The 48966-nt window shown below is 71.1% G+C and carries 42 protein-coding genes and 2 pseudogenes; 19 read left to right on the top strand and 25 right to left on the bottom strand.

Features of this window, described 5'->3' with window-relative positions; all coding sequences use genetic code 11:
- Positions 1-64: 64 nt before the first annotated feature.
- Complete coding sequence (gene lon, locus ACRX5W_RS21580) at positions 65-2467, bottom strand: endopeptidase La (protein ID WP_436789878.1); 2403 nt, start codon at positions 2465-2467, stop codon at positions 65-67.
- A gap of 336 nt (positions 2468-2803) precedes the next feature.
- On the opposite strand from lon, the gene ACRX5W_RS21575 reads away from it, so the two are divergent.
- The gene (locus tag ACRX5W_RS21575; protein ID WP_436789877.1) at positions 2804-3814 is read left to right on the top strand and encodes a hypothetical protein; all 1011 of its coding nucleotides are present in this window, start codon (positions 2804-2806) and stop codon (positions 3812-3814) included.
- A 54-nt stretch (positions 3815-3868) separates the two neighbouring features.
- Here ACRX5W_RS21575 and ACRX5W_RS21570 read toward each other — a convergent pair whose 3' ends face one another.
- Both ACRX5W_RS21570 and ACRX5W_RS21565 read right to left on the bottom strand, forming a co-directional pair.
- A complete protein-coding gene (locus tag ACRX5W_RS21570) occupies positions 3869-4693 on the bottom strand; it encodes an HdeD family acid-resistance protein (RefSeq protein WP_436789876.1) in 825 nt (274 codons plus the stop codon).
- Positions 4694-4918: 225 nt separating this feature from the next.
- On the bottom strand, positions 4919-6766 hold the full coding sequence (locus ACRX5W_RS21565; RefSeq protein ID WP_436789875.1) for an AMP-binding protein: 1848 nt from the start codon (positions 6764-6766) through the stop codon (positions 4919-4921).
- 471 nt (positions 6767-7237) lie between these two features.
- Between ACRX5W_RS21565 and ACRX5W_RS21560 the strand changes: the two genes are divergently transcribed.
- The 3 genes from ACRX5W_RS21560 (at position 7238) to ACRX5W_RS21550 (ending at position 10101) form a co-directional block, all read left to right on the top strand.
- A complete protein-coding gene (locus ACRX5W_RS21560; RefSeq protein ID WP_436789874.1) occupies positions 7238-8446 on the top strand; it encodes an acyl-CoA dehydrogenase family protein in 1209 nt (402 codons plus the stop codon).
- Positions 8443-9588 carry an acyl-CoA dehydrogenase family protein gene (locus ACRX5W_RS21555; protein ID WP_436789873.1) on the top strand — a complete coding sequence of 382 codons (1146 nt, stop codon included), beginning with the start codon at positions 8443-8445 and terminating at the stop codon, positions 9586-9588. The genes ACRX5W_RS21560 and ACRX5W_RS21555 overlap by 4 nt, the downstream gene beginning before the upstream one ends.
- Positions 9589-9810: 222 nt before the next feature.
- The gene (locus ACRX5W_RS21550) at positions 9811-10101 is read left to right on the top strand and encodes a DUF6343 family protein (RefSeq protein ID WP_436789872.1); all 291 of its coding nucleotides are present in this window, start codon (positions 9811-9813) and stop codon (positions 10099-10101) included.
- Positions 10102-10107: 6 nt separating this feature from the next.
- On the opposite strand, the gene ACRX5W_RS21545 is transcribed toward ACRX5W_RS21550, so the two are convergent.
- The 5 genes from ACRX5W_RS21545 to ACRX5W_RS21525 all read right to left on the bottom strand — a co-directional run bounded on the left by ACRX5W_RS21545 (position 10108) and on the right by ACRX5W_RS21525 (position 16430).
- Positions 10108-10281, bottom strand: a complete 174-nt coding sequence (locus ACRX5W_RS21545; protein ID WP_436789871.1) for a hypothetical protein — start codon at positions 10279-10281, stop codon at positions 10108-10110.
- Positions 10282-10580: 299 nt separating this feature from the next.
- The gene (locus ACRX5W_RS21540; protein WP_436790010.1) at positions 10581-11975 is read right to left on the bottom strand and encodes an ABC transporter ATP-binding protein; all 1395 of its coding nucleotides are present in this window, start codon (positions 11973-11975) and stop codon (positions 10581-10583) included.
- 8 nt (positions 11976-11983) lie between these two features.
- On the bottom strand, positions 11984-12736 hold the full coding sequence (locus ACRX5W_RS21535) for an ABC transporter ATP-binding protein (RefSeq protein ID WP_436789870.1): 753 nt from the start codon (positions 12734-12736) through the stop codon (positions 11984-11986).
- A complete protein-coding gene (locus tag ACRX5W_RS21530) occupies positions 12726-14966 on the bottom strand; it encodes a branched-chain amino acid ABC transporter permease (RefSeq protein ID WP_436789869.1) in 2241 nt (746 codons plus the stop codon). The genes ACRX5W_RS21535 and ACRX5W_RS21530 overlap by 11 nt, the downstream gene beginning before the upstream one ends.
- A 45-nt stretch (positions 14967-15011) precedes the next feature.
- Positions 15012-16430, bottom strand: coding sequence for an ABC transporter substrate-binding protein (locus ACRX5W_RS21525; RefSeq protein ID WP_436789868.1), 1419 nt, complete (start codon positions 16428-16430; stop codon positions 15012-15014).
- A 316-nt stretch (positions 16431-16746) separates the two neighbouring features.
- On the opposite strand from ACRX5W_RS21525, the gene ACRX5W_RS21520 reads away from it, so the two are divergent.
- On the top strand, positions 16747-17484 hold the full coding sequence (locus ACRX5W_RS21520; RefSeq protein ID WP_436789867.1) for a spermidine synthase: 738 nt from the start codon (positions 16747-16749) through the stop codon (positions 17482-17484).
- 81 nt (positions 17485-17565) lie between these two features.
- Here ACRX5W_RS21520 and ACRX5W_RS21515 read toward each other — a convergent pair whose 3' ends face one another.
- From ACRX5W_RS21515 to ACRX5W_RS21500, 4 genes are all read right to left on the bottom strand, one after another.
- On the bottom strand, positions 17566-18312 hold the full coding sequence (locus tag ACRX5W_RS21515) for a Mut7-C RNAse domain-containing protein (RefSeq protein WP_436789866.1): 747 nt from the start codon (positions 18310-18312) through the stop codon (positions 17566-17568).
- Positions 18313-18430: 118 nt separating this feature from the next.
- Positions 18431-18955: a hypothetical protein gene (locus ACRX5W_RS21510; RefSeq protein ID WP_436789865.1), complete on the bottom strand. Its 525-nt coding sequence runs from the start codon at positions 18953-18955 to the stop codon at positions 18431-18433.
- 143 nt (positions 18956-19098) lie between these two features.
- Complete coding sequence (locus tag ACRX5W_RS21505; protein ID WP_436789864.1) at positions 19099-19752, bottom strand: response regulator; 654 nt, start codon at positions 19750-19752, stop codon at positions 19099-19101.
- Positions 19749-20714, bottom strand: coding sequence for a HAMP domain-containing sensor histidine kinase (locus ACRX5W_RS21500; protein WP_436789863.1), 966 nt, complete (start codon positions 20712-20714; stop codon positions 19749-19751). The genes ACRX5W_RS21505 and ACRX5W_RS21500 overlap by 4 nt, the downstream gene beginning before the upstream one ends.
- A 255-nt stretch (positions 20715-20969) precedes the next feature.
- Here ACRX5W_RS21500 and ACRX5W_RS21495 point away from each other — a divergent pair, with 255 nt between their 5' ends.
- The 6 genes from ACRX5W_RS21495 (at position 20970) to ACRX5W_RS21470 (ending at position 28196) form a co-directional block, all read left to right on the top strand.
- The gene (locus ACRX5W_RS21495) at positions 20970-21455 is read left to right on the top strand and encodes a cation:proton antiporter regulatory subunit (protein ID WP_436789862.1); all 486 of its coding nucleotides are present in this window, start codon (positions 20970-20972) and stop codon (positions 21453-21455) included.
- Positions 21456-21459: 4 nt separating this feature from the next.
- The gene (locus ACRX5W_RS21490; RefSeq protein ID WP_436789861.1) at positions 21460-22782 is read left to right on the top strand and encodes a cation:proton antiporter domain-containing protein; all 1323 of its coding nucleotides are present in this window, start codon (positions 21460-21462) and stop codon (positions 22780-22782) included.
- Between the two features lie 204 nt (positions 22783-22986).
- Positions 22987-24231, top strand: a complete 1245-nt coding sequence (locus ACRX5W_RS21485) for an acyltransferase family protein (RefSeq protein WP_436789860.1) — start codon at positions 22987-22989, stop codon at positions 24229-24231.
- A 222-nt stretch (positions 24232-24453) separates the two neighbouring features.
- Positions 24454-26577: a SpoIIE family protein phosphatase gene (locus ACRX5W_RS21480; RefSeq protein ID WP_436789859.1), complete on the top strand. Its 2124-nt coding sequence runs from the start codon at positions 24454-24456 to the stop codon at positions 26575-26577.
- Positions 26578-26802: 225 nt separating this feature from the next.
- On the top strand, positions 26803-27930 hold the full coding sequence (locus ACRX5W_RS21475; RefSeq protein ID WP_436789858.1) for an NUDIX hydrolase: 1128 nt from the start codon (positions 26803-26805) through the stop codon (positions 27928-27930).
- A gap of 47 nt (positions 27931-27977) precedes the next feature.
- Positions 27978-28196, top strand: a complete 219-nt coding sequence (locus ACRX5W_RS21470) for a DUF5302 domain-containing protein (RefSeq protein WP_436789857.1) — start codon at positions 27978-27980, stop codon at positions 28194-28196.
- Positions 28197-28248: 52 nt separating this feature from the next.
- Here the strand turns inward: ACRX5W_RS21470 and ACRX5W_RS21465 are convergent, their stop codons facing one another.
- Entirely contained in the window at positions 28249-28563 is a 315-nt protein-coding gene (locus ACRX5W_RS21465; protein ID WP_436789856.1) for an MTH1187 family thiamine-binding protein, read from the bottom strand.
- Positions 28564-28840: 277 nt separating this feature from the next.
- On the opposite strand from ACRX5W_RS21465, the gene ACRX5W_RS21460 reads away from it, so the two are divergent.
- Positions 28841-29890 (top strand): porin PorA family protein, encoded by a 1050-nt coding sequence (locus tag ACRX5W_RS21460; protein WP_436789855.1) that lies wholly within the window; start codon positions 28841-28843, stop codon positions 29888-29890.
- A 420-nt stretch (positions 29891-30310) separates the two neighbouring features.
- On the opposite strand, the gene ACRX5W_RS21455 is transcribed toward ACRX5W_RS21460, so the two are convergent.
- Together ACRX5W_RS21455 and ACRX5W_RS21450 are read right to left on the bottom strand one after the other, a co-directional pair.
- Entirely contained in the window at positions 30311-31087 is a 777-nt protein-coding gene (locus ACRX5W_RS21455; RefSeq protein ID WP_436789854.1) for a helix-turn-helix domain-containing protein, read from the bottom strand.
- Positions 31088-31291: 204 nt separating this feature from the next.
- Complete coding sequence (locus tag ACRX5W_RS21450; protein WP_436789853.1) at positions 31292-32458, bottom strand: acyl-CoA dehydrogenase family protein; 1167 nt, start codon at positions 32456-32458, stop codon at positions 31292-31294.
- Positions 32459-32751: 293 nt separating this feature from the next.
- On the opposite strand from ACRX5W_RS21450, the gene ACRX5W_RS21445 reads away from it, so the two are divergent.
- A complete protein-coding gene (locus tag ACRX5W_RS21445; protein WP_436789852.1) occupies positions 32752-33411 on the top strand; it encodes a TetR/AcrR family transcriptional regulator in 660 nt (219 codons plus the stop codon).
- A gap of 31 nt (positions 33412-33442) precedes the next feature.
- Here the strand turns inward: ACRX5W_RS21445 and ACRX5W_RS21440 are convergent.
- Both ACRX5W_RS21440 and ACRX5W_RS21435 read right to left on the bottom strand, forming a co-directional pair.
- A pseudogene (locus ACRX5W_RS21440) lies at positions 33443-33802 on the bottom strand (RNA-binding S4 domain-containing protein); the annotation flags it as partial.
- A gap of 105 nt (positions 33803-33907) precedes the next feature.
- The gene (locus ACRX5W_RS21435; RefSeq protein ID WP_436790009.1) at positions 33908-35704 is read right to left on the bottom strand and encodes an NAD-binding protein; all 1797 of its coding nucleotides are present in this window, start codon (positions 35702-35704) and stop codon (positions 33908-33910) included.
- 301 nt (positions 35705-36005) lie between these two features.
- On the opposite strand from ACRX5W_RS21435, the pseudogene ACRX5W_RS21430 reads away from it, so the two are divergent.
- Positions 36006-36164, top strand: a pseudogene (locus ACRX5W_RS21430) (PIN domain-containing protein); the annotation flags it as partial.
- 21 nt (positions 36165-36185) lie between these two features.
- On the opposite strand, the gene ACRX5W_RS21425 reads toward ACRX5W_RS21430, so the two are convergent.
- Entirely contained in the window at positions 36186-36680 is a 495-nt protein-coding gene (locus tag ACRX5W_RS21425; protein WP_436789851.1) for a DUF5997 family protein, read from the bottom strand.
- Between the two features lie 259 nt (positions 36681-36939).
- On the opposite strand from ACRX5W_RS21425, the gene ACRX5W_RS21420 reads away from it, so the two are divergent.
- A complete protein-coding gene (locus ACRX5W_RS21420) occupies positions 36940-37656 on the top strand; it encodes a LysR family substrate-binding domain-containing protein (protein ID WP_436789850.1) in 717 nt (238 codons plus the stop codon).
- A gap of 32 nt (positions 37657-37688) precedes the next feature.
- Positions 37689-38849, top strand: a complete 1161-nt coding sequence (locus tag ACRX5W_RS21415) for an ROK family protein (protein ID WP_436789849.1) — start codon at positions 37689-37691, stop codon at positions 38847-38849.
- A 450-nt stretch (positions 38850-39299) separates the two neighbouring features.
- Here ACRX5W_RS21415 and ACRX5W_RS21410 read toward each other — a convergent pair whose 3' ends face one another.
- From ACRX5W_RS21410 to ACRX5W_RS21390, 5 genes are all read right to left on the bottom strand, one after another.
- Positions 39300-40169: a PaaI family thioesterase gene (locus ACRX5W_RS21410; protein WP_436789848.1), complete on the bottom strand. Its 870-nt coding sequence runs from the start codon at positions 40167-40169 to the stop codon at positions 39300-39302.
- Positions 40170-40236: 67 nt separating this feature from the next.
- Positions 40237-40500 carry a hypothetical protein gene (locus tag ACRX5W_RS21405; RefSeq protein ID WP_436789847.1) on the bottom strand — a complete coding sequence of 88 codons (264 nt, stop codon included), beginning with the start codon at positions 40498-40500 and terminating at the stop codon, positions 40237-40239.
- A gap of 189 nt (positions 40501-40689) precedes the next feature.
- Entirely contained in the window at positions 40690-41571 is an 882-nt protein-coding gene (locus ACRX5W_RS21400) for an LLM class flavin-dependent oxidoreductase (RefSeq protein ID WP_436789846.1), read from the bottom strand.
- Between the two features lie 155 nt (positions 41572-41726).
- The gene (locus ACRX5W_RS21395) at positions 41727-42704 is read right to left on the bottom strand and encodes an alpha/beta fold hydrolase (protein ID WP_436789845.1); all 978 of its coding nucleotides are present in this window, start codon (positions 42702-42704) and stop codon (positions 41727-41729) included.
- 195 nt (positions 42705-42899) lie between these two features.
- Positions 42900-44345: an MFS transporter gene (locus ACRX5W_RS21390; protein ID WP_436789844.1), complete on the bottom strand. Its 1446-nt coding sequence runs from the start codon at positions 44343-44345 to the stop codon at positions 42900-42902.
- A 135-nt stretch (positions 44346-44480) separates the two neighbouring features.
- On the opposite strand from ACRX5W_RS21390, the gene ACRX5W_RS21385 reads away from it, so the two are divergent.
- Both ACRX5W_RS21385 and ACRX5W_RS21380 read left to right on the top strand, forming a co-directional pair.
- Positions 44481-44738 carry a type II toxin-antitoxin system VapB family antitoxin gene (locus ACRX5W_RS21385; protein ID WP_436789843.1) on the top strand — a complete coding sequence of 86 codons (258 nt, stop codon included), beginning with the start codon at positions 44481-44483 and terminating at the stop codon, positions 44736-44738.
- On the top strand, positions 44735-45145 hold the full coding sequence (locus tag ACRX5W_RS21380) for a PIN domain-containing protein (RefSeq protein ID WP_436789842.1): 411 nt from the start codon (positions 44735-44737) through the stop codon (positions 45143-45145). Before ACRX5W_RS21385 ends, ACRX5W_RS21380 begins: the two co-directional genes overlap by 4 nt.
- Positions 45146-45254: 109 nt before the next feature.
- On the opposite strand, the gene ACRX5W_RS21375 is transcribed toward ACRX5W_RS21380, so the two are convergent.
- Positions 45255-45887 (bottom strand): hypothetical protein, encoded by a 633-nt coding sequence (locus tag ACRX5W_RS21375; protein WP_436789841.1) that lies wholly within the window; start codon positions 45885-45887, stop codon positions 45255-45257.
- A 241-nt stretch (positions 45888-46128) separates the two neighbouring features.
- Here ACRX5W_RS21375 and ACRX5W_RS21370 point away from each other — a divergent pair, with 241 nt between their 5' ends.
- Positions 46129-47127 carry an anion permease gene (locus ACRX5W_RS21370; protein ID WP_436789840.1) on the top strand — a complete coding sequence of 333 codons (999 nt, stop codon included), beginning with the start codon at positions 46129-46131 and terminating at the stop codon, positions 47125-47127.
- Between the two features lie 67 nt (positions 47128-47194).
- Here ACRX5W_RS21370 and ACRX5W_RS21365 read toward each other — a convergent pair whose 3' ends face one another.
- Complete coding sequence (locus ACRX5W_RS21365; RefSeq protein ID WP_436789839.1) at positions 47195-48493, bottom strand: aromatic ring-hydroxylating oxygenase subunit alpha; 1299 nt, start codon at positions 48491-48493, stop codon at positions 47195-47197.
- Positions 48494-48966 lie beyond the last annotated feature (473 nt).

Raw genomic sequence — 48966 nt, 5'->3', positions numbered from 1 at the left:
CCCCCCCCCCCCCCCCCCCCCCCGGGGCTGTGTTGCTCGACCCGAGCCGGAACCTGACGGGAGGTCAGGCCGCGGCGACGTGCTCGCGGGTCTCGGCCGGCTCCAACGCCAGTGCCAGCACCTCCCGCACGTCCGACACCGCGTGGATGGTCAGTTGCTCGCGGACCGCCTCCGGGATGTCGTCCAGGTCGGGCTCGTTGCGCTTCGGCACCAGGATCGTGGTGATCCCGGCCCGGTGCGCCGCGAGCGCCTTCTGCTTGACCCCGCCGATGGGCAGCACCCGTCCGGTCAGCGACACTTCACCGGTCATCGCGACATCCGACCGCACCGGCCGCCCGGTCAGCAGCGACACCAGGGCCGTCGTCATCGTGACGCCCGCGCTCGGCCCGTCCTTCGGCACCGCGCCCGCCGGGACGTGGATGTGCACGCCGCGGTCCTTCAGGTCGCCGACCGGCAGTTCGAGCTCGGCACCGCGCGCCCGCAGATACGACAGCGCGATCTGCGCGGACTCCTTCATCACGTCGCCCAGTTGCCCGGTCAGCGTGACCCCGGACGCACCCGTCTCCGGGTCCGCGAGCGACGCCTCGATGTAGAGCACGTCACCGCCCGCACCGGTGACCGCGAGCCCCGTGGCGACGCCCGGAACCGCCGTACGCTGCTCCTCCTTCGCCAACGACGCCTCCGGCGTGTGCCGGGGCCGCCCGAGGTAGTCGACCAGGTCGGCCGCGCGCACCTCGATCGGGAACGCGATGTCCTCCAGCGCCTGCTTGGCCGCGATCTTGCGCAACACGCGCGCGATGGACCGTTCCAGCGTCCGGACGCCCGCCTCGCGCGTGTACTCGCCGGCCAGCAGCCGCAGCGCGTCTTCGGTGAACGACACCTCGCTGCCGTCCAACCCTGCCTTGTCGAGCTGACGCGGCAGCAGGTGGTCGCGCGCGATCGTGACCTTCTCGTCCTCGGTGTAGCCGTCGAGGCGGACCAGCTCCATCCGGTCGAGCAGCGGCTCGGGGATGGCCTCCAGGACGTTGGCCGTCGCGAGGAACACCACGTCCGACAGGTCGAGTTCGACTTCCAGGTAGTGGTCGCGGAACGTGTGGTTCTGCGCCGGGTCCAGCACCTCCAGCAGCGCCGCCGTCGGGTCGCCGCGGTAGTCGGAGCCCACCTTGTCGATCTCGTCGAGCAGGACCACGGGGTTCATGGTCCCCGCCTCCTTGATCGCCCGCACGACCCGGCCCGGCAGCGCGCCGACGTACGTCCGCCGGTGCCCTCGGATCTCCGCCTCGTCGCGCACACCACCGAGGGCGACACGCACGAAGCTGCGGCCCATGGCCCGCGCGACGGACTCGCCCAGCGACGTCTTGCCGACGCCGGGCGGACCGACGAGGGCCAGCACCGCGCCGCTGCGACGACCGCCGACGACCCCGAGGCCGCGCTCCTCGCGGCGCTTGCGGACCGCGAGGTATTCGACGATGCGCTCCTTGACGTCGTCGAGACCCGCGTGGTCCGCGTCGAGGACCGCCCGCGCACCGGCGATGTCGTACGCGTCCTCGGTGCGCTCGTTCCACGGCATTTCCAGGACCGTGTCGAGCCAGGTGCGGATCCAGCCGCTCTCCGGGGACGCCTCCGAGGCATGCTCCAGCTTGTCGACCTCCTTCAAGGCCGCCTGGAGCACCTTCTCCGGCAGGTCCGCCGCCTCGACGCGCGCCCGGTAGTCTTCCTCCTCGCTTCCGGGCGTGCCGTTGAGCTCGCCCAGCTCCTTGCGGATCGCGGCGAGCTGCTGCTTGAGCAGGAACTCGCGCTGCGTCTTCTCCATGCCTTCCTGGACGTCCTTGCGGATCGTCTCCGCGACGTCCAGCTCGGCGAGGTGGTCGCGCGTCCAGCCGACGACCTTCTCCAGACGCTCGGTCAGGTCGGTCGTCTGCAACAGCTCGATCTTCTGGGACTGCGACAGGTACGGCGCGTACCCTGCGTTGTCCGACAGCTCGGACGGGTCCTCGATCTGCTGGACGAAGTCGACCACCTGCCACGCGCCGCGCTTGCCCAGGATCGTCGTCACCAGGGCGCGGTACTCGCGTGCCAGTTCCTCGGCCCGCTCGTCCGGCTTGCCCTCCTCGACCAGTGTCGCCTCGACCCACAGGGCCGCGCCGGGGCCGGTCGTCCCGGTGCCGATCCGCACACGGGCGGTGCCGCGCACGACAACCGCGGACTCACCGCTCGGCAACCGCCCGATCTGCTCGACGACGCCGAGCGTGCCGATCGCCGGATAGTGCCCTTCGTCCCGCGGCACCAACAGCACGCGGGCCTTGCCCTTCCCCGCCCGGATCCCCGGCAGCGCCCGCGCGGCATCCACCGCGGCGCGCGTCTCCGCGTCATCCAGCTCCAGCGGCACCGCCATCCCCGGCAGCACCACGATGTCGTCGAGGGGCAGGACCGGAAGAGTCAGGATGCCGGAGGTCGTGTCGCTCATGGTGGCTCCCTCGGAGTCGGTTCTGTTCCGTACGTTGCGCTGACCACACTCAAGAAAGGAGAGCCCCGGAACATTCCCAGGGCAAGTTGTGATCGCTCAGAGCGAACAAAGGCCTCGCAACGAGTCACCGGTGCAGCCACCGACACCCGGTCACGTCAGGCCATGAGCACTCCCGCCCCCACACCCGACCCGAGATCCATCGAACCGCCGCGGACGGGTTCCTCTACCGTCCGCCACCCGGACGACGGGGAACCCCCGAGAACGCACCCGCCGGGGTCCCGGATGCCGGTTAACGTGTGGACCGCGCACACCCTTGTCGGTATAACGTCAGAACTCATGACGAGCCATCAGCATCCGGACCCCGTCAGCCCGACCCTGCACGAATTACTCCAACGCGGCCACGGTCGCGGGGCGTTGCGTGCCACGGCCGAGGATGCCGGCCTGGTCTTCGACTGCGTGGCACACGACCGGCGCGTCGACTGGCAGGTCGAGCAACGGGCCGTCTACTTCGCCCGGTTGATCCGCGATCTCGGCCTTCCCGTACGGCCGCTGGCGGACATCCTGCACGCCCACGACGCCGCCGACGTACCGGACGACGGCACCAGGGCCGCGGGGGACCCTTACGAGAACGACGACTTCGCGGTCTTCTGCCTGGCCCTGGACATCCTGAGCGCACTCGGGTCCAGCGGATCGGCGGAAGCCGTGAGGGTGTTGCGCGATTTCGTGCACAGCGGCGAGCGCTGGATCGAGGCGCTTGAGGACATCGCCGCCGACTGGCCGCGCGACCTGTGGGACGACCTCGCCGACGTCGCCCGCGCCCGCGCCGGCGAGATCGCCCCCGGGGCCGTCTTCGCGACCATGTCGCCGTGGCGTGAATGGCGTTCGGAACACCCGTGGGTGGCCGAACTGCTGGAAAAACTGGATCCGCACGACGACGAGGAATTCGCCGCCGGCCCCGCGGACGGCACACTCGAAGGCCCTTCCGGCTCACCTGTCACGCCGGTTTCTCCCCGCACTCCGCTGTCCTCGGTGGCCCGCGAGGCCGAGGAGCCGGAATCCGCGTACACCGCCCGGCTGCGCGACCTGTGGCTCACCCTCCCCCACTCCCCCGCCCGCGCCGGGGTGCTCCGCGCGCTGCTGGCCCGGCACGCGGCGGAACAACCCGGCTGGCTGGCCGAGTTCGTACACGAGGCGCTGTGGGACAGCGAAGACGAGGTACGCCTTCTCGGCGTCCGCCACGCCGACTTCCACGCCCCGGACACCCGGGAACGCCTGGCGGTGCTCGCCGACGACCCGATCGAGGACGAAGCCGTACGCGCCGCCGCCCGGCGCCGGCTCGCCCCCTGACCGCCTCCGGCACCGCCACGGGGCGGGCCGGTGCGCACGGGCGAACGTACGCGATCAGCCCCTGTCGCCCCTCTTCCCGCCGCCGCGCCCGAACAACTTGCGCGGCGCCGTCGCGTTCTTGTCCGCGATCCACTCGGCCGTCGACGGGTCGCGGCGCTGGTCGGCTTCGCCTGGGCCGTTGCGCCAGGCCGCGCCGCCGGCGAGCTCTTCGGATTCTGCCTCCACGTCGCGGTCGGTCCGCACGGGTGCGGCGGCCGGGTCGGCGGTTGCGGCGTCGGCGGAGCGGACCATGCCGACGATCCGGCGGCCGGTGATTCCGAGGCTCAGCATGCTGAGGCCGTCGAACAGCAGGGCCAGCGAGATGAAGGTGCCGATGACGTAGCGGCTGCTGCTGGGCCATTCCGCGAGAACCAGGCAGCCCAGGCCGATGTCGACCACGCCGACGACGATCGTCCACGTCATGCGCGCGGACATGCTCGCGATGCCGCCCACGACACGGAACAGGCCGGCGGTCAGCAGCAGGAGCGCGACGAAGAGGGTCAGTGCGGCGGCGGCCACCTCGGGGCGGCGCAGCAGCACGACACCGGCGGCGATGTTCAGCGCGGCGACGGCGACGGTCAGCCAGAAGGCACCCGCCTCCTTGCGTGACTGGATCGCCTGGAAGAGGCCGACGATTCCGCCGACGAGGAGCAGCCAGGCGAACAACACCATCGTGGTGATCGTCGCGAGGCCGACGTACACGAGCCCGACGATTCCGCCGATGATCAGGATGATCCCGAGGAAGACGAGGAACCCGAAACCGAAGCCGCCTTTGCCCTGGGTCGCCTCGGGCCCCGCCGCTCCGGCGTGCCGTGGTCCGGCGCCGCTTTTCCTGCCCATGGCCGTCGCTCCTTGAGGTCGGTTCGCGGCCCGGTACGCGCGTGGGCGGCCAAGGTGGGACGGCAGGGCCGCCGAGCCGCCGGTTGCCGGGTCCGTGCGGTCTGCGCTTACCCGGTCAGACGCATGGATACCGCTGCTTTGCCCCTCAAGGAGTCTCGGTATTCCGGGCTTCCGGCCTCATGTGCGCTCCCCGGCTTCGGCGATGTCTCGGGACGGCGTGTGCCGTCAGCGTGCGGGTCCCGGCGGGAGTGCCGCGGGGCCGGGGCCCGGGCGGGCCGAGGACGCGGACGGGAGCGCGGCGCGCGGGATGGGCGTGGGGATGCGGTGCTGCTCGATGATGGGGCCTGCCGGATCCGGCAGGCCGAGGAAGTGGCGGCGCAGCCGGTGCTTTTCGACACGCTGGTTGGGCGTGCGGGGCATGTGGACGACGACCCGTATGTGGGCGGGGCGCATGTAGGGCGGCAGGGATTGCGCGCACCACCCGTGCAGGGCGGCGGGGTCGAGCAGGCGGCCGTGGTCCGATTCGACGTAAAGGACCACCTCGTCGTCCGGGCGGCCGGGGGCGGGGACGCCGAAGACCGCGCAGACGGCGATGTCCGGGTGCTGGTTGACGAGGTCTTCGATGTGGTACGCGGAGATGTTCTCGCCCCGCATGCGGATGCGGTCCTGGACGCGGTCGACGAAGCGGAGCAGGCCGTCCTCGGCGTCGCGTACGACCGCGTCGCCGGTGTGCAGCCACAGATTGCGCGTCGACTCGGCCGTGCTGATCGGGTCGCCCAGGTACTCCTGGACGACAAGTCCCGGAAGGTGCGGGCGGACCGCGAGTTGGCCGACGGTGCCGTCGGGGACGCGGCGGTCGTGTTCGTCGAGGACCGCGACGTCGAGGAAGGGCAGGGGCGCGCCGAGGATGCCTTTGCGCGGGACCGCGTCACCTCGCACGACGGGGACGCGGTAGTGCGAGCAGACGCGGGTGACCTGCTCCCGGTTCAGCCCGCGCCGGAGGGCGGGCGGTGTGCCGGTGCCGTCGGGGAGTTCGTCGACGACTGCGGCGACGGGCACGCCCGATTCGATCTGGGCGTACGCGGCGACCACGAAGTCGATGCCGAACCGCCGCGCGAAGTCGGCGTGGATGGGCGGCAGCGGGTGAAGCCACACCTTCGCGAGCGGGTTGTCGGCGTCCTCGGGCCGCTCGGGGGTGCTCATCAGCCACGGCACCGCCACGTCGGTCAGGACCGCGGTGCTCGCGCCGGTCGCCGTGACGCGGCGCCAGAACTCGCCGGGGTGGAAGCGGTCCCACAAGGTGACGGTCGAGCCCGTCCATGCCGCGCGCGCGACGCCTGCGAAGGCGCCCATGGGGGTGTGCAGGGGCAGGTCGTTGTAGACCACGTCGTCGGGCGTGGTCAGGCGGCGCAGCAGGAAGCTGTACTGCGCGACCCAGCGGTGGCAGAGCACGGCGGCCTTGGGGCGCCCGGTGTTGCCGGGGGTGTGCAGGATCGCGGCGACGTCGTCGGGGCCGGCGCCCGACTGGGGCGGCAGGGCGCGGGCGAGGAAGCGGGCGTACGGGATTTCCGGGAAGCCGTGCGGCGGCGGTACGCCCACCGAGTCGTGGACGGTGATGCGCGGCGCGTAGGGGAGGTGGGGGCGGACGAGTTCGAGGGCGCCCAGCCCCATGCGCTCGGTGACGACGAGCGAGGGGTTGGCGGTGACGAGTTGGTCGTAGAGGGCTTCGCCGGCGAGGTCGGGGTCGATCGGGCAGAAGACCGCGCCGGCCTTCCAGATGCCGAACATCCACAGGGCCGCGGCGTAGGGGCTGCGGCAGTGCACGGCCACGCGGTCGCCGTGCCGGACGCCGATCGCGTCGAGGTTGCCGGCGATGGTGTCCGTGGCGCGCCGGGCTTCGGCGTAGCTGAGGTCGAGACCGTGCTCGCCGTAGTGGATGAAAACCCGCAAAGGGGTGCGTACCGACCACGCATCGAGCGCTTGGGTCACCGGCTCACCGTCGGCGGCGAGCTCTGCGGCCAGCGTCTCAAGGTGGGCGGCTCCACCGTTGGCGCCCGTGCTGGGAGTCGTCACTTTTGTCCTCACGGCGCGCGGCCCGGTTGAGGGGCGGAGCCGCGCGGTTCGATGTGCATCGATGGATCGACGTGCCGCTGCCATGCGCAGTGGTCAGGGAGCGTAGCGCGTCATGCGCGCGTGCGGGGGCACGACGGGTGGGGAGCTGCCGGTTCCGGACATGCGGGGGACGGAGCGTGACGGCGGGCCGGGCGGTGCCGACGATGGGCCGTGGTTTCGCGGTGGCGCTCCACAACATCTTCGGGCGATCGCTCTTCGGCCTTCCGCTTGCGGGTGCGTGTACCTAGCATCGGCGCTGCGTGCCGCTGTTGACGCGGGGTCAGTAGGCCGGCGGTCGCCGGGCGTGCCGGGGCGTACGGCATCGGCGACTCGGCCCGCAGCACCGGGCAGCCGCACGGGGCACCGGCACTCGGCACTCGGCACTTCCGCAACTGGAGCACCGCGTAATTCGGACGAAGGAGGCGCGACACCTTGCCCGACACCTCTGGGGCCACCGGCGTCACCGCGGAGGCGATCCGCACCCGCGTCGGCGACCTGGTGGCCGCACATGATCCGGCCACGACCGATCCGGTCGAGTTCCTCGGCCACCGCTTCGACGCCGGGCTCGCGTGGGTGCACTTCCCGGTCGGCTGCGGCGGCCTCGACGCGCCGCGGGCGCTCCAGCACGTCGTGGAGCAGGAGTTGGCCGCCGCGGGGGCCCGGCCGGCGCACAGTTACCGCAACCCGCTCGGCCTGGGCATGGCCGCGCCGACGATCGCCGTGCACGGGACGGACGAGCAGCGCTCGCGGCTGCTGCGCCCGCTGTGGACCGGCGAGGAGATCTGGTGCCAGCTCTTCAGCGAGCCGGGGGCCGGGTCGGACCTCGCCGGGCTGGCCACGCGCGCGGTGCGGGACGGCGACTCCTGGATCGTCAACGGGCAGAAGGTGTGGACGTCGTTCGCGCACAAGGCCCGCTGGGCGATGCTCATCGCCCGGACCGACCCGGATCTGCCCAAGCACCAGGGCCTGACGTACTTCTTCCTCGACATGACGCTGCCGGGCGTCGAGGTGCGTCCGCTGCGGCAGGCCACCGGGCAGGCCGAGTTCAACGAGGTGTTCCTGACCGACGTGCGGGTGCCCGACACGATGCGCGTCGACGCGGTCGGCAAGGGCTGGGCGGTCTCGAACACGACGCTGATGAACGAACGCGTCGCGATCGGCGGCGGACCGGCCCCGCGCGAGGGCGGCGCGATCGGGGCGGTCGCGGCGCTGTGGCGCGAGCGGCCGGAGCTGCGCACATCCGGGCTGCACGACCGGGTGCTGCGCGCGTGGGTCGAGGCGGAGGTCGCGCGCCTGGCCAACGAGCGCATCCGGCAGCAGCTCGCGGCCGGGAAGCCGGGGCCGGAGGGGTCGGCCGCGAAGATGGCGTACGCCCGGATCAACCAGGACACCACGCGGTTGTGGCTGGAACTGTCCGGTGAGGAGGGCCTGGCGTACGACGACTGGACGATGCGGCGCGTCGAGCTGAGCGGCGTGGACGAGGAGCGCGCGGCGGGCTACTACTACCTGCGTGCCAAGGGCAACTCGATCGAGGGCGGTACGACCGAGATCCTGCGCGGCGTGATCGCCGACCGCGTGCTCGAACTCCCCCGGGAACCGCGCAACGACACCAAGCTCCCGTGGAAGGAGATCCCCCGGTGACCGAGATCCCGTCCCTGCTGTACTCGGACATCGAGGAAGACCTGCGCGCCACCCTGCGGGGCCTGCTCGCGGACCGGTGCGCGTGGCCCGACGTGCTGGCGCGGATCGACACAGACGAGCCGTACGACGACGCGCTGTGGAAGGCCGTCGCGGGCGAACTCGGCCTTGCGGGGCTGCTGGTGCCCGACGAACTCGGCGGCGCGGGCGCGACCGCACGGGAGATGGGTGTCGCGGTCGAGGAACTCGGCCGTGCGGTCGCGCCGTTGCCGTTTTTGGCCAGCGCGGTGCTGGCAACTGCCGCGCTGCTCGCGGCCCCTGCCGGTGCGGTACGCGACGACGCGCTCCGCTCGCTCGCGCCCGGCGCCCGGGCGGCGACACTCGCGGTGTCGGCAACCTCCTGGCCGGGCAAGGAATTTCCGGGTGCGCTGACGGGAACCCCCGACGGAGATGGGCGTGTTCGGGTCACCGGAACGGTGACCAGTGTCCTGGCGGTCGACCGGGCCGAACTGCTCGTGCTCCCCGTCGTGGTCGACGGCGCGCCGCACCTCGCGGTGGCCGACGCCGCGGTGCCGGGCGTCTCCCGGTCGCGCACGACCACGCTGGACGCGACGCGTCCGGTCGGGACGCTCGTACTCGACGGCGTGCCCGCGTCACCCGCCGCCGCTCCGGGCGCGGCCGAGACGGCGCTGCAACACGCGCTCACCGTCGGCGCCGCGCTGCTCGCGTCCGAGCAACTTGCGGTCGCGGAAAGGGCGTTGGAGGAGACGGTCGGCTACCTGAAGGTGCGTCACCAGTTCGGCCGCCCGATCGGGTCGTACCAGGCGCTGCGGCACCGCGCGGCGGACCTGTGGGCCGACATCGCCGCCGCACGCGCCGCGGCCCGCTACGCGGCCTCGGCCGTGGCGGAGGGCTCCCCGGACGCGGCGGTCGCCGCGTCGCTGGCCCAGGCCTTCTGCGGGGACGTCGCGGTACGCGCGGCCGAGGACTGCGTACAGATGCACGGCGGTATCGGCTTCACCTGGGAACACCCCGCGCACCTGTACCTCAAGCGCGCGATGAGCGCGAACCTCCTGCTCGGCACCCCCGACCGTCATCGCACACATTTGGCCACCCTGGTGGGGCTCCCCCCGGCAGCCCTCTGACCGACAGCCCCCGCGCGCCCGCGACGCGAGAAGGAGCAGGGCGGGCGCGCGGCGGATCGGGAGTCGCGGGCGGAGGCGCTTCATTCGCCCGCCGGCGCGGCGGCGCCGGCGCGGCTGTGCGTGGGCAACCGCTGTCGGTGCATGCGCTCGATCCACCGCTGAGGCCTTGAATCCACCCCAGGTCCCGCGGGTCACCGGCATGCGATCGGGTAGCCCCGACATATGCCGAGGATTCCGCGGTCCCAGCGCCACGGGACCGAACCGGACGATGCCGTGACGGACCTGCCGCTGCGCCGGGCCCTCTCGCGTTGGGCCCTCGTCGCGGGGGTCATCGCCGCCGCCGCGTGCGGGTGGGCGGCGGCGGTCGCCGAAGCGCATCAGGGGGTGTGGATCTTCGCCGCGGCGGTGTCGGCGGCGACGGCCCTGGTCGCGGCCGTGGACCTCGGGGTGATCCGCAAGCGCATGCGGCAGGGCACCGCCGGTCGCCGCGTGCGCCTGCCGCGTCCCCGGTGATCCGGCTCAGCTCAGCATGCGGACGACCATCACCACCGCGTACACCAGCACCGCGGCCAGCACCGCCAGCACGGTCACCAGAAGCCACGCCTTCGGGTCGCGGCGCGGTCCGGCCGACGGGTCGCCGGCATCCGCCCCGGACGCGTCCGCCGGGCCGCCGGCCACGGGGTTCTCACTCACGGTCCGCCCCTCCCACGTACGGATGCACCGGTCGGTGCGCCGCCCAGCCTTGCACCGGGCGGCCGTCCGTGCATCGGTCCTGCGGAGGAATCCGCGCCGGAGCGTGTCCGAGCCCCCCGTCGGAACAGGCCGCGTCGTTCCGGGCCTTGGCCGGTCGCCTTCCCGCCGTACCGGCGGCGGTCGGGCGGCGCGGCCCCGGCGGAGAGCTCGCACACGCTCCGGCGTCCCGGAGCGTTCCCTCCCTCGGGAGGAAGGGCGCCTCCCGAGGGCGCACTTCCTCCCGTGGTCCCCGTCCGCCGTCAGCGCATCGGCGGCTGTTGCTGCCCCGCCTGCTGCTGCGTCGCGATCAGACGGGCGATCCAGAAGCGGAGGAACCCGGCGAGCGAGTAGCGCAGGTACACCGCCATGCCCGCGATCGAGATCGGGATACCGCACAGGGCGACGACGATGGCGTCCCGCTGGGTCAGGGGCAGGCGTGTGGTGTGGGCCATGATGTACGCGCCGATCCCGGTGCCGATTCCGGCGACCATGAGGGCCACGCCGAGCCACATCAACTGCTTGTCGAGCGTGGTCGAAGGCGCCTTGATGCGCAGGCCGGCGACCTCGTGGGCCAGTGACTCCGTACGCTCCGCCGCGGTGCCCGGGGGATCCTGGGGCACCACCGGGATGCCCTCCGGGACGGTGGGCGGAACACCGGCGGTGTTCGTGCTCATCGGTTCACCTCGTGTCTCGCCTCGTGTCTCGCGTGATCCCCCGTCGTCGTCGCGCGGCGGCGGGGGCGGTGCGGGGGGCACCGCGCTTGCGGTGAGCAGCCCGGTGCTCGGCTTCGCGGGCCCTGGACCGGGGGCAGGTTCAGGGGCCGGTTCGGTGGCAGGGTCGGGCGCCGGACCGGAGTCCACCGCGAAGCCCGGCCCGGGGCCTGCCCCGGGCGCCCTCGGCCCCGGGAAGGTGTCCGCCACAGCTTCGGCTCCGCCCAGGTACGCGCTGTGCAGTCCCGAGGCGACGGCGGCAGGCGTGCCGGTCTCCGTGATGCGTCCGCCGGTCATGACGGCGGCGAGGTCGGCGACGCCCAGTGCGGTCTGGGCGAACTGCTCGACGAGGAGCACCGTCACGCCGCTGCGGGCGATGTCGGCGACCGTCTCGAAGAGCCGTTCGACAACCAACGGCGCGAGCCCCATGGAGAGTTCGTCGATGAGCAGCACCGCGGGATCGGTCGCGATCGCCCGTGCCATGGCGAGCATCTGTTGTTCGCCGCCCGACATCGTCCCGGCCGCCTGGCGGCGCCGTTCCTTCAGCCGGGGGAAGACCGGGAAGACGCGCTCCTCGATCGCCGCGCGGGACACACCGCGATGGCTGGCCATCCACAAATTCTCGGCGACGGTCAGGTTCGGGAACACCCCGCGGCCCTCGGGGATGCTGCACAGTCCGAGCCGGGCCAGGTCGACCGGGGACGCGCCGGTGACGCACCGGCCCGCGAGCCACACGTCGCCGGACGTCGGCCGCAGCATGCCGGACGCGACCTTGAGCATCGTGGTCTTGCCGGCACCGTTCGGCCCGAGCACCGCGACGACCGCGCCGGCCGGGACCGCGAGGTCGACGCCGTGGAGCACTTCGACCTGCTCGTAGGCGGCCTTCACGCCCCGCAGTTCGAGCACCGGAGGCCCCGATTGCGCGACAAGAGCGGGGAGTTGCATGGTCACGGTCACAACGTCGCCCCCAAAGCCTTGTCGGACGCTTCCGGTTCGCCCAGGTACGCGGCTCGCACGCGGGCGTCGGCCTGGATCTCCGCGCAGGTGCCCTGGGCGAGTTTGCGCCCGAAGTCGAGCACGTGGAGTTCGTCGCACACCGCCATGACCAGGTCCATGTCGTGTTCGACCAGCAGCACCGCGACGTTGTCGTCCGCGACCTCGCGCAGCACCCGGGAGAATTCCGCGGTCTCCGACTCGTCCTGCCCCGAGGCGGGTTCGTCGAGCAGCAGCACGCGCGGGCGGCAGGCGAGCGCGCGGGCGAGTTCGACCATGCGGCCCTGCCCGGTGGGCAGCGCGTCGGCGCGGACGTCCGCGATCGGGACGAGGCCGAGGCGTTCGAGCAGCGCGCCGGTGGTGCGCGAGGCGCCGTCGGCCGAAGGGTGGCGCAGCTTGTACTGCGCGGCGGCCACGTGGATGTTCTCGCGTACCGTCAACGACCCGAAGAGTTCCAGGCGTTGGAAGGTCCGGGCCATGCCGCGCCGGGCCCGTTTGTAGGGTGCGAGCTTCCCGATGTCGCGGCCGTCCAGGGTGACGGTCCCCGAACTCGGTGCCTGGAGGCCGGTGATGACGTTGAACATCGTGGTCTTGCCGGCGCCGTTGGGGCCGATGAGCCCGGTGATCAGGCCGTTCTGCGCGCGCAGGCTCACGTTGTCGAGCGCAACGTGTCCTCCGAATCGCACGGTGACACCGGTGACTTCAAGACCCATGGCGGCCTCCGGGACCGACGGAAACGGCGGGGACGGCGGGGACGGCGGGGACGGCGGCGATCGCGGTGGATGCGGGCAGACCGAGCTCGCGGTCGAGCGCGGCGATGTCGGCGGGGGTGAACGGCTTTGTCGCACCGAGCTGTTCGGGTGGCGCGGTCATGCCCTCGGGCAGGTCCGCGCTGCCACTGGCCTTGCCGGCCTGCTGCGCGTCCAAACCGCGCGACACCGACGAGACGCCGATCAGGGCGAGGGCCATCACGATGAGCATGGCGTAGTTGCCGATGAGTTCGGCCTCCCGGGCGAGGTACGCCAGCACCACGAGCGCGCTCGCGCCGGCCATGACATACGGGTGCCGCAGCGCGGGATCCCACTTGGGCCGCAACTGCGCGGCGATCATGCCGTTGGGGTTGCGGCCCAGCGCGATGCCGTTGAGGCCGATGAGGATGGTGGTCAGTTGGGTCCAGTCGGGGAAGAGGTTCGTCATCAGCGGGGTGCCGAGCAGGACTGCCCCGAACAGGGCCGCGCCGGGCGCCGTCAATCCGGCGATGACCATCGACATCAGGATCGAAAGCCCCGCGAAGAACTCGAAGTTGGTCGCGCTGACCGAACGCACCGCGCCCGCGTAGACGCCGCCGCCGACGCCCGCGATGGCCGCCGAGGTGGCGAAGACCGACAGCGTGGTGAGCTTGTGGTTCATGCCCAGTGTCGCGCACGCGGCGGGGCTGTCCTTGAGTGCGAGCAGGCGTTTGCCGAATTCGCCGCGCCGGATGGCGATCACGAGAAGGCTGCACAGCGCGAACATCACGGCGCCGAAGACGAAGTACGCACGGTCGCCTTCGATGTCGACCAGCGGCAGGTCGAACCGATCCGCTTGCAGCGTCCCGCTTTTGAAGACCTGGAACTCGTCGTCTCCCCACGTCCACTTGGGGAGTTGGAAGATCCAGCGGTCCAGCGCGACCGCGAACGCCGCGGTGGCCAGGGCCAGATAGATGCCCGACAGGCGGAGCGCGGGCAGCGCGATGATCGCCCCGATGACCGCGCAGATCAGCGCCGCCCACAGCAGGGCGAGGGGGTTGCCGCCCTCGCCGAGGTGGCCGACCGTGATCGCGCCGATGCCGGCGAAACTGAGCTGGCACAAAGAGAGTTGGCCTGCATACCCGATCAGCGGGATCATCGAGAGGCCGATAATCCCGAAGCCCCACATCTGCGTGCTTCCGAACAGGTCCGTCTTGGCGAGTGTCCGCGAGGCCACGATCGCGCCGAAGACGACGGCGACCGCGAAGAACACGCCGCCGCGCCACGTGGGGAGCCGCGAGAACTCCCGGGTCCGGCTCGCGCTGTGGCCGCGCAGTTGCGACTGCGGCAGCAGCAACAGCGCGATGAACAGCACCGCGACGGGCACCACGGAGATGAAGCCCGCGAGGTAGGGGCCGCCCTGGTCCCACTTGGGGATGTAGTTGGTGGCGTACGCCCCGGCCACCCCGATGACCATGGCCCCGACGAAGGTCATCGGCAGGCTGCGCAGCCGCCCGATGACGGCCGCCGCGTACGCGTTGACGATGAGCAGCGTCAGCGGCAGCGGGCTCAGGGACAGCTTGGGCGCCACGAGGATGCCGGCCAGCGCGGCCAGGGACGTGCCGATGGCCCACGCGAGCATGCCCGCGGCCTCCGGGCGGGAGCCGTTGAGCATCGCGAGGGGGCGGTCGTCGACGGTCGCGCGCATCGCGACGCCGATGCGCGTCCGGGTCAGCAGCACCCACAGGCCGACCGCGACGGCCAGCGCCACGCCGAGCGTGGTGATGTCGCTGTAGGGGATGTTGACGCCGCCGACCTCCAGCACGTGGCCGCGGAAGAACGGCTGCACGGTCCGGTTCTTGTTGGTGTCCCAGATCCACGACACCGCCGCGACGATCGCGAGCAGGACGGCGACGGTGACCATGAGCCGCGTCGCCTGCGAAGTCCCCTCCAGGCGCCGCATGATCACCAGGTGCAGCAGGACGCCGAACACAGGCGCGCACACGAGCAGGACCAGCACGAGCGCGAGCCACACCGGCCAACCCCAGCCGTAGTGGAGCTGCCAGTAGAAGAAGGCCGCGAACATCCCCGTCGCGCCGTGCGCGAAGTTGAAGATGCCGGTGGTGGTGTACGTCAGGGTCAGGCCCCCGGCGGTGATCGCGTAGATCCCGCCGGTGGCCAGCCCGATGATCGTGAACGTGATGAACTCTTGCACGCGCCCTCCGGGGGGCCCTGGCCGGCGAAGCCGCCGCCGCTCGGATCAGGAGTAGGTCCGGTCGAGCTGGACCACGTTGTCGGGCGAGCAGTTGAAGATCGTGTCCGTGTCGGGCTTGGTGAGCTCTTCGTTGAAGACGAACTTGCCCTGGGCCGGGTCGAGTTCCACCATCGTGAAGCAGCGGCTGTTGGTCATCTTGTCCGGCGCGGCGGTGGCGCTGGGGCCGTAGAGTCCGCCTGCCGTCCAGTCGGACCGCTGCGCCTTCTCGATGACGCAGTCGACGGTGAGGTCGGCGCCGCAGTCCCGCGCGGCGGCGGCCCACAGCAGCCAGGCGTTCAGGCCCGCGTAGTGGAAGTACTGCATGCGGCCGTTCGGTTCCTTGGTGTGGAACAGGTCGAGTGCGAGCTTCGCGGCCGGCTTCTGGTCGGCCATCTCCTGCGGCCAGAACGTCGAGTACACGTAGAAGCCGGGCATGTCGGCGTCTTTGGCCGTCTGGATGTTGAAGTTGTTGTACGACGACTGGTCCGACAGGATCGCCAGCGGTTCCCAGCCGGAGTTGTTCATCTCCTGCACCAGCGGCGTGGCGTTGATCGAGAACGCACCGGCGCTGATGAGGATTTCGACGCCCTGGGCCTTCATCGTCTCGACGATCGTCCGCCACTCCTGCCCCATGGGCGCGGCGAGCTGCTTGCTGACGACGGTGCCGCCGGCCTTCTCGGCGGCGGCCTCGTACCGGTCCGCGATCGCGCTCAGTGCGCCGAGGTTCTGGCCGAGCACACCGACCTTGCCCTTGGACTCGGGGAACTTCTCGAACAGCGCCTTGAGCGGACCGACGATCCCTTCGTCCGCGCGCGTGCCGCCCGGCTGGACCTGGAGCGGCGCCTGAAGGGCCTCGGTGGTGACGACGTAGCCGGGGATCGCGCCCAGGTCGCAACCGAGGCGGGGCTCGACGGTCGTGTTGTCGAGCGGGTTGCCGCCGCCGACGTGCATGAAGTCGGTCTCGCACGCCTCGGTGATCTGCGTCGCGGCCTGGGTGAGCATGCCGTCGCGCTTGTTCACCGTGATCTTGCGGCCATTGATGCCGCCGGCGTCGTTGCACCACTTGGCGAACGCGTCGGCCATGTCGAAGAATTCCTTGCCCAGCCCGGGTTGGATCGAGTTCCCCGGGTCGCCCATCGTCGTCACCTTGATCTCGGTGTCGGTGACGCCGCGGGTCTGCGTGGTCGGTGCCTTGAAGTCGGCCGGGCGCGGCCCGCACAGCCCCTTGAGGTCGCCGAAGTCCCCGGGTGTCGCGCCGGGTGCGCCGGAAGGCCCGTTCTGCGCCTGCACGACGGTGCCGCCCCCTTCACCGCCTTCCGCTATCCGCATGTCCCCCGATCGGCTGCAGCCTGCGACGAGGACGAGCGGCACGACCATGCCGATCGTCCATCGCCGCGCGGCGCGCCTTGCGGATTGTGACGCCATCAGCCCTCCCGACACTTTTGTCCGCTGACCGGACGCAAGGTGTCCTGGTCGGCATTCGTGGTGCGCGTGCAATCGTGGTGCGGTGCAGCGGTGTTCCGTACGCGGTGCTCGTGCTCGCAGTGCGGTGCGCCGTTCCGTTTCCGCGTGCCGCAGGCCCCACCGAAGCGGGCCGGGAGCGGAGACGGGGCCTGGAAGTGCCATCAGACAATGGACCATGGAGCGATGGCCGGGACACTAACCGCGACGTCATGAGGGTGCAAGAGGCGTCGCAGGCACATTAAGTGCCGGTCGCATAACGGTCGGAGAGGACAGCGATATGCCGGTGAAGCGAGAAGACGACATTGCGGGCGACCTTGCCGTCGCAACGGTCGTCGACCGCGTCACGACGGAGAACGGCGAGCTCGTTCTGCGACGCCGCGGGCCGCATTTCGAGATCATCAGCAACGGCACATTCCTGATGGACACGCGCGACGGAACGTCCGAACGCCTGTTGGTGAACGCGGCGTTGGACGCCGCGTTGGACGCGGTCGCGCGTCTCGGCGACACCCCGCGCACAGACCTCCGCGTCCTCATCGGCGGCCTCGGTGTCGGCTTCTCTCTCGGTGCCGCGGTCGCGCGCCCGGAGGTCGGCCGCATCGTGGTCGTCGAGCGCGAGGAGCCTGTGATCACATGGCAGCACGGCCCGCTCGCCCCCTTCTCCGGGCACGCGCTGCACGATCCCCGGGTCGAGGTACGCCGCGCCGACCTGGTCGCGTGGGTGCTGTCCGCAGGAGAAGTCCCGGGCGCGTCCGACGAGTTCGACGCCCTCTGCCTGGACATCGACAACGGGCCCGACTGGACCGTCACCGCGTCGAACGACTCCCTGTACGGCGATGCGGGCCTGCGCGCGCTGCGCCGCCGCCTGCGTCCCGGCGGCGTGCTGGCGGTGTGGAGCGCCGCCGCGAGCCCGGCGTTCGAAGAGCGGCTCGCGACGGTGTTCGGCGACGTACGGGTCGAGGAGGTCCCGGTGCGCGTGCCGCGCGGCGTCCCGGATGTGGTCTATCTGGCCCGGTGACGCGGGCGCGCCCCGGCGGACCGACGACGTACGGCACCGCAGGGCCCCGGCCGCGAGATGGCCGGGGCCGGCGGTGGGCCGCTACACCTGTGCGACCGTGCGCAGCGCGGTGTCGACGATCTCGTCGAGCCGGCCGCCGTGCGAGCCGTGCCAGTAGACGCGGGCGCAGTCGTCGCAGCGGGCGAAGTCCTCGACCGCGGCAAGGGTGCCCGGCTCGACGTCGGCGACGACCGACTCCTTGGGGACCGCCGTCAGATTGCCGTTGCACGAGGTGCAGCGCGTCCACGGCCGCAGCGGCGGGGCGAACCGCCGGAGCAGATCGTCCAGTTGGGCGTCCGGACGGACGCCGCGCACGTAGGCGCCGAACCACAGGTTGCGGCGGCGGAGCAGGCCCCGGTCCTGCGTGAGGAGCACGCGGCGCTCGGCGTTGGCCTGCTCGACGAGCACCGGGTCGTCGCAGTCGTTGTGGTAGGCGGTGTCCAGGCCGACGAGGCGCATGCGGCGGGCGAGCGCACCCAGGTGCACGTCGAGGAGGAACCGCGGCTCGCCGCCGGGCACCTCCTGCGGACGGTGGACCGCGTGCACCTCGACCGTTTCGCCGCCGCGCGGGCGGTACGACGCGGGGGTGTCGGCGCCGTCCACGACCAGCCTGCCGACCTCGGGCAGCGGGACGCCCGCCGACTCGACGAGGTGGCCGAGGGTCGAGTCGTCGGCGACCGCGGCCGTCACGCGTCCGGCCCGGAGCCGGGGCGGGAGGAAGAGGTGCAGGTCGTCGGCGAGGGTCAAGGCGACGGTGCGGGACGGGTCGGTGGCGTCTGTTCCGGACATGCCGCCAGCATGGCACCGGTGCCGGGCCGAGGTCGCCGGATTTTCCGCAACGGCGGCGGTGGTTTCCGGTGCGGCGGGGGCCGGTGCGACGGGGGATCGTGCGCACCGGCCCGCACGGTCACTCCGCCGTCGCCCGGCTGCTTCCGGCGGCCTGGCGCGGGATGCTGTACTCCGTCACCGGGGGCGCGCAGTAGATCGTCAGGTCGCACGCGACCTGCACGGCCTCGGTGGGCGAATGGCCCAGGTGCAGCGCGGCGCGCGCGTACTCCCAGCCGGAGCCGATCGCGGTGAAGTCGGAGTACAGGACGTCGAAGTGCGAGTCGACCTCGAACAGTTTGCCGTCGAAACCGAACAGGAACGACGAGTCGGCCTCGAAGCCGCTCATCTTGCGTTTCGACCAGTCGGTGTACTCGGCGTAGAACTCCAGGACGTCGCGTTCGTCGGAGCTCGCGGGCGTATGCGTGTCCAGGAAGAGCCGCATGAGGTTGACGTCGCGCAGGTTGCCGGAACCGCCGAATACCAGCGCTTCTCCGACCTTGTAGAGCTTGGTCCCCTCGGTCCGGGCCTGGTGTCCCAGCGTCACCTGGGAGTCCGCAGCGATGACGATGCGTTCCTCGACGATCTTGCCCGCTATGACGCTCACACCCGCCCCCGTCCTGCCGAACCGATCTCGCAAAACTCCAGCATCCCAGATCACGGCCCGGCGAACAGCCTTTTCCCGCCCCCCTGTTGCCCGGTGGGGTGTGACTCCGCCTCCCGCCCTGCCGACCGGGGCGGGAAGCGGAGTCACGGTTCGATGAGCCCGGCGCGGATCGCGTACCGGGTCAGTTCGAGGCGGTCCTTGAGCCCCAGTTTCTGGAGCAGATTGGCACGGTGGCGTTCCACGGTCTTCGCGCTGATGACCAGGATCTCGGCGATTTCCTTGGACGAGTGGCCTTCCGCGACGAGCTTGAGGATCTCCTCCTCGCGGTCGGTGATCGCGCGGCGGGGCAGCGGGTCGCCCTGGCGGATGCGGTCGAGGTAGCCGCGGACCAGCGCGGTGACGGCGCCGGGGTAGATGAACGGCTCGCCGCGCATCGCCGCGTGGCACGCCTCGACGAGGTCGCGGTCCGCGACGGACTTGAGGACGTAGCCGCTGGCGCCGACCCGCAGGGCCTCGAAGAAGTACTGCTCGTTGTCGTACATCGTCAGGAACAGGATGCGAAGCTCGGGCCGCAGCCGGGAGAGTTCGCGGGCGGCCTGGAGACCGGTCATGCGCGGCATGGCGATGTCGAGGACGGCCAGGTCGATGTCCTCGCCGCGGGCCAGGGCGACAGCCTCGGCACCGTCGTCGGCCTCGGCGGCGACGTGCAGGTCGGGTTCGCTGTCGAGAATGAGGCGTACGCCGCGCCGAACCAGCGCGTGGTCGTCGGCGAGCAGGATGCGGGTGGGCTCGTTCATGCTCCGGCCTCGCTGGTTTCCGTCCGGGCGGGCACCGTCAGGCGCACGTCGGTGCCGCCGGACTTCCCCGGGCCGACGGTCAGGTCGGCGCCGATCAGCAGCGCGCGTTCGCGCATGCCGCGGATTCCGGCGCCCTCGGGCGCTCCGCGTATGCCGCGGCCGTTGTCGCTGATGGCGAGTTCGACGCCGTACGCCGGCTCCCGCGGCGCGAGGCGGATGACCGCGCGGTCGGCGCCGGAGTGGCGGGCGGCGTTCGTCAGCCCCTCCTGGGCGACGCGGTAGAGGACGACTTCGGTCTCCGGGGCGAGCGGCGGGAGGTGCGGCCCGATGCGGACCTGCACGGCCAGGCCCGGGGTGCCGATTTCGGTGGCGAGTGCCCGCAGCGCGCTGACCAGGCCGAGTTCCTCCAGCACGCCGGGGCGCAGGCGCCGCGCGATGCGGCGGATCTCGTCGAGGCCGGCGCGGGTGGTCTCCTGGGCCAGGTGGAGGTCGTCGCGCAGCGGTTCGGGGGCGTGGTCGGCGGTGTGCTTGAGCTGGAGGAGCACGGCGGTGAGGGTCTGGCCGACCTCGTCGTGCAGTTCCTGCGCGATGCGGCGGCGCTCGGACTCCTGCCCGGACAGGACGCGGGCGCTGCTGGCGGCGCGTTCGGCTTCGAGGCGTTCGAGCATCGTGTTGTACGTGGTGATCAGGTCGGCGATCTCCCCCGGGCCGGTCACCTGCACGCGAGCGCCGGGGTGCAGCAGGTCGGCGGTGGTCATGGCCCGGGCCAGGCGTTCCAGCGGCGTCAGGGACATGTGCAGGATGACGGCGTTCGCGGTGAGCATCACGATCAGCCCGGTCCCGATCACCAGCGCTTCGCTCAGCCGCACGGGCGACGAGACCGTCACCGGGCCGAAAAGCAGCACCGCCGCCGCGACGAGGACGGCACCGTTCGGCAGGAAGATCCGCCAGAACAGCGTCACTGGTGTGTTGCTCCGATTCCTCTGCCGTCTTTGCGCATGCCCTGCAATCCGGTGCCTTGCCGGCGGGCCGCCGATCATTCTGACCGGTGCCGGGAAGGCGCGTCCATCCGTGCTGACACCCATATACCGGGACTTGTCGAGGATGGCAGCATTGCCGCCGGTCGGCGCGGGGCGACGCGCTGTGCGGCTTCGCTTGTCGCCGGCGACGCCTTTCCCGGCGATTCCATTCGAAGGACGATTCGAAGGAGGTCATCCGTGCCTGCCCCGCGGATGAGTTCGACTCCCCTGCCCGGCATCGGTGTCCAGTACGACCTGACCACCCGCGAGCACCGTCACATTTCGGTGGTGGCCCACCGGGACGGCCACCGGACCGTGAACGTGTACCGCGCCGACGACCCCGACGCGTGCGCGCATTCGGTGCGTCTGACGGGCGCGGAAGCCGCGTCGCTGGTCGACGCGCTGGTGCCGGCGCATCACAGCCCGAACGTGCTGCACACGACCGATCTGGGGCTGGTCGCCGAGCGGATCGAGTTGTCGGCGCACAGCCACTGGAACGGCCGGTTGCTGGGCGACACGCGGATGCGCACCGAGACCGGGGTCTCGATCGTCGCGGTGCTGCGCCGCTCGGGTGCGATTCCGTCCCCGACACCGGATTTCCGGCTGGCCGGCGGCGACACGTTGATCGTTATCGGTACACGTGAAGGCGTCGCGGCAGCCGCGGTGATTCTGGGACGGGAGTGACCGGGTGCATTCGGCTGTCTTTCTGATCGAATTCGGCGCGATCATCCTCGCGTTGGGATTGCTGGGCCGGGTCGCCGGGCGCCTGAAGTTCTCCCCGATTCCGCTGTATCTGCTGGCCGGTCTCGCTTTCGGCGAAGGCGGCCTGCTTCCGCTGGGCGCCAGTGAGGAGTTCGTCGCCATCGGCGCCGAAATCGGCGTCATTCTGCTGCTGTTGATGCTCGGCCTGGAATACACCGCGACCGATCTGGTCACGAACCTCAAGACGCAATACCCGTCGGGGCTGGTGGACTTCGCCCTCAACGCCCTTCCGGGCGCGGTGGCGGCGCTGCTGCTGGGGTGGGGCCCGGTCGCGGCGGTGGTCCTCGCCGGGGTGACGTGGATATCGTCGTCCGGCGTCATCGCGAAGGTGCTCGGTGATCTGGGGTGGGTCGGCAACCGCGAGACACCGGTCGTCCTCAGCATCTTGGTGCTGGAGGATCTGGCGATGGCGGTCTACCTGCCGATCGTCACCGCGCTGGTCGCCGGTGTCGGCATCGCCCAGGGCAGCCTGACACTCGCCATCGCGCTCGGCGTCGCCGGACTGGTGTTGTTCGTCGCGGTCCGCTACGGCCGCGTGATATCCCGGTTCGTCTCCAGCGACGACCCCGAGAAGCTCCTCCTCGTCGTCCTGGGTCTCACGCTGCTGGTGGCCGGGATCGCGCAGGAACTCCAAGTCTCCGCCGCCGTCGGCGCGTTCCTCGTCGGCATCGCTCTGTCCGGCGAGGTTGCCGAGGGCGCGCACACGCTTCTCAGCCCACTGCGCGACCTGTTCGCCGCGGTGTTCTTCGTCTTCTTCGGCCTGCACACCGATCCGAGCAGCATCCCGCCGGTCCTCCTCCCCGCCCTCGCCCTCGCGCTCGTCACGGCGGCGACGAAGGTCGCGACCGGATACTGGGCCGCCAAGCGCGCCGGGATCGGCGTCAAGGGCCGCTGGCGGGCCGGGGGGACGCTGGTGGCCCGCGGTGAGTTCTCCATCGTGATCGCGGGACTCGCGGTCACCGCCGGCATCGAACCCGACCTGGGGCCGCTCGCCACGGCGTACGTACTCATCCTGGTCGTCATCGGGCCCCTCACCGCCCGCTACAGCGAAACGGTGGGTGTCCGGCTGGCGGCGCGCCCGCCCAAGACGCCCGGGCCGGCCACGGCGCCGGAGACCGCAGAAACACGCTCCTTGACGGCTGAGGACTCCGAGGCGTTCCGGATATCCGCGACACCCGAAAGCGGCGACGCGCCCGGGATGCCGAAGCCGGCCGAAGCCGGTTCCCCCGAGCCACCGCAGTCGCCCTGAGGCCGTGCCGCCGGGCTCCCGGAGGGCCTGCGGGCACAGTCCGGGCCCGGCGGTGACGCGGCATGCCCGACTGGAGTCGACGACACGCCCCAGCCGCCCACCCGACCCGTCCGCACCGCGCGAGCCTGCCGCCCAGGACCTCGCGCGATGATCCGCCGTCGCCGACCAGGCGTCCGCGTCAGACACCCCAGGAGTTCTTGCACGATGTCCGCCGAAGCAGCGATCGCCCGGCCTCCGTCGCCCCGGAAACTGAGCTGGGATGTGCTCCGGGCCGCCGCGGTGCTGTTCGTGCTGCTGTTCCACAGCACCCACCTCGGACCGGCGTGGCATCCCGAGCTCGGCGCCTTACCGGTCTCGTTCAGCCATCCGGTGGGCGCCAGCACCCTGTTGATCGTGTCGGGGTACTTCGCCGCCGTCTCGCTGCACCGGCACGACGCGCTGCGCTGGTGGCTGGGCCGGATGTGCCGCATCCTCCCCGCATTCTGGGCCGCGGTCCTGGTCACCGGGTACGCCATGCGGACCTGGTCGCCGCCCGGCTGGTGGACGCCCTCGTGGGGCGACATCGGCGCGAATCTGGCGATGCTGTGGCAGTGGAAACCGCAGAAGTACGTGTACGTCGACGCGTCGTACTGGACCCTCCCCATACAACTCACGGCCTTCACCGTGCTGTTGGTGGTGCTGCGGTACAGCCGCACCCGCCCTCCGGCGCCCGTGCTGCTGTGGACGGCGCTGCTGGGGGAAGCGGCGCTGTGGCCGATCCGCGTACATACGTCGTGGGAACCGTTCCGGATGTTCCACGACGGGCTCGGCTGGCACCGCATGCACCTGGTGGCCGTCGGCGTCACCGTGTTCCTCGTCGCCCGGGGGCGGATCGGACGTGCGCACGGCGTGTTGCTCGCCACCGTCGGCATGGTCCTGCACGGGGTGCAGACCCAGGACTGGGACACCGCCCTGGGCGTCTCCGTGCTGACCGCCGCTGTGTGGGCGGCGGCCGTCGGCCCCGACTGGGACACGGCGATCCCCGCCTGGCTCCAGCCCGCCGTCCGCGGGCTGGCCGGGATCAGCTACGGCGTCTACCTGATGCACCAGTCCATCGGCTACGTCGTCATGGGCCGCCTGCACGGCGTCGGCGCGGGGCCGTGGGTCCAGGTCCCCGCGATGCTCGCCACCGGACTGCTGCTGGGCTGGCTGCTCACCACCGTCGTCGAGCGGCCCGCGTACGACGCGCTGACCCGCGTCCGCGACCGGTATCTGCCCGCCGGGGACACCCCGCGGCCGGGCGGCGCGCGCAAGCCGCCGTACGTGCCCGGGCCCGGGCACGGGCCCGGGAAGCCGCCGGAACCCACGAAACCACCCAGGGAACCCGAACCCCCCGGTCCACGCAGCCCCGCGCCCGACGCGCCGGCCGACTCGGGGGGCTCGCGCCCTCCGGGCGGAGTAGCGTCGTAGGGAGATGCGAAACGGCACTTCCCGGCGGGAATCCGACGCCATGATGCACAGCCCGCAGCACACCGGGCACAGTCCGCGGCGCGGCGCACGCGGCAGCGGCAGCACCGCGACCGCCCCGCGTCCGCGCTCTGCCGCCGACGCCGCGCCGCCGGGCAAACGCAGCGGCTGCCCGGCTCGGGCCGCACGTCGGAGGTGTTCGGCGACACGGCAGGAGGCGACGCGGTGACGGACAGCTCGCAGCCGCCGGTCGAGTCGGGGGTGTTGGACCAGATGCTCATCGAGGTGATGCGTCGTACCGACACCGCGATCGGAGGCCTGTACCTGCTCGTCCCCGAGACAGGGATCATGCATCTGACGGTCCTGCGCGGCGCCCCCGCGGAATTCTTCGGCCCATGGCTGCGTACCCCGGTAACCGCCCCGATCCCGGTCGCCGAAGCCGTCCGCACCAACCGGGTGGTCTCCGTGACCGGCCAGGAAGAGATGGCGCGCAGGTTCCCCCGCGTGGCACTGGTCCTTCCCTATCCCTTCTCGGTGCTGGCCGCCCCGCTCACCGGTGCGACGCGGTGCTGGGGCGGTGTTTTCCTGGTCTGGTCGGCCGAGCAACCGCCCAAGTTCATCCGGCGCGAGCGCACCCACGTCGCCTCCGCAGCGCGGCGCATGGCGGGGGCGATCGAAGACGCCGTACGCGCCGGCCTCCCCGTCGTGCCGCCGGAACGGCCGCGGATCCTGTCGGGCGCGGAGGAACTGGCGTCGACCTCGGCCGCCGACTTCGCCGAGCGGCTGCCGGGCGGCTGCGCCGCGCTGGATCTGGAGGGCCGGTTCACGTACGTCAGCGCGTCGGCGGCCTCCCTGCTGGGCCGCGGCGCCGAGGAGCTCGTCGGGACGACTCCGTGGCACAGCCTGCGCTGGCTGGACGATCCGGTGTACGAGGACCAGTACCGCGCGGCCGTCTTCAGCCGCAAGCCGGTCAGCGTGACCGCGTACCGGCCCCCCGATCACTGGCTGCGGTTCGTCCTGTATCCGGACGACACCGGCATCAGCATCCGCGTCCACCGCGAGACCGCCGACGTCGCGGACCCCCTTCCCGACGCGCCCGGTCCACCCCCCGACGCCGGTCCGCCCCGGCAGGCCGGGCAGCTCTACCGGCTGATGCACCTGGCCACCGTGCTGACCGAGGCCGTGAGCGTCGCGGACGTCATCGACCGGGTCGCCGACGAGATTCTGCCCGCGTTCGGAGCGGAGGGGCTGATCGTCTACCACCTGGAGGACGGCCGGCAGCGCATCGCGGGTCACCGCGGCTACGACCGGGACTACCTCCGGCGCTTCGACGACATCTCGTTCGACACAGTCAACGAACCGGGCGCGCGGAGCCTGATCAGCGGCGTCCCGGTGTTCTACGCCTCCCGCGAGGAATTGCAGCGCGTCTACCCCGAACTTCCGCTGGTGAGCGGCAAACACGCCTGGGCCATCCTCCCGCTGATCGTCTCCGGCCGGCCTATCGGCAGTTGCGTCATCTCGTACGAGAGGCCGCACGAATTCCCCGTGGGCGAACGCGCGATCATGGGCGCCATCGCGGGGGTCATCGCCCAGGCCCTGGACCGCGCCCGCCTGTTCGACGCCAAGCACAAGATCGCCCACGACCTCCAGGAGGCGCTGCTGCCGCGTGTGCTGCCGGACATCCCGGGACTGCGCGTGCATGCCCGCTACCTCCCCGCGACGGCGGGCATGAACATCGGCGGCGACTTCTACGACCTGATCCAGCTTGGTCCCGGCGCGGCGGCGGCCGTCATCGGCGACGTGCAGGGCCACAACGTGGCCGCCGCCGCACTCATGGGCCAGGTGCGCACCGCGATCCACGCCCACACGGCCGCCGGCACGCCGCCCGACAAAGTCCTCTCACGCACCAACCAGTTGCTCATCGATCTGGACACGAACCTGTTCGCCTCGTGCCTGTACGCGCAGTTCGACCTGGTCCACAACCGCCTCTGCTTCGCGAACGCCGGCCACCCGCCGCCGTTGCTGTGGCTTCCCGACCGGCGCACCCGAATCCTCGACGTACCCCCCGGCCTGCTCCTCGGCATCGACCCGGGAGCCGACTACCCCCTCACCGAGATCGAACTGCCGTCCGACGCCGTGCTCGTGCTCTACACGGACGGCCTCGTCGAATCCCCGCACGGCGACATCGGCCGCGCCATCACGTCGGTCGCCCGCGCGCTCGCCGAGACGGACCACCCCGACCTCGAAATGGGCGCGGAGACAGCCTTGCGCCACTCCCGTCCCACGAACGGCTACACCGACGACGTGGCACTGTTGCTGCTGCACGCGGGCGGGCCGCCGGAAGCCTGAGAGCAGCCCGGACACGCCGGGCCGACCTGACGCCCGCTCAACCGGCGGCTCGGCGCTCGCGAGAACACCGCGGGCGCCGAGCCCGCAGCCGCCGCGCGACCCGGGACGCGCAGCGCCAACGGCCCCCTGGCCGGCTTCCCGCCCCGCCGCGGTTCCCCGGCCGACCGGCAGACTGGTCCCCTCGCGGCCTGCCCCAACGGCCGCCCGAGGAACGGGTGTTGACACGTGGAAACGACAAACCCCGACGCACGATTCCTGACCGCCGTGGACGTGCACGTGCTGCTGGTCGACGAAGGGCGCGTACTGCTTCTGCGGCGCGGACCCGACTCCGAATACGGCGCGGGCCTGTGGACCCTGCCGTCCGGACACCTGGAGGCCGACGAGGACGTCGTGACCGCCGCGATCCGCGAGGCACGCGAGGAGACCGGAGTCGTCCTGACCCCGGAACTGCTGCGCTGCGAACTGGTCATGCAGCACCAGGGCCCGCGCACCGAGGCCAAGGCGCGGACCGGCTGGTTCTTCCGCGCGCTCGGCTGGCCCGGACAACCCGGGCGCCCCCACAACGCCGAGCCGCACAAGCACGACGGCCTCCTGTGGGCCGACCTCGACGACCTCGACGCCGTACCGGACGGCATCGTGGGCTACGTGCGCGCCGGACTCGACGCGATCGCCGCGGGCGTGCCGTACGCGCTGCACTTCCAGGCGCCCGGAACACCCGTCGCCCACGTACCGGGTGCCGCGTCCGCGCTGCGCCCGCTGCCCAGCGCCGACCACCACAACGTGCCGCTGCGCGCCCGGTTCGGGGTGCGCGAGTGGGTCCGCGTCGGCCTGCCGTGGACGTGGCACCCGGGCGCCGCGGTGCCGGAGGAATTGCCCGTACGCCAGTCGTGGGGGTGGCTGTTCGCGCCCGACGGCCGCGTACTGGTGCTCGCCGGCGCGAACGGCGTCCTCAACCTGCCCGGCGGCACCGTCGAACCGGAGGACGCGGACGCGACGGCGACTCTCGTCCGCGAGGCGCAGGAGGAAGCCGGCGCGGTGCTCGCCGAGACCGCGCCGATCGGCTACCTGCACGACCACGAGGGGCTGCTGTACGGCCGCACCCCGGCCGCCCGGCTGCGCACCGCCGCGGTACTCCGCTCCCTCGGCCCCGCGGCCGTCGACCCGGCCACCGGCTTCACGTGGCGCCGCCTGCTGACGTCGCCGCGCATGGCGGCCGGGCTGATGGGCGGCGGCCCGGAGATGGCGGCCGAGGCGCTGGCCGCGCAGCAGATCGCGCACGAACAACTCGGCGTGCCGCTCAACGACACCTGGACCGTCGAGGAGGCCCCCGACAAGGGCGTCGACTTCGCGTGAGGCCTCATCGCGGCGTACGCGGCGGGTGATCCCGGTACCTTGTGCGCATGAGCGATGACACAGGAACAAACGCGAGTGAACCCGCGGCCGAGGACACGGGGGCCGGCGAGGACGTCAAGCGGAAGTTCCGCGAAGCGCTCGCCCGCAAGCGCGGCGCCAAGACCGACTCCGTGGACACCGGGCCGGACGACCACGCCAAGGTCCACGGCGGCGCGCACGGCCCGGCCCACCAGCAGCGCAACTTCCAACGCAAGAGCGGCGGCTGACCGCCCGCGCGGGCGCGCACGCATTCGGGTGTGCGCGCCCGCGCGGACTCTTTCAGCCGTCCGCGCCGTCCGGGTGCTCCGCGAGATACCGCTCGACCCTGGCGACCTTGGCGGTGAGCCCGTCGGTCACACCGTCGCGGATGTCCGCCTTCAGCGTCATGCTGACCCGCCCGCTGTGCGCCTGCACCGCCTCGACGGCCTGCTTCACGACGGCCATCACCTCGTCCCACTCGCCTTCGATCGACGTGAACATCGCGTCGGTGCGATTCGGCAGGCCACTGGCCCGGACCACCCGAACGGCCTCGGCCACGGCTTCGCCGACCGCCTCGCCGGCTCCCAGCGGTGTCACGGAAAACGCGACGATCACAACAGGTCCCTTCCACGTGCCCGACGTGCCCGGCAAGCGTAGTGCGGTGGGCGGGAGGGATTGACGGGCGGCGCGGTCTCCCCGGCCGTGCGGCAGTCGTCCCCCGGACACCACCGCCCGCCCCGGTGCCCTGGCGCTGGCGCTGGCGCGCCAACACCCCGGGCGGCGGCAGCGTTCACACGGATGGCAGTCAGCGGGGGCGGGATCGAGGTGTCCCCTGAACACTGGGCTCAGACAGGGGCGCGGTTACGGACCTAGTTCATCGGGAGGGCGGATCATGCGGACGAACACCGTACTCCGCGGTATCGGCGTCGTGGTGGGTCTGGTGCTGATCGCCGGTGCTTTCGTACTCGCGTTCGTCATCACGCCGGACTACGTGAAACGAGTGCCTGATGACACGGACGTCACGCGCTCCTACACCGGCACCTTCAGGACTCTGGTGGATTCCCAGGAGGTGGCGAAGGGCAACATTGCGGCGGCCATCAAGCGGGACGTCCCCGTGGCCGTCGAGCGGACAGTGAAAGTCGACAAGACCTCGGGCAACACGGCTCTGTTCAGCGACATCCGGACGACGAGCGCCGCAGGCAACCTCGTCGAGAGGACGGATTGGAAGTACGCCGTCAACCGCAAGACGCTCCAGCCCGCCACCAACCCTCCGGCGGACTGGGCGGTGATCGACGCCCAAGGTCTGACGGTGAGTTGGCCACTCGGCGCGAAGAAGAAGACGTACACCGGCTGGCGGCCGGAGACCAAGACCACGACGCCGCTGACGTACACACGAACGGAAAACAAATCGGGCGTCAGTACGTACGTCTACGAAGCGCATCTGCCGCCCACCCGGATCACCGACTCCCAAGTGCTCGCCAGTCTGCCGCCGGCCATCCCGCAGGCAACTCTGGCGCGTGTCGCCCAACTCGGGCCTCTCTCACCCGCGGCCCAGCAGCAACTGGCGGCTTTGCTGCCGACGCTGGGGGACCCGGTGCCGCTCACGTACACGCTGGAGAGCACTGACGCTTTCTGGATCCATCCCGAGACCGGTATCGTGATCGACACCCAGCGGTCCCAACAGCGCGTGGCCGGGGTCGTCGCCCCCAGCAGCGGCGCGTTCCTCCCGCTGCTGCCGGTTTCCGACGTCTCGTACCAGCAGACGCCCAAATCCGTGAAAGCCGCCGCGGACGACGCCAACGACGCGCACGACGCCATCATGCTCGTCGGTACCATCCTGCCCATCGTGGTGGGCGTGGTCGGAGCAGTACTGATCGCCGCCGTCCTGCTCATCCGACGTCGTCGACCTCGCGAGACCCCCACTCCTCCCCCGAACGCCTGACACACACCCAAGCCCGGCAACGTGCTCAGCCGGTTCCCAACACAACCCCTCGCGGCGCTGTATCGCCCGCAGCTCAAAAAACGAGTAGCGCATCAACGCCGCCGCTTTGTCAGCTTTTGTCGGATGCCGTGTGTGTTCAGTGTGTGGTTCCGGCAGCGGAAGGTGGAGAGGGTGCGGTGGCAGGTGCGGGAGATATCGGCGCGGGGGTCGCACGGCCGCGGGAAGCCGAGCATGCCCGTCCGCCGGTGAACGCCGCGAAGGCCGGTCCGTGCCGCGAACAGCGCCGCCGGGCGGGCGAACGGCCCTGACGGTGACTGCTGTTCCTCGTGCGTTGTGGGTGTGGGCGTTCGCCGGCAGGCGGTACGGAAGCGCGGGTCGGGTGTCTCGCGGGGCCGTACCGCCTTGTCCGGCAGGGGGACTTCACTCCGCGGTGGTGAGCCGGTGGGCTTCCAGGGCGAGGGTGAGTTCGACGACGGTGAACGGGTCGCCCAGGAGGCGGCCGGTCAGGTGCTCGTAGCGGCGCAGGCGGTTCAACACCGTGTTGGGGTGATAGAAGAGCCGGTCTCCCGCGCGGCGGGTGGAGCCGCCCGATTCGAGCCAGGCACGCAGGGTGCTGAGCAGCGAATCGCGGTCCACTGGCGGTAGTTCGAGGACGGGGCCCAGCGCCCGAGCGAGCAACAGGGCGGCGAGGGTCGGGTTTTCGGCGACCAGTGCGGCGGGGAGGCGTTCCTCCAGGACGGCCACCGGCGTGTCGGGCGCGGCCCGCAGCGCCTGTTCGGCGAGGGCGCGGGCGCGGCCGAGTGCGGCCGGCCCCGCGACCGCGGGACTCACGCCCACCCGGGTGCCTGACGGCGGGTCCAGGGCACGCACAAGGTCGTCGAGCGAAGCTTCGCCGAGGAGGACGACCGCGCACCCGGCGTACCACATCAGGCGCATGGGCTGCGGGAGTTCGAGCGTGGTGGCGACGAGCTGGCCGCGCAGCGTGAGATCGGACTGCCGGTCGGTGTCGGGGCCGGCGAGCGCGAGTACCGCGTACCGCGCGTCGTCCGGCAGATCGGGGGTTCTCGGGGGTTGCGGTGTCGTGCCGTGTGGCTTGTGGGTCGCGGGTGTGCCGTGTGGCGCGGCTCCGTCGAGCAGCGCGGCCACCAGGTCGGCGGAGCGCGTCCGCGCGCTCCCGATCACTGACAGGGGTGCCATGCGTTATCCCTCGCCGTACCTTGCCTGAGTGCAGGGCTGATACCTGGGCTGTGCCTGTTCCTGTGCCTGTTCCTGTGGGTGCTCCTGTGAGTGCTCCTGTGCCTGTTCTTGTGGGTGTTCTTGTGGGTGTTCCGATGGGTGTTCCGGTGGGTGTCGTTGCGGTTGATTGCTCGGGTTGCTCTTGGCTGCGGGCCCTGTCCGGGGTCAGACCTGGCCGATCTTCGAGTAACCGCGCAGGAGATCGCGCGAGATGATCAGGCGGAGCATTTCGTCCGTGCCCTCGTAGATGCGGTAGAGGCGCACCTGCCGGTACCAGCGCTCGATGGGCAGTTCGCGGGTGTAGCCCATGCCGCCGTGGATCTGGAGGGCGCGGTCGACGACGCGGTTGACCATGCCGGCGCCGTAGAGCTTGGCCATGGAGGAGCTGTGGCGCGGCGGCAGACCCGCGTCGATGGCCCAGGCGGCGCGCAGCACGAGCATGCGGGCGGCTTCGAGTTCGGTCTCCGAGTCGGCGATCATCCATTGGATGGCCTGGTTTTCGCCGATCGGCCTGCCGAACGTCTCGCGTGTGTTGGCGTGTTCGATGGCCATCTGCAGGACGCGTTCGGCGATGCCGATGCCGTTGGACGGAATCACGAAGCGGCCCTTGCCGATCCACTTCATGCCGAGCGAGAACCCTTGCCCGACCTCGCCGAGGACGTTGCGGGCGGGAACGCGCACGTTGTCGAACACCAGGGCCGCCGGGCCGCCTTCGCCCATCGTCTGGATGAACTCCGACTTCCAGCCCATCTCGCGGTCGACGAGGAACGCGGTGGTGCCCCCGCCGCGTACGCCCTTCTCCTTGTCGGTGACCGCGACGACGATGGCGAAGTCGGCCTCGTTGCCGTTGGTGATGAAGGTCTTCTCGCCGTTGAGGACCCACTCGTCACCGACCTGACGCGCCGTCATCTTGATGTTCGCGGCGTCCGACCCCGCCCCCGGCTCGGTGATCGCGAAGCACGAGATGCGGTCGCCGGCGATGGTCGGCAGAAGGTACTCCTCCTTCTGCCGGTCGTCGGCGAAGTAGAGGATGTTGTCTGCCTCGCCGCCGAACCGGAAGGGCACGAAGGTGCGGCCTATCTCGGTCCAGATGAGCGACTGGGTGACGGCCGGCAGGTCCATGCCGCCGTACTCCTCGGGGGTGGACAGTCCCCAGAATCCGAACTGCTTGGCCTTGAGCTGGAGTTCTCGTAGCTCACTGCGCTCCAGGCCGGGCTGGTGGGCTCGTTCGCGGCGCAGCACCTCGTGTTCGAGCGGCATGACCTCCTTCGCGATGAACGCGCGAGCCGTGTCGCGTACCGCCTGCTGCTCCTCGGTGAGCGAGAAGTCCATGTCCCCTGGCCTCCATCAAATTAGCACTGCTAATTTAGAGCAGGCTAGCCGGAGGGGCGGCCCAGGGGAAGAGAGGTTTTGTCGGAGAAAACACGCAGGCCGGCGAACCGCGGGAACGGCGTCCGAGCACCGGACGACCGGCGGTCGAGCACGGTCCGTGTACCGTCCACGCACCAGCCCGAACCCGTCGGATCCAGCCGGACCGAGTCGGATCCGGCCACCCCGGCCGGGTTCACCCCGGGTTCGGCCGGACCCAGCCGATGAGAGACCAAGCAGAACCAGGAGGCCCGTTCGTGGGTCGGCCCCGCCAACCGCTGCTCAGTCGCGACCGCATCGTCGCCGCCGCCCTCGCGCTCGTCGACGCCGAGGGCCTGGACGCCGTTTCCACCCGACGGCTGGCCACCGAACTCGGGGTCAGCGGGCCCGCGCTCTACAACCACTTCGCGACCAAGGACGAACTGATCGACGCCGTCGTCGACAGCGTGCTCGGCGAGGTGGACGTCGACGTCCTGCGTGAGTCGGGGATCCCCGACGCGCGCGCGTGGCAGGAGCCGGTCGCGGCCTGGGCCCGGTCGTACCGCGCCGCGCTCGCCGCGCACCCGAACGTCGTCCCGGCCCTGGCCCCCGGCCCCGGCCGCCGCCCCAACGCCCTGCGCATGGCCGACGCGGTCTTCGGCGTGCTGATCGCGGCGGGCTGGCCGCGTGCGCAGGCGACACGCATCGGTGTCCTGATGCGTTACTTCGTGACCGGGTCGGCACTCGGTTCGTTCGCGGGCGGATTCCCCGACGACGCGAAGCTGTACGCGGGCGCCTATCCCCACCTCGACCAGGCACACCTGCTCGCGGAGGCACAACGGGAGATCAACGAGGCTGCGTTCGAAACCGGCCTGGCCGCGCTGCTGGACGGGCTGACAAGGCGCTACGAGGCACTGGACCGCACGGACCCGTCCTGAGGGAAGCCGACGCGAAGGCCCCGGCTGCCCGTCAGAGGCCGCGCAACTGGTCGAGGACGCGGCGGTCGCGTTTCGTGGGGCGGCCGGTGCCCCGGTCGCGGATGCCGACCGCGGCGGCGGCCTCGCGAGGCGGGGGCGGCGGGCTGTTGTCGGTGTAACACTCGGCGGCGATGGCGGCGCCGACGCGCTTGAGGATGAGACGGGTGACGACCACGATCCGCTCGCGGCCCTCGTGGCGCAGGCGTACCTCGTCGCCCACGCGCAGTGTGTGCGCGGGTTTGACGCGCTCGCCGTTGACCCGCACGTGTCCGGCCTTGCACGCGGTGGCCGCGATCGAGCGGGTCTTGGTCAGACGTACCGACCAGATCCACGCATCCACGCGCACGCTCGCGGGGCCCTGCGTCGTCTCAGCTCCTGCCATGCGGTCGACTCTAACGCCGGTCGCGGCCGTCGCCGAAAGAGTTTCCGGCCGGTACGCGGCGGCCCCGGCGCGGGGTCAGCGCGGCCGGGTCGCCGGGCGCGGCTGGAGGAGTTCCGCGAGGCCGCGCCGCGTGGTGGCCAGCACGACGCGGTCGTGGGCGTCGAGGACGTAGCCCTGGTGCAACCCCCACGCGAGTTCCGTGGCGGCCGGGTCCTCCGAGGCGGCGAGGTCGAGGGCGAGGACGCGCCACGCGCCCGGTCGGAAGGCCTCCTCGACGGTCCGGCCGACGAACTCCGGGCGGCTGCCGACTTCGAGTGCGACGAAGACGAGCACGCTGCGCTCGACGGGCAGCGCGCCGAGGATCTGACGGCCCATCATCGCCGCGGCGAACGACGGTGCGGCGAGTGTGGACACGCTTCGGCTGCGCGTCGTCGCGTGCGGATGCGACGCGCGCATGGCCTGGTTGACCACCGCGGCGAAGTCGTCGTCGAAGAGCCGCATGACCACGCGGATGTCCGGCTTGCATTCGCGCGCGTACAACGCGGTCTCCATGTTGCTGCTGTCGCTGCTCGTCAACGCGAGGACTGCGTCGGCGGATTCGATCAGAGCCGACTCCAACACGCCTTCTTGTGTAGCGTCTCCGATGATCACCGGCACGTGCAGCGATCTCGCCAACGCCACGCCCCGGGCCTGCGGGTCCTGTTCGACGCAGACGACGTCGATGCCCAGCTTGTGGAGGTGGTCCAGGACCCGGCTGCCGACCTTGCCGAGGCCCATCAGCACGAGGTGGCCGGAGAGTCCGCGCGGCGGCTGGCGCAGCGAACTCGCGGTACGGAACGCCCCGAACGCCTGGAGCACCACCGCGAAGAGCACCGGCAGCAGCGCCAACCCGGTGAGCCCGGACAGCAGTTGGAGGATCTGCCGACCCTTGCGCTCGCCGATCGCGGGGTCACCCATGCCGAACAGGTCGAGGATCGACAAGTACGCGGCCCGTAACGGCGGTTCGGAGGTGACCCGCCACGTGAGCACGGCGAACACCATTTCCAGGCCCACGAGTATCGCGACCGCGACCACGAGGCGCTGCGGGAACAGCTCGGCGAACGGAACGCGGGGCAGTCGACTGCGCAACCTCCTTGCGGGAGACACCTGTTCGGGGTGCGCGGACTGCCGGGTGATGGTCTCCAGCACGACACGGTTGCGGGAGGAGGCGACGGCCTCGACACGGTCCTCGTCGGGCAGCAGCTGCGGTCCCGGGTCCGGGTCCGCGTCGGCTCGGCGGGGTGCGGCGGGGTCGGACAGGATGGCCAGCGTGCACAGTTCGCCGCTCGCGACCGGGCCGACCGGCTCCCCGGCCGTGCGGTCGGCGGCGCGCAGCAGCAGGCCGCCCGCCTCGACGATGCGGCTCCGCTGCCCCGCCAACGCGGCGGCGACGAGGGCGGGCGCGGCGGTGTCCGCGTCCGAGAGGACCGTGGTGGTCGTCTCGGGTGCGGACGCGTCGCCGGTGAGTGTGGCCCGGGTGAGCAAGTCCTCGACGTAGCGCCCCAGCTTGCGGTTGAACAGCCGGATCACCAAACGGATTTGCGGGTTGATCCGGCGGGCGCGCAAAGCCGCGTGGATGTTCCTCTGATCGTCGGTGTAGGTGAGCGCCAGCGCCTCCGCTCGCGCGACGCCGGCGCGGAGCAGCACGTCCTCGCTGGGTGAGGCGGCCTCGATCATGACGATCGGCAGGCTTTCCGCGCGGGCCAGTCGCTGGATGCGCAGGCTGCTGGTGGACCGCGCGGAGGTCACGACGGCGGTCACCGGTTGCTCGTACAGCCGGGCGAGTTCGCTGGTCAGCCGATAAGCGAGCGCATCGTCGCCGCAGACCACCATGGGCGCGGTCGCCGGCGGGTCTCCCGACCCGTCGGTCGCCGACACGTACCAGGTGCCTCCGATGGGATCGAACTCCCCGGAATCGCGGCCGCTTTGGATGCCGGCGATCACCTCGGCGCGCTGCGCGTTCCCGGCGTCGGGGGAAGCCGGAGTCTGCTCGGGTACGAAGGTCACGCCCCCACCTTGCCGCAACCGGGCGTTCGCAACGACCCGAACTTCCCTCGCGCCCCGCACACTTGTCCCTCGCGGAGCGGCGAAACCGGGCACGCGGCGCGGCACTGCACGGAAGGCGACGCGCGGCGGCAATCTCCGGGCCTTCCCCATGGCCGACCTGGTGATTGCCGCCACTGCCGAGCGGTACGGCGCAACCGTTCTGCACTATGACGAGGACTACCAGCAGATTGCCGCGCTCACCGGTCAGTCACATCGATGGATCGTCCCGGCGGGCACAGCCGACTGACGCCTGAGTCGACGCGCCGCGTCAGTAGCCCGAACGTGCCGCGCGTCCCTTCGGTGCCGGGCCGCCCCGGGAACCGGTCCGTGACGTGCTCCGACCCGCGCCCGCCGCGTCCTCGCGTGCGGCGGCCTGCTCCTTCTTCTCCCGCGCCTTCTGCAATTCCCGGAGCCGTGCCTGCTCCTTGCGGACCTCCTCGGCGATGACGCGCTCCTCGCGCAGCCACGCGGGCGGGTCCGCCTTCAGCGCATCGATCTCCGCGGTGGTCAGCGCCTCGGTGATCCCGCCGCGTGCGAGGCCCGAGATGGAGACGCCCAGCCGCGCCGCGACCACGGGCCTCGGGTGCGGGCCGTTGCGGCGCAACTCGGCCAGCCAGGCGGGTGGTTCGGCTTGCAGGGCGTCCAGTTCGTCGCGCGAGACGACCCCGTCCTGGAACTCGGCGGGGGTGGCGGGGAGGTACACACCCAGTTTCTTCGCCGCGGTCGCGGGCTTCATGGTCTGGGCGGTCTTGTGCGACGTCATCCCGACAGCCTAACGAGTGCGGGCCGGGCGAGCTCCCGCCCGCCCCGACTGCCGGCCGCCGCTCGTGCGCAGCAAGCGCCGCACGCGCTCCCCCGGCGGGTCCGATTCCGGCACAACGTCCGCCCCCACGTCGGACAGGTCCCGAGCGCCCACGAAGCGTCGTCACCCGCACCCCGCGTCGACGCCCGCGCCCGCCGCCCGGCGGGAGCGGGCCCGGCGTCCCCGCAACCGCCCTGATCACGGCCGGTAGCCTGGGCCCGTGACCGGTTCCGACTCCTCCGCCTCCTTTCGGCTCGCGTACGTCCCGGGGACGACTCCCGCCAAATGGGTGCGGATCTGGTCGGAGCGGTTGCCCGACGTACGCCTCGCGCTGGTTCCGACGGCAGCCGTCGACGCCGCCGGTGTGCTGGGTGAACGCACCGCCGACGCGGGGCTCGTACGGCTGCCGCTCGATCGCGCGGACCTGTCCGCGATCCCTCTCTACACCGAGACCACGGTCGCGGTGGTGCCCAAGGACCACCTCGTGACCGCCGCCGACGAGATCACGCTCGGCGACCTCGACGACGAGATCGTGCTGCACCCGCTCGACGACACGCTGCGCTGGGAAACGTTGCCCGGGCGGCCGGCCATCGCGCGCCCGGACACCACCGCCGACGCGATCGAGCTGGTCGCAGCGGGTGTCGGGGTCCTGCTCGTCCCGATGTCGCTCGCGCGTCTGCATCACCGCAGGGACCTCACGTACCGGCCGGTGTCGGACGCCGCGCAATCGCGTGTCGCCTTGGCGTGGCCCGAGGCCGCGACGACGGACCTGGTCGAGGAGTTCATCGGCATCGTGCGCGGCCGGACGGTGAACAGCTCGCGCGGCCGAGCGCCGACACCGCCGCAGGCCGCCACCGCGAAACGCCCGGATGCCCGCCGGCAGCCGCGCGCCGGCTCGCGTACGCCCAAACGTCCGAGGCGCGGCAGGCGACCGTGAGCGTGCCCGACAGTCCCACCCACCTCAGCGGCATGCGGGACCGAAATCTGGTGCTGGTCCTCGACGCGGTCGACCGGCACCAGCCGGTCACGCGGGCGCGTCTCGCGGAGCTGACCGGGCTCACGAAAACAACGGTGTCCGCGCAGGTGACCCGGCTTTCCGAGCTGTGCCTCGTCACCGACGCCGAGCCGGTCAAGGACGGCGGCCGGGGACGTCCCGGGGCGCCGGTCTCCGTCGCGCCGAGGCCGGTCGCGGCGCTCGGGCTTGAGGTCAACGGGCATTACCTCGCGGCGTGCGTCGCCGATCTCACCCGCAAGGTCCGGGTACGCCGCACTCTCCCCCGCGACAACCTGGGCGCGGCCCCGGCCGAAACCCTCGACGCGCTCGGCCGCCTCGCGTGCGACGTCACCGCCGAGGCAGCGGAGGCAGGACTGCGGCCGGTCGGCGCGGTCGCGGCACTGCCGGGCGTGGTCGACCAGGCCGCCGGGACCGTCACCGCGCCCAATCTCGGCTGGCAGGACCAACCCGTCGCCGCCCTGCTCCGCACGGCTCTGCCGGAGGGCATTCGGCTGGTCGGCGTCGACAACGAGGCCAATCTTGCCGCGCTCGGGGAACTGTGGTTCGGCGCGGGTGCCGAGTTCGGCGACTACATCCAGGTGTCGGGCGAGACCGGGATCGGGGCGGGCGTCGTGGTGTCCGGGCGGCTCTTCCGGGGCGCGCACGGCTCGGCGGGCGAGATCGGCCACGTGATCGTCGACCCGGACGGTCCCCCGTGCCAGTGCGGGGGGCGCGGTTGCCTGGAGCAAATCGCAGGCCAGGAAGCGCTGTTGCGCGCCGCTGGTCTCATCGACGCACCGGGCGACGCCGTGGTGCGCCTGCGGGATTTGTTGGACGCGGGCGACTCCCGTGCCCGTACCGCCGTCGAACGCGCCGGCCGCGGCCTGGGCACGGCCCTCGTCGCCGCCGTCAACCTGCTCGACCCCGACACCGTCGTCCTGAGCGGCCTCCACGCGAACCTCGCTCCGTGGCTCGTTCCCTCGATCCGGTCGGCCCTGCAACAGGGCGGCAGCCGCATCCGTGGCGGCTCCCCGACTTTGCGCACGTCCCAACTCGGGGGCGGGGCAGCCGTGTTGGGCGCAGCGGGGCTGGTCGTCGCGCACATCTTCGGCAATCCGCTCGACCTGACCACCTGACCGGGGCCTCGTCCCCGCCCGTTCAACGTTGCCGGGGGCGGCCTCCGTGTGGTCTTCTCGCTGAGGGCGACAGGTCGTGAGGATCAGGGTCAGGCCCCCGGCGGTGATCGCGCAGATCCTGTCCAAGGTCAGCCCGATTGAGCATGACCCCAGCCGTGCGGAACGTGCGCGTCCGACGAGTGCTTCGCGTTCCGCTCGCGTCGTACGCGCTCAGGCCCGTACCGCGTTCAGCCCGCTGTCGGTGCCGCCGAGATACGCGGTGTCGTGGGCAACCGTGAGGGATTGCCAGGCGGCAACCTGATCGCCTCCGGCAACGGGAGCGCACGACGGGCATCGGTCGTCGACACCCCGCTCCCGACGCCGACCGCTCCGGGCATGGGCTTCTCCGGACTGCTGCGGCGGACCCGCGCGGCGTCCCCGCTGCGAATCCTCCCGCAGCGCCCGGCGGTGTCATCCCCGTCTCGTGTCGGCGTACCCCGCGATCGTCGTGACCGTCCCAACCTTGCCATTGGGCGTGTACGCCGTGACCTCCACCAGCCGGAAGGTCCGACCCGCGTGGACGATGCGGGCGACGAAGTCGGTGTCTCCGGTCATCTCGATCTGGCGCACGTAGGTGATGCGCGCGGATGCGACCGCCATGCCGTCGGCGGTGCCGATCAGGTGCGATGCCGCGAGTTGCGAGGCGCACAGGGCGATTCCGCCGTGCATGGCGCCGGTGCCGTTGGCGAGCAGGGGGTCGCCTGGTACGCGCAGGGTCGCCGCGTGCTCGTCCGTGCGGAGTGACGCGTTCAGTATGGACATCAGCGATTCGCGGTGCGGAGGCTCCTCCTCCATGACGAAGTCCTCCGGCGAAAGCGCGAGCCCGGGGCGGCTCAATACGTCCGCGGGGAGGTCGACCGTCACGCCCGGGATGAACCGGCTGCGCAGCGTCGCGACGGCCAGGGGCCGGCCCGTCTCGTCCGCGGCCGTCCCGGTCACCAGCGCCCCGTGTTGCTGCGCCGCGACGACCCGGCCGTCGAAAGTGATGCCTTGGCCGTCGCACGGGGGCGGCGCCGGATAGTCGATCGACAGCTCGGTGGTGACCGGCCACAGATTCGCGGGGCGGTGCGCGGTCGCCGCCCTGCCGAGGGTGGCGTCGATCAGGACGCTCAGCGCAGCACTGTCGGCGGTGCCGTCGAGGCCCGCCGTCCACGGGCCCGTGTCCATGGCCGCGCGCCAAATCTCGCCGTCAGGACGACTGTTGACGCGGACGCCGAAGAGGAGCGTCGGGCCCCCGCCTCGTCGGCTGAGCGGTTCTGTTTCGGTGTTGTGCGTGGTCACGGTTCCTCGTTCGACGGTTGCACCGCGCGGGGCGGAACATCATTCTCGACTTACAGGGCGTTGTTTATCAGAGCAATGTTTCGTCCCCGTGCGGGCCCTGCCCGTGTGGCAGCGACCGGGCCGGTGGCGGGGAAGGAACCGAGCGAGACGAGCCGGAACCGACGAGCTCGTCGTTCTCGTCCGTCAGCCGCGCGTTGCGCAGCAAGGCGCACAAGGCAGGCGAGATCAGCGAACCGAGGTCGGTGGTGAGTGCGACGAGCGCGCCCGCCGACGCGAGTTTGTCGCGCGGCACCAGCGTGCGTATGGCCGCCATCAGCGCGGCGCCGCTCACGCTGCCGATGAATCCGTCCCAGGCACCGCACACGTACACGAAAACGCCCGCGAGTCATCCGGAGGTTCAGGCGCCACCACGCATCAGACACCCAACGCATCGCGCGTGCGGGCGAGTTCGCCGAGATCGGCGATGGTCGGCACCCCAAACGCCCGCGAGCCGCCCGAAGCTTCAAGCCTCCGCCACGCCTCAGACACCCAACGCATCGCGCGTGCGGGCGAGTTCGTCGGGGTCGGCGGTGGTGGGCACGAGGAAGAGTTCGTGGTAGCCCGCTTCGCGAACCATGTCGACGGCGTCGCGCAGGGCTTGGGGCGAGTGGGCCGTCGTACTGTCCGCCATGGCCTCGGCCATCTCGTCGCCGAAAATGCGCATGTAGTCGTAGGCGTAGCCGTGGAGTTGTTCCCGGGCATCGTTCCCCAGCGCGTACCACAGGCTGGTGGACAGATGCGGTTCATCGCTGCGTCCGGCGTCACGCCAAGCCTTGCGCACGTTCGCCGCGACGCTTCTCAGCGTCTCGGGGACCGGGGTGACGATCGCCGTCCCGTCGTCGATGCCCGAGGCCCAACGCGCGGCTCGCGCCACGGCCTTGGGGCCGATGGCTCCGGCGACCAGCGGGGGGCCGCCGACCTGCACGGGCGGCGGTCCCACGGGGTCGAGACCCGCGGCCGGGGGCTCTCCGGCCCAGACCGCCCGCATGCGCGCGACCTGCGCGTCCATGCGCGACCAGCGGCGTGCGAACGAGGCATCGACCGCTTGATAGTCGGCCTCGCGCCCGCCGACCCCCACACCGACGGTGAGGCGGCCGTGGGACAGCCGGTCCACCGATGCCAGGTCCTTGGCCATGCGTACGGCCGGGTGCGACGGCAGGATGACGATGGTGGTCCACAGGCGGACGCGTTCGGTGAGCGCGGCGGCGGCGGACAGTTGCACCATCAGCGAGTGACTGGGATAGGTGACCCGCTCCGGAACCGCGAGGGACGACCAGGGGCCCTCGTCGATGCCGCGGCACCACCGAAGCACTTCGTCACGGCCGTGGGGCAGCATGGTCGGCAGCGTCATCGCGATGTCCACGCGCCGGATGGTCCCGCACGGACCCGCAGGGTGCAATGGCCGCGGAGGAATATCGTCGTGTGCCACGGTCCCAAGCCACGCTCTTGCGACGCTGAAGGCGGAGGGGCGCGACGATGTCCGCCTGATGGGTATGCGCTGCCGCCCGGCCGTGGAATTCAGCCCGGTAGGGACGCAAGCCAGTCGACCAGCAGGCGGTTGACCTCGTCGGGGCGCTCCTGCTGGATCCAGTGGCCGCAGTCATCCAGGATGTGCGACGCGGCCAGTCCGGGGAGCGTCGTCTCGAACGCCTTGACGGCGTCGGACAGCCACATCGTGGACGCGTCCCGGCTGCCGCCGAGGAACAACGACGGCTGGGGGACCGGCGCGCCGGCGAAGCCTGCGAGGTCAGACCAGTCGCGGTCCATGTTGCGGTAGCGGTTGAGTGCGCCGGTCAGGCCGGTACGTTCGAACTCCCCGGCGTAGAAGTCGAGTTCGCGCTCACCGAGCCACCCGGGAAGCCGGCCCTGGGGGAACCGTTCCCGCAGCGTTCCGCCCCGGCTGACGAAGTGCGGGTCGGGCGTGCCCGGTTGCGGCATGGTGTCGGCGGACAGCGCCGAGTAGAAGCCCGCGAGCCACCCACGCACATCGGGCTCGATCTCGCTCTCGGCCCGACCGGGCTCCTGGAAGTACGAGACGTAGAACTCCTCGTCCCCGCCCATCTGCGCGAAGACCTCGCTGGGCTTCGGCCCGCCCGGCGGCGAGTACGGCACACTCAGCAGCCCCACCGCGCGAAACACTTCCGGCCGCACCAGCGCCGAGTTCGCCGCGATCGTCGCGCCCCAGTCGTGGCCGACGATCACCGCCGACTGCTCGCCCAACGCCTCGACCACGGCCACGTTGTCGTCGATGAGGTCGAGCATCCGGTACGCGGCCGGGTCGCCGGGCCTGGACGAGCGCCCGTACCCGCGCACATCCACCGCGACTGCCCGGAACCCGGCCGCGGCCAGCACCGGAAGCTGCCGCCGCCACGAGTACCACGACTCGGGAAATCCATGCACCAGCAACACCAGGGGCCCGCTGCCCTGTTCGACCAGATGGATCCGCCCGGCGGGCGAGCGCACGAGGTGATGGGTGAGACCGGCGTCCTGCGGCATGAGTCCTCCTCGGATCTCCTACGCCATGACCAACAGGCCGATCATGCGGGAGCGCGCACCGCCACCGTGAACGCTCTTGCCGTTCCGGCAAGTCGTCGAGGGCTCGTTCACTGATTCGGGCGTTCACGAGGCCAGGGGAGGAAGCGCGCCGCGAAGCAGCGCCCTTCCTCCCCCGGCCGTGACGGTGTCGACCCGTCAACCCACCGGCACTCCGGAGGACTTGGTGGCGGCGACCGGCTCGGGGGTCGCTCGCGTGTGCCGTGTCGGGATCAACGCGGCGATCACCGCAGCGGCCACGGAGATGCCGCAGCCGATCAGCATCGCGGTGTGGAAGCCGTCTTCGGACGGGAGCGCGCGTCCGCCGAAGTCGGTGGTCATCTGGGCCAGGATCACGCCGACGACGGCCGCCGACACGGTCGTGCCGACCGCGCGCATGAGTGCGTTGAAGCTGTTGGCGGAACCGGTCTCGGACATCGGCACGCCGCCCATGATCAGCGCGGGCATCGCGCCGTACGCCAGGGCGAGTCCGATCATGCAGACGCACGAGACGACCATGACGGCCCACGCGGCGCCCATCATGAAGACGGACACGCCGTACCCCAGTGCCATGACCAGCGCGCCGACGACCAGGGTGACCTTGGGCCCGCGTACGGCCGACAGCTTCGCGCCGAGCGGCGAGACGACCATCATCATCACGCCGGACGGGGCCATCCACAGGCCCATCGCCAGCATCGACTGGCCCAGGCCGTAGCCGGTTTCCTCGGGGAGCTGGAGGAGCTGCGGGAGGATCAGCGCCTGCGCGTACATCGCCAGGCCGAGGACGATCGACGCGGTGTTCGTCACCAGGACCTGCGGCCGGGCGGCGATCCGCAGGTCGACCAGCGGGTCGCCGGTGCGCAGTTCCCACCGGCCCCACACGAAAAGGATCACCGCGGACGCCGCGAGAAGACCGAGGGTGGTGGCACTGCCCCAGCCCCAGTCGGCGCCCTTGGAGACCGGCAGCAGCAGGCAGACCAGCCCGGCGCCCAGACCCAGCGCACCGACGAAGTCGAATTTGCCTCCGGTACGCCTCGGCGACTCGGGCACCAGGAACCAGATCAGCACGGCGGCCAGCGCGCTCAGCACCGCCGCGCTCCAGAACAGCACGCGCCAGTCCGCGTTCTCGGTCACCGCGGCGGCGATCGGCAGGCCGAGCGCGGCACCGATGCCGAGCGACGAGCTGATCAGCGCGATGCCGGAGCCGAGGCGCTCGGGCGGCAGCAGGTCCCGCAGCGCGCTCATGCCCAACGGCACGACGCCGGCACCGATGCCCTGGAGCGCGCGGCCGATGATCATCGGGATCAGCGACCCCGCGAGCGCGCAGATCACCGAACCGGCGATCAGCGGAACCGTGCAGATCAGCAGCATGCGGCGCTTGCCGTACAAGTCCCCGAGCCGGCCGCTGACCGGAGTGGCGACCGCGGTCATCAGCAGGGTCACCGTGACGATCCAGCTCGCGTTGGACGCGGAGGTGTCCAGGATCTCCGGCAGGTCGCCGAGCAGCGGGATCACCAGGCTCTGCATCAGCGACGCGACGATGCCGCCGAAGGCCAGGACACCGACGATGGCGCCGGGCCGGGATTGGGGAGGGGGACTTGCCACGGGGGTGCTCCTGATCTTGCCCTTGCAAAGATGCACACCACATGAATATGCATGGTGCACAGAGTGTGTATACAGCACATCATGTGGCCGATGCACATCGGCGCACACGCGTGCATGTAGGTGACATACAATGTTTTGGACAACACCAACATCGCCGTCCCTGGAGGCACCGTGTCCGTGACGCAGATCGACCTCGACGACGACGCCCTGGACCGCGTCATGGCCCTGTCCAAGGCCAAGACCAAGAAGGAAGCGGTCAATCTCGCCCTCAACGCGTATGCCGATCGGCAAGATCGCGCAATGCGTATAAGCCGCCATTTCGAGCGCGCCCGCCATTGGGGAGCCATCGAGGACGCCGAGCGTCGGCACGCGGAGGAAAAGGACAGTCGGTGATCTACCTGCTCGACACCTCCGGGCTGGTCCGGCTGCTCAGCGACCCTAAGTTGCAGGCAGCCTGGTTCGACGCGATCGATGCGGAAGCGATCGCTTCCTGCTACCCGCAGCGCGCCGAGTTCCTCTACAGCGCGCGCAACAGTCGTGAGTACGACGAGATCGCCGACTTGTTCGCCGACCTCTACCCCGACGTCTCGGTGCCCAAGAATGCCGGGCGCTGGATCAGCGCGGTGCAACATCGAATGGCTCGGGCGGGAGCACACCGCAGCGCCTCGGCGGTCGACCTGATCATCGCCGCCACTGCGGCTTACCACGGCCTGACCGTTCTTCACGACGACGCCGACTACCGCACGGTCGCGCGTCACGCGCCCGATGTGACCGAGCACAACGTTCGCGACATCGTCTGACACTTGAGGCCGACGTCTCCGGCCGGGGCGCCGACCGCGTGGGGCGACGCGCGTCCCTACCTCCGGAACCCCGCCCAGCGCGGCCACGACCGGCAGGCGACGTCGGTGGTCAGCCGGCCACCGCGTGGGAGCGAGGCGCGGGGGTCCGGCCCGAAGTGCGGACCGAAGACGGCCGGGCCAATGCCGCGTCGAGCATGGCGATCAACGCCTTGTCGCGGTGGTCCGGGGGCAGCACGGCCAACGCGGCGACTGCGGATTCCAGGGACCGGCGGGCGGTGCCCGGCAACCACACGGCCTCGTCGAGGCGGGCCTTCCACCCGGTACGCCCAGGTCGGCGGGTCAGCCGCACGAGGCGGCGTTCGGCGCGCCGGCGGAGGCGGGTGATCTCGGTGCTGCCGGAGTACCGTGCCGCGACGTCGAGCACCGCGATCAGTGTCATCACGCGTTCGCGGTCGGTGCGGGGGCCCGCGGCGGCCAGTGCGGGTGCGTACCGGATGAGTTCTCGGCGGCGCGGGCCGGCGACGTTGTCGTTGGCGAGGATCGCCACTATCGCCACGAGCCGGTCGGTGCATGCGGGGGTGTCGGTGAACGGCCCGCCGGAGAGGAAGCTGACGTACTCCATCAGACACGCGCCGTCGCGTGGGTTCAGGTGCCTGCCCCGGCCCAGCACGGGCGCCGAGTGCGGAGGCTGCTCATCGGATGGCCGCATTGGCTGCCACGGCCCTTGCCACTGGTACGACACGACGCCCTCCTCGGCGGCTCACGGAGACGGCCATGATGTGTGACCCAGGACACACTTCATGGTAGGCATGCATCCAACTAGGACACTGTCCGCCGTCGCGGCCGGGCAACCGGCCATGCCGTAACACAAAAATGAACTCTTCCGACGATTGGTCCATCACCGGAACCAGCGGTAACACGAGCCCCTGCGGCAAGCCGAACCACAAGGCCCGCCGAAGGAATCCGAGTACAGAGGGAAACCCGTGGACCTTGCTGCGGTGATCGTGATCGTCGTCGTCGCGCTGGCCTTCGACTTCACCAACGGCTTCCACGACGCCGCCAACGCGATCGCCACGTCGGTCTCCACCCGGGCCCTCACGCCGCGGGTCGCCCTGGCCATGGCGGCAGTGATGAACCTCATCGGCGCGCATCTGGGCACCGAGGTCGCGAAGACCGTCGGCTCGGGCATCATCGACACGCCGACCGGGACCGGCGGCCTGCTGGTGGTGTTCTCCGCCCTCATCGGCGCCATCGCCTGGAACCTGATCACCTGGCGCCTGGGCCTGCCGACGTCGTCGTCACACGCCCTGATCGGCGGCCTCATCGGCGCCGCGCTGGGTGCGTCGAGCGGAGTTCAGTGGGACGGGGTCCTGGAGAAGGTCGTCATCCCGATGCTGGTGTCGCCGCTCATCGGATTCGTCGTCGCGTACCTGCTGATGGTCGTCATCCTGTGGACGTTCCGGCGTGCCCAGCCCGCGGCCACCAACCGCCGTTTCAAGATCTCGCAGACCGTGTCGGCCGCCGCGATGGGACTCGGGCACGGGTTGCAGGACGCGCAGAAGACCATGGGCGTGATCGTCTTGGCGCTGGTCACCGTGGGCTACCAGGACGGTTTCCAGGTCCCGGAGTGGGTCGTCTTCTCCGTCGCGCTCGCGATGGCGGCCGGGACGTACGCGGGCGGCTGGCGCATCATCCGTACGCTCGGCCGCCGCATCGTGCACCTGGACCCGCCGCGCGGCTTCGCCTCGGAGGCCACCGCGTCGGCGATCCTCTACACGACGGCGTTCGTCTGGAAGGCGCCGATCTCGACGACGCAGACCATCACGTCGGCGATCCTCGGCGCCGGCGCCACCCGCCGCTTCTCCGCGGTGCGCTGGGGCGTCGCACGCAACATCGTGGTCGCCTGGGTGCTCACCCTCCCGGGCGCGGCACTCGTCGCCGCGGCGGTGTACGCGGTGGCCCACTACGTCTTCCGCATCTGACGCGCCCTGAGGTGCAGGCGCCGAGATCGGCGAACCCGGGTCCGCGGATCTCGGCGCCGGCCGGTTCCTACGCCTCCAACTGTGCGCGGTAGGCGTCGACGAAGTCGCTCGCCGACCGGTGCAGGTGCCGGATCAGCATCTCCTGGTCGCACACCGGGAACTCGGTGACGTGCCGCCCTTCGAGCATGGTCTGGGTGGCTTCGAGGGTGTTGCAGTCCTGGAGCGCGAACTCCTTGAACGTCACGACGGCCAGCTCCTGGCGCAGCCGCTGGAGCGCGTTCTCCGGCGGGGCGAAGTAGCACGTCCCCTCGAAGATGTGGGTGTTGTACGAGGTCGGCCAGTAGTGGTAGGTGAGATACCACCCCGGCGCCCACACCACGATCATGAAGTTCGGGAAGAACACGTACGAGTCCAGGCCCCACGCGCGGTGCTTGGACGGGTTGACGCCCTCGGGCAGCGGGTCCAGGCCGGGCAGGTCGGGCCGGTCCCACGGGCCGAAATTGCCGCTGCGCAGCACCTGTTCGATCGGCTTGACCATGCCCAAGTCCTTCGGCGGGGCCATGCCGCCCCACGCCGACTGCACCGAGTGCGGGCCGTCGAGGTCGTAGTGCAGGCCCTCGTAGCCGTAGCCGCGCAGCTTCTGGTTCTCGCCGTCGACGTACTGCTTCGCGTGGAGGATCGGCGCGTGGTAGAACTCGGCGAACGCGTCGATGTAGAGCTTCCAGTTGCTGCCGACGTCCGCGCGGTACTTGTAGACCTCGGTCATCTCGCCGAACGGGTAGCCGGTCAGGCCCTTCGCGAACCGCCCGAGATATTCGGTCAGCGGTGCCGCGTCGTCGTCGAGGTTGACGAAGACGAAGCCCTCCCAGATTTCGCAGCGCACGGACTTCAGGCCGAGCTTCGCCTTGTCGAGGTCGAAGAACTCCTGTTCCTGCTGGACGAATGTGCACGCGCCGTCGAGGCCGTACCGCCAGCCGTGGTACTTGCACGTCAACTGCCGTGTGGTACCGCTGACTTCCTCGCCGGGATAGTCGTTCCACACCAGCTTGTTGCCGCGGTGGCGGCAGAGGTTGTGGAACGCCCGGATCTCGCCTTCGCCGTCGCGGACGATGATGACCGACGTACCTGCGGCGTGCAGTTCCTTCGTGAAGAAGCTGCCGGTCTTCGGGACCTGCTCCACGCGTCCCACGTTCAGCCAGGTGCGCTGGAAGATCGCCTTGCGCTCCCACTCGTAGTGCTCGGGGGAGATGGAGTCCTCGAAGGACATCGGACCGGTCCCGAGATACGGGAAGTGCTCCGTCCAACTGCCCTCGACGGGCTTGGGAAAGTGCGCCATCAGACTGCCTCCGAGCCACTGCTCTGCCACGGGAGATGAGTGAGACCATAACCGTACGATCCTGTCCGGTTTTGGTCAACCGGCGACGCAACCCGGGGGCGGCCTCGGCGAAAACCCCCCGACGCCGATCGGTTACACCGAACGGTGCCGTCCGGTTGATGGGCCGCGAGAGGACATCCGGCGACGAAGCAACCCCGCCGTCGTCTCCACTCACACTCCGGATGCGCTATACAGCCGCATAGCACCGCTGTACCGTCTTGTCCGGTGCGAGCGTGAACTCCCGTTGACCGCGCGGGATTCGAAAACGTACGAGGCAACCCGTCGGTCGGCGCCCCCCCATCCCGGCAGAAGGGACCGCCATGAACCAGGACGACCTGATCCTGATCAGCATCGACGACCACGTGATCGAGCCGCCGGACATGTTCGAGGGCCGACTGCCCGCCAAGTACGCCGACGACGCCCCGCGCGTGGTGCGCCTCGACAACGGCGCGGACGTCTGGCGG

It is taken from the genome of Yinghuangia sp. YIM S10712, from assembly GCF_051388935.1.
Classification (GTDB): Bacteria; Actinomycetota; Actinomycetes; order Streptomycetales; family Streptomycetaceae; genus Yinghuangia.
This window is presented reverse-complemented; position numbering and strand designations above follow the sequence as displayed.

What these genes read in the sequence shown, in the direction of transcription:
- ACRX5W_RS21515 (WP_436789866.1), bottom strand. Translation starts at nt 18,312, where the DNA reads ATGTCCGGAACAGACGCCACCGACCCGTCCCGCACCGTCGCCTTGACC.
- ACRX5W_RS21525 (WP_436789868.1), bottom strand. Translation starts at nt 16,430, where the DNA reads ATGGCGTCACAATCCGCAAGGCGCGCCGCGCGGCGATGGACGATCGGC.
- ACRX5W_RS21455 (WP_436789854.1), bottom strand. Translation starts at nt 31,087, where the DNA reads ATGGCACCCCTGTCAGTGATCGGGAGCGCGCGGACGCGCTCCGCCGAC.
- ACRX5W_RS21540 (WP_436790010.1), bottom strand. Translation starts at nt 11,975, where the DNA reads ATGCAACTCCCCGCTCTTGTCGCGCAATCGGGGCCTCCGGTGCTCGAA.
- ACRX5W_RS21575 (WP_436789877.1), top strand. Translation starts at nt 2,804, where the DNA reads ATGACGAGCCATCAGCATCCGGACCCCGTCAGCCCGACCCTGCACGAA.
- lon (WP_436789878.1), bottom strand. Translation starts at nt 2,467, where the DNA reads ATGAGCGACACGACCTCCGGCATCCTGACTCTTCCGGTCCTGCCCCTC.
- ACRX5W_RS21485 (WP_436789860.1), top strand. Translation starts at nt 22,987, where the DNA reads ATGTCCGCCGAAGCAGCGATCGCCCGGCCTCCGTCGCCCCGGAAACTG.
- ACRX5W_RS21460 (WP_436789855.1), top strand. Translation starts at nt 28,841, where the DNA reads ATGCGGACGAACACCGTACTCCGCGGTATCGGCGTCGTGGTGGGTCTG.
- ACRX5W_RS21395 (WP_436789845.1), bottom strand. Translation starts at nt 42,704, where the DNA reads ATGCCGCAGGACGCCGGTCTCACCCATCACCTCGTGCGCTCGCCCGCC.
- ACRX5W_RS21550 (WP_436789872.1), top strand. Translation starts at nt 9,811, where the DNA reads ATGCCGAGGATTCCGCGGTCCCAGCGCCACGGGACCGAACCGGACGAT.
- ACRX5W_RS21435 (WP_436790009.1), bottom strand. Translation starts at nt 35,704, where the DNA reads ATGGTGGTCTGCGGCGACGATGCGCTCGCTTATCGGCTGACCAGCGAA.
- ACRX5W_RS21450 (WP_436789853.1), bottom strand. Translation starts at nt 32,458, where the DNA reads ATGGACTTCTCGCTCACCGAGGAGCAGCAGGCGGTACGCGACACGGCT.
- ACRX5W_RS21425 (WP_436789851.1), bottom strand. Translation starts at nt 36,680, where the DNA reads ATGACGTCGCACAAGACCGCCCAGACCATGAAGCCCGCGACCGCGGCG.
- ACRX5W_RS21570 (WP_436789876.1), bottom strand. Translation starts at nt 4,693, where the DNA reads ATGGGCAGGAAAAGCGGCGCCGGACCACGGCACGCCGGAGCGGCGGGG.
- ACRX5W_RS21520 (WP_436789867.1), top strand. Translation starts at nt 16,747, where the DNA reads ATGCCGGTGAAGCGAGAAGACGACATTGCGGGCGACCTTGCCGTCGCA.
- ACRX5W_RS21505 (WP_436789864.1), bottom strand. Translation starts at nt 19,752, where the DNA reads ATGAACGAGCCCACCCGCATCCTGCTCGCCGACGACCACGCGCTGGTT.
- ACRX5W_RS21535 (WP_436789870.1), bottom strand. Translation starts at nt 12,736, where the DNA reads ATGGGTCTTGAAGTCACCGGTGTCACCGTGCGATTCGGAGGACACGTT.
- ACRX5W_RS21415 (WP_436789849.1), top strand. Translation starts at nt 37,689, where the DNA reads ATGCGGGACCGAAATCTGGTGCTGGTCCTCGACGCGGTCGACCGGCAC.
- ACRX5W_RS21470 (WP_436789857.1), top strand. Translation starts at nt 27,978, where the DNA reads ATGAGCGATGACACAGGAACAAACGCGAGTGAACCCGCGGCCGAGGAC.